Below are 57,671 nucleotides of genomic sequence, written 5' to 3' on the forward strand. Positions count from 1 at the left end.
GGATGTTGACGCTGGGTGGGGTGATTTTGTCGGAGCGCTGGACCACGGTTCTCGGCCGCACTTAATCCTTTGTGGCGAGGGAGCTTGCTCCCGTTGGGCTGCGAAGCGGCCCCGAGTTGCGACCGCTTCGCGCTCGAGCGGGAGCAAGCTCCCTCGCCACAGGAGTCTAAACCCCGGCAGCTTTCAACCGCGCCGCATGCTCGACAAACAACCGGACCGGCTCCGCCCCCTTCCCCACCAAACCCAACGACTGATTGACGATGTCGAAGTGATCCATCGGATACTCATCGCCGATCACTGTCCCCAGATGCGAGCTGTAACGCCCGACCATCCCGTCGCAATGCCCGACCTCCCGAACGAAGGTTCTGGCAAACAACCGACAACTGCGGTTGGTCCCATCAAACAGGTTTCGCCCGCGATCGGTCTTGCCCGGCTGCAAGGTCCCGGACCAGGAGTAATACCGCACGCCATTGACCTCTTCCGGCCCATGCCCGCCCCAGGTTTCAGGCAAGCCCTGTGGATAACGCTGGTTGAACAGCGCCACGCCTTCCGTCGTCAGTGAATGATGGGAGGCATGGATATCAACCGGCAATTTCGGCCCGCGATAACCAGTTTCCAGCAGGCTCATCAGCGCGCTGATCCAGCGCAGCAAAACGCTGAGCAAACGCCCCTTGGCGCTGTCTCCCGGATAGTGTTTGTGCAGGTAGTCCGCCAGCTCCGAACCGTGATTGGGTCCTGCCACCGACGTCACCGAAGCCACCAGCTCCGGGCGCTTGGCCGCGGCGTAACGGGCGGTGAGCGAGCCCTGGCTATGGCCGATCAGGTTGACCTTCTCGGCCCCGGTTTCGCGCAGAATCTCCTCGATCCGCGCCAGTAACTGCTCGCCACGCACTTCGCTGGAATTGAGCGGAGAAACCTGCACCGCAAACACCACAGCCCCACCGCGGCGCAACGCCGAGACGATCCCGTACCAGTATGGATAGAGCAGCAGACGGATAAACCCGAGCATTCCCGGGACCAGCACCAACGGATAACGCGTGGCGGAACCTTGCGACATGGGCGAACGTCCTTGTGATCGGTGAGGTGACGCAAGGCTGAAGGCAGGACATCAGCCAAGCATCGGCATCGAAGATGACAACTCGACGACCAGTCTATGACATCCCGCCCTACTTCAGCCCCACCACCCCCGCCACGATCAATCCGACCGACACCAGTTTGACCGCTGTCAGGCTTTCGCCAAGCAGCGCAAACCCGAGAAACACCGTGCCCAGTGAGCCAATGGCGGTCCAGATCGGGTACGCGATGCTCACCGGCAACTCGCGCATGGACAAGGTCAGGAAGTAAATCCCGGCCAGCGCCGCCACGACGGTGATCAGCGACGGCCAGAGCCGAGTGAAGCCTTCCGAGTACTTCATGCTCATGGCGAAAGTGATTTCGAACCCGGCGGCGATCAACAAAAAAAACCAAGGCATTTAAAACTCCCCTGCCAGCGCCAGCAGACGCTGTTCTGCCTCGGCGGCGCTGAGCTGAAAAGTCCGCTCGGCGGACTCTTCACCCTCGGCAGCGACCACCGTGATGTCGGTGATACCGATGAAACCCAGCGCCGTGCGCAACAATGGATCGGCGTGGTTCATGGCTTCCAGCTCACCGCCCGGTCCGAAACCGAACCCGCCGCGGCTGGTGACAATCAGGGCTTTTTTGCCCTGTACCAACGGCTGGTACTGAGCAATGCCATTGTCCAGGGTGTGGTTGAAGGTCAGCCCGAGCCGCACGATCTGATCTATCCAGGCCTTGAGGCCGCTGGGCACGCTAAAGTTATGCATGGGCGTGGAAATCACCAGCAGATCGTGGCCGAGCAATTCCCCCACCAGCTCATCGCTGAACGCCAGATCGGCCTGCATCGACAGCGGCCGCGCCTCGGGTTCGGGGTAAAACGCCGCCGCAACAAAAGCCTCGTTGACCGGAGGAATCAATGCCCGACCGACTTCACGACGGGTCAACTGCGACTGCGGGTGGCGGGCCTGCCAGGCCGACAAAAACACCTCGGCCAAGCGCCGGGAGTGGGAACGCTCGCCACGGGGGCTGGCGTGAATCGCAAGAACTGTGCTCATCTGAACCTCCTGAAGGACTACACTCGAATTGTTTATGGCCCGTAGCTTGATGCTCGTAGCCGCCTTCCTTCAAATGAGCAAAAGTCATTCAGGATGAATTTGTTTCATCCATGGAGTTCCCATGTTCGCCTCGCTGCCGCTAACCGCTTTGCGCGCCTTCGAATCCGCCTCTCGCTTGCTGAGCTTCAAGGCCGCCGCCGAAGAGCTCTCGGTGACACCCACAGCGATTTCCCATCAGATTCGCTCGCTGGAAAGCTGGCTCGGTATCGCGCTGTTCGAGCGATTGCCGCGACAAGTGCGTCTCACTGACGGCGGCGAACGCCTGTTCCAGAGTCTGCACGGTGCCTTGCTGGAAGTGGCACAAAGCGTCGATACCCTGCGCCCGCAACGCAGTGGCGCGAGCTTGACGGTCTCCACCATCGCCGCCTTCGCCGCACTGTGGTTGGTGCCGCGACTGGGGCGCTTCTATGCGCGGCATCCGAATATCAGCCTGCGGCTCGACACCCATTGCGACGTCATCGATTTGCATCAGGACGCCAGCGTCGATCTGGTGGTGCGCTACACACAAGACGACTACCCAAACCTTTATGGGCTGTGTCTGTTCGACGAATCCTTCGGCGTCTATGGCTCTCCCGAACAGGTGGCCCTGGCGGCCAGACGAGTGCCGACGTTGATTAGCGTTCGCTGGTGCAATTCAAAATTTTACGCATACGATTGGGAGGCCTGGTGCGTGAAGTCCGGCGAAACCTGGCTGGCCGGGCAACCGGTGGTGCGTGAGTACGACGAAGAGCATTACGCCCTGCAAGCGGCGATTGCCGGGCAAGGCCTGGTGCTGGCGAGCAATATTCTGGTGTCCGAGAGCGTGGCCAGTGGTTTGCTGGTGGCTTACAAGGGAGAGGTTCAGGTCGATGGTGCCGGTTACGCTGCACTGTGCGTACCGGGGCGCGAACGGCATCCGCCGGTCCGGGCGTTTTTTGCGTGGTTGCAGGAGGAAGCAGCGCTGTCGGGGCTATTGCCAAGATCGCGGCCTTCGGCAGTTCCGACGGTGGCGTCATAACAGACACCAACGAATTACTTGGTGGGTTTAACGGTCACGGGCGCCTTGCCGGCCTTCATCTGCTCCAGCAACGGTGCGCACTGATTCGGTTCGCCACCGCTCGGCGCCACCAGCGCCAGCAACCCCGCCGCCGGCGCCGCAATCACACCCAACGCCACCATCCCCGCCCCGCGCAGCATCAGCGGCACAGCCTTCACACCCGCATCAGGCTTGATGAACTTGCCCCGCACATACAGCGGCGAACGCAGCGAGATCAAGCGCCAGCCCTTGGATTCAGGGGTGATGGTCAGGTCCAGTTGCTCAGTCGCCATGTCGGCGGTTCCATCAATGTAGATGATCGCGTTTTCGGTATCGAAGACGAACAGGCGCGTGGTCGCCAGTCCGGTCTTGATGTCGAAGTCGGCGGCAGCGCAGTTGATCTTCACTTCCTTGTCGCCAAAGATCTTGCCCACCACATAGTTGCCGACGTTCAGCCCGGCCAGCTCCATTAACTGGCGGCTGATAGCGCCATCGTTAATCAGCATCTTCAGATTGCCATTGGCGGTGCCCAGCAGTTTGGCCACCGAGTTGCCACGACCGGTGATGTCGGCATCGCCATTGAGCTGGCCGAAACTGGTTTTCATCGGTTCAAAGGTCGGGAACAACTGCTTGAGTTTGAAACCGCGGGCGGTGAGCTTTGCCCGGCCTTCCAACGGTTCGGTTCGGCCATTGAGGTGAATCTGAGCATCCAGGTTGCCGCCAGCCACGCCGAAGCGCAGGGGTTCAAGGCTGAGCATGCCGTCAGTGAGTATCAGGTGGGTGTAGAGATCGTTGAGCGGCAGTCTTTCGCTGTGGACGATGCGCTGGCCGGTGAACTCGACGTCAGCGTCCATATCGCGCCAGCGCTCGGTTCTGAACTCTTCAACGGGCAATACCTTGTCGGCCGGCTGCTTGCTTTCGCCGCCACGGGCCTTTTGCTTGGCGTTGGAATCGGCACCGATCAGCGGGGCCAGGTCGGCAAACAGCAGTTGATTGGAAACCAGCGAACCACTCAGCTTCGGACGCGGCTGGCTGGCGACATAGACCAGGCTGCCATGGATGTCGCTCTGACCGATCTTGCCGTTGAATTCCTCGTAACGGAATACCGCCCCGTCCGCTTCATGCAGCTTGGCGATCAAGTGCCCGTCAGTCTCGTACGGCGGTGTGTCCGGCAGGGTCACGCCGGTCAGCGGGTAGAGATTGCCCAGGCTGGTGCCGGCCAGTTTCAGGCGCAAGTCGAGGGCGCCGAGGTTCAGTGGATCGGTGAGTGTGCCGGCCAGTTCGACGTTGGTGTCGGCGATTTTCACTTGAGCCTGAAGCGGGAACGGTCTGGCCGCGTCCTGCAAGGCCAGCAGGCCGCCGACCTTGCCTTCTCCATCGAGTTTCTGTCCGTGGTATTGGCCTTTGACCTTCAGCGCGAACGCATAATCCTGCGGCGCAGCACCCTTCTCCGTCGCGGTTTTCGCGGTTTTGTCACCGACGATGTCACTGAACGGAATCGGTTTGCCCAGCGGGTCGATGATCAAGTCGAGCTGAGTTTTCAGGCTCTGGTCGTCGAGGGTGACGTGGCCTTTGTCGAAGCCGATCGCTCCGATGTCCACCACCCAGCTTGAAGGCTCGGCGTTCGGGTCTTTCGGATCGAATTTGAAGGTCCAGTTGGCTCGACCATCGGCAAGGCGCTGGAGGTCGGCATTCGGTTCGGTCAGGTCGATGCGCGGGATCACCACGCGCTGCGCCAGCAAGGCCAGCGGCGAGATGCGCAACTCGACACGCTTGAGGGTGACCATCTGCGGCTTCTTCGACCAGTCCGGGTTACCCAGGCTCAAGTCCTGCGCCACGACATGCGGCCACGGCACCCAGGCACGCCAGCCGCCCACGTCGGGTTCACGTTGCCAGACCACCGCGAGGTTGCCGTTAATGGCAAACGGGCGGTGCAGCTCCTCGGAAACTTTGGCGTTAAGCGGTGGTTTGATCCGGTTCCAATCGAAGAACGCGATGATCACAACCAGTACGGCCAGCAGGACAACCAGGCTGGCGAGGGTCCAGGTAAAAATTTTATGAGTGCGCGTCATTGCACAGGGCTCCTGATACGACTGAGCGCCCTGACTGCGACGCACGTTTGAAACGTTAGGCCAGAACCGGCCTGCCATGGAGTCTAGGACTGGAAAATAGCGCGCAGGTTTAGCCGAAATGCCGCTTAACGCTCAAATAATCGGTCGGCGACAGGATGCGTTACCGGACCCGCACTGTTGCAAGGCGCAAGTGAGTGGAAAATACCCATCTCAGCGCAAAAACGTCCGCCGGAAACGCCCGTTCTAGAGCCATTTCACGGAACAATCAATTCTGTTGATTATTACCATTGCGTTTATGAACTTTTATATCGACTTATCGAGAGTAGCATTGCCCTCGTACCCACTTTATCGCCCTCCCCCGGAGCACCCAATCATGAAACGCCAATTACTGCTTAGCCTTACCCTCTCGATGCTGGCCAGCACTGCTTTCGCGCTGCCAGCTGCTGACCAGGCCACGCCGCAAGTGAAATCCACCCACTCGGTGTTCAGCCAAACTGTCGCCGAAGGTGGCAATGATCGCCTGAAAGAAAAAGGCCTGATCACTCAGGATGGTTCGGACCGTACTCCACAAGGCCAAACCCTGGCTGCTGACGGTTCCGATCGCACTCCACAAGGTCAAACCCTCGCTGCTGATGGTTCCGATCGCACTCCACAAGGCCAGACCCTGGCTGCTGATGGTTCCGACCGCACCCCACAAGGCCAGACCCTGGCTGCTGATGGTTCCGATCGCACTCCACAAGGCCAGACCCTGGCTGCTGATGGTTCCGACCGCACCCCACAAGGTCAAACCCTCGCTGAAGGTGGTGGTGACCGTGTCATCGAACGCAACAGTGCTTTGAGCTAAGCCTATGGCGGCCCTGAAAAAAAGCCCAATCCCAAGATTGGGCTTTTGACGTTATAGATGCCTCACTCCCCCGCTTGATTCCCCGATAGTCATTCGACGCCGGCAAAGCCGATTTGCTAGAGTGCGTCGCTGTCTTATCCAGAAAACACCCTTGCGATGCTGCCCCGCGCCGAACAGAAACAACAGACCCGCAACGCCCTGATGGACGCTGCCCGCCACTTGATGGAATGCGGCCGAGGATTCGGCAGCCTGAGCCTGCGCGAAGTCGCCAGAACCGCCGGGATCGTGCCCACCGGTTTCTACCGGCATTTCGCCGATATGGATGAACTGGGCCTGGTGCTGGTGAGTGAAGTCGGTCAAACCTTCCGCGAAACCATTCGCCTGGTGCGCCACAACGAGTTCGTCATGGGCGGCATCATTGACGCCTCGGTGCGGATCTTTCTCGACGTGGTCACGGCCAATCGCTCGCAGTTCCTGTTTCTCGCTCGCGAACAGTATGGCGGCTCACTGCCGGTGCGACTGGCCATCGGCCGTTTGCGCGAAGACATCAGCTCGGACCTGGCGGCCGACTTGTCCTTGATGCCGAAACTGCAACACCTGGACATCGCCGGTCTGAGCGTCATGGCCGATCTGATTGTTAAAAGCGTGTTCGCGACTTTGCCGGACATCATTGATCCGCCGGCGCAGGCGTTGCCTGAGCATCTGACGCCGCAGGCGAAAATCACTCAGCAGTTACGCTTTATCTTTATCGGGTTGAAGCATTGGCAAGGACTCGGCAGTACCGAGTAATCCTCTTTTTTTGTGCGCCGCAAATTGGTGCGAGTAGCTCTGCACCGCACCAAATTCATCCAAATAGCCGCAAAGCCTAGTAGCCAGCACTGAGCACTGACAGGCATTTCCCACGTATCACCCGATTGGCAAGCCCCTTGCTCTAGCCTAAGCATTGTCCATTGCTGGAAGCCTTCCGATGCTGGTGATTCATCGCAGAATCGACCCTCAACCCGTCTGGGCCGCCGAGTTGCACCTGACCTTCGAAGCCCGGAGCAAAAGCCGTTTGCGCTGTTTCAGTGCCGAGGGTGAAGACGTCGGGTTGTTTTTGGAGCGCGGTCAGCCACCGCTGTACGACGGCGAATACCTGCAAGCCGAAGACGGGCGCATCGTCCGCGTCTGCGCCCGGGCCGAACAACTGCTGCACGTCACCTGCGCCAATGCTTTCGAACTGACTCGCGCCGCCTATCACCTCGGCAACCGCCACGTCGCCCTGCAAGTTGGCGATGGCTGGTTGCGCCTGCTCGACGACTACGTGCTCAAGGCCATGCTCGAACAGCTTGATGCCAAGGTCGAGAACATCGAAGCGCCGTTCCAGCCGGAACACGGCGCCTACGGCGGCGGCCATCACCATTCGCGTCACGGCGATGAGGACTTCAACTACGCGCCGAAACTGCACCAGTTCGGCGTGCGGCTATGAACCCAGCCTGGGCGCTGTTGCGCCTGGCCAGTCCGCAGTTGCCGATTGGCGGCTACAGCTATTCCCAAGGCCTGGAAATGGCTGTGGATAACGGTCGGGTGAATGATTCTGACAGCGCCCGTCGCTGGATCAGTGATCAGTTACTGCTGAATCTGGCGCGTTTCGAAGCGCCGCTGTTGCTCGCGCATTGCGTGGCCGCCTCTGATGAAAACTGGGGTGAATTGCTGCAACGCTGCGAAGAACATCGCGCCAGTCGGGAAACCCGCGAGCTGCATCAGGAAAGTCGGCAGATGGGTTATTCGTTGCAGCAACTGCTCAACGGTTTGCCTGAGCTTGATGCGCCGGCCCGCGCCTTTCTTGAACAACGCCCCGAACCTCATCTGGCCCTTGGCTGGGCACTGGCCGCTCGCGCCTGGAATATCAGCCCGCAGGACGCACTGGCGGCGTGGCTCTGGAGCTGGCTGGAAAACCAACTGGCGGTGCTGATGAAAACCCTACCGCTGGGCCAGCAAGCCGCGCAACGCCTGACCAGCGAACTGCTGCCGCTGCTGCAAGAGGCTCAGCAGAACGCCACCCGAATCAACCCCGAACACTATGGCAGCGCTGCATTTGGCCTGTCCCTGGCGTGCATGGCCCATGAGCGCCAGTACAGCCGTCTATTCCGTTCCTAGGGCCTGTTATTTTGGAGAATCACATGAACACACAACCTCTGCGCGTCGGCATCGGCGGCCCGGTCGGTTCCGGTAAAACGGCCCTGACTTTGGCTCTTTGCCTGGCCCTGCGCGACCGCTACAACCTGGCGGTGGTCACCAACGACATCTACACCCGCGAAGACGCCGACTTTCTGGTGCGCAACGAAGCCCTGGCGCCGGAGCGGATCATCGGCGTGGAAACCGGCGGCTGCCCGCACACGGCGATTCGCGAAGACGCTTCGATCAACCTCGAAGCCGTGGACCAACTGAACCGCCGCTTTCCGGGGCTGGACCTGATCCTTGTGGAGTCCGGTGGCGACAACCTGTCCGCCACCTTCAGCCCGGAACTGTCCGACCTGACCATTTATGTAATCGACGTCTCGGCCGGCGACAAGCTGCCGCGCAAGGGTGGGCCGGGGATCTGCAAATCGGATCTGCTGGTGATCAACAAAATCGACCTCGCGCCATTGGTGGGTGCGTCGCTGGAACTGATGGACAGCGACACCAAGCGCATGCGCAACGGCAAGCCGTTCGTTTTCAGCAACCAGAAAACGGGTCTGGGCCTGGAAGAGATCATCGCCTTTATCGAACGCCAGGGCCTGCTGACAGCGGCGTGAACACGATCAACTTTTATCAACAAGGAAGCTTATCCATGACACTTAAACGCATTCTGGGCGCCATTGCCCTGCTGCTGACCCCGGCCATCGCCTTTGCCCACCCGGGGCATGGCGACAACGGTTTGATCGCCGGTATCAGCCACCCGGTCGGTGGCCTCGATCACTTGTTGGCGATGGTTGCGGTCGGTTTGTGGGCGGCACAACAGAAAGGCGCTGCACGCTGGGCGCTGCCGAGCACATTCGTCGGCATCATGCTGATCGGCGGGTTGCTGGGGTTTGAAGGGCTGAACCTGCCGGCGCTGGAGAGCGGGATTGCGGCGTCGGTGCTGGCGCTGGGTCTGGCGGTGGCTTTGGCCGTGCGTCCGCCGTTGAGCCTCGCCGTTGCGGCAACCGCTTTGTTTGCGCTGTTCCATGGGGTGGCGCACGGACTGGAGTTGCCGCAGATGTCGAGCCCCTGGGCGTATGCGGCGGGTTTTGTAGCGGCGACGGCTGCGCTGCATGGATTGGGTTACGCCGTAGTGCGGGTGTTGCCGCAAGCGGCAGCGCCGTTGGTTCGACTGGCGGGTGCGGCCTCGGCGGCGACTGGCGTGTGGTTGTTGACGGGCTGATTTCTTTATCGCCTGTGATGGCCTCATCGCGAGCAGGCTCGCTCCCACATTTGTCCTGTGTACACAACTCCACTGTGGGAGCCGAGCCTGCTCGCGATAGCGGTCTGACAGACACCGCATCTCTCCGGCCGGCCTCTCTGCTAACATATCGCGCAATCAACCCTGCCGTGACGACGCCAGCCAATGCCGCCTGTTTCCCGCTCTGCTTCCCAGCCTGAATTGACCACTCTGTTTGCCTCGGTGCAACAGCACTTCCAGGACGTAATCGTGCCGCTCTGGCAAGGTCCCGGCTGGAATGCCGACATGGCGCTGCCCTATGAGGCGCTGGACGCCGAGCACCAACCGCTGCCGCCCCAACGCTACCGCGCCATGGCCTGCGCGCGGCAGCTTTACCTGTTTTCCAGCCTGATCGGCCAGGTTCCTGCCGCCGAAGAGCGCGCCGCAGCGCTGTTCCGTTCCCTGCAGCAGCATTTCCACGATGCCGAGCATGGCGGCTGGTTCTATAGCGTCGACCCGCACGGTGCTCCGCTGGATCAGCGCAAAGACCTCTACACCCACGCCTTCATCCTGTTCGCCTGCGCCCATTACTGGGACAAAGTCCGCGAACCGCTGGTGGAATCGGTGCTCAACGCCGTACTGGAAGTGGTCGCGCAGCGCTTTGCCACGGGCGACAGCCTGTACGAAGCCAGCCTCGACCGTGACTGGTCCTCGCTCGAGTCCGGGCCGCTGCAAAATCCCCTGATGCACTTGGCTGAAGCCTTCCTCGCCACGCTCTCGGTGCGCAAAGACGTCGCCGTGCAAGACGCGCTCGTCGAGTTATGCACAGCGATGCAGAAGCGTTTTATCGACCCGCAACACGGTGTGTTGATGGAAAAACCGCTGGACGCTGTGGATAACTGGTTTGAACCGGGACATCAGTTCGAATGGTATTTCCTGCTGGAATCGTCTTCGTTACTGCGCGGTTCGACACTGCATGCTGCTCTGGAACGCGCCTTTGCGCTCACTGAGCAACTGGGCGTCGATCCGCAAACCGCCGCAGTGCGGGCGTCGCTCGATCTGGATGGCCGTCCCAAGGATGCCACCCAACGCATATGGGCCCAGGCTGAATACCTGCGCGCTCTGACCTTGCGTCCGAACAGCGAAGGTTCGGTACAACGCCAGTTGCAGGCGTTGCAGCAACACTTTCTGCATGTGGGCGGATGGTATGAGTGTCGGGATGAAAATGGCGATGTCAGTCGCAAGGACATGCCGTCGACCACGCCTTATCACTTGGCAACCTGTTATCGCGGATTGGTCGAGTATCTCGGCTAAGTCCTCTGTGGCGAGGGAGCTTGTCGGATCGCCGCACCGTCCCGCTGGGCTGCGAAGCGGCCCTAAAAAAGGGACTGCTGCGCAGTCCAGCGGGAGCAAGCTCCCTCGCCACAATTAAGCCTTGCCAGCATTACGCTCAATCGCAAACCCGCTCCACGTCTGGCTCACCGGCATCAGCTCCAGGCTGTTGATGTTGATGTGCGCCGGGGCATTGAGCACCCAGAAAATGGTGTCGGCGATGTCTTGCGGCTGGATCGGCTCGGCACCGGCGTAGGTCGCGTTGTAACGTTCCTGGTCACCGGCGAAACGCACCAGTGAGAACTCGCTTTCGCACAGGCCCGGCTCGATATTGCTGACCCGCACGCCTGTACCTTGCAGGTCGCAGCGCAGGTTCAGGGAGAACTGTTTGACGAACGCCTTGCTCGCGCCATACACGTGGCTGCCCGGGTACGGGTAGTTGCCGGCGATGGAGCCGAGGTTGACGATGCCGGCGCCACGACCGTGAGCAATCAGGCGGGGCAACAACAGACGAGTGCTGTACATCAGGCCTTTGATGTTGGTGTCGACCATGGTGTCCCAATCGTCGAGATCGCACTTGGGCGCCGGGTCAACACCCAGGGCCAGCCCGGCATTGTTGATCAGACCGCGCAGTTTGGCGAAGGACGGCGGAAGGTTGGCAATGGCCTCCTCCATGGCCTTGCGATCACGCACGTCGAGCACCAGGCCATGGACCTCGGTCTGCTTCGACAACTCGGCGCACAGCGCATTGAGGCGTTCTTCACGACGGCCGGTCAGCACCAATTTCCAGCCGGCTTCGGCAAAACGACGGGCGCAGGCTTCACCAAAACCGGAGGTCGCGCCGGTAATAAACAGGGTGTTGGACATCGTGTTCTCCTTGCTTCGGCTGATCGGCAGCCACTGGAATAGAAAATCAGCAGCCAGCATGCCCGGCCTTGCCCACAGCGGCAACTACCGCAGAAGCTGTACAAAAAACGATCAAACGCTGCCGGACCTTGCCCGCCGTGGCTCTCAGCCATGTGCGCGCACCTTATCCACAGGCCGGTCCACAGATTCCGGGGGCAAGTGGAAAAGCTGTAAGCCGCTGTGCACAAGGCTTTGCGGGCAAATTGGAAATTTTTTTGCTTGACCCTGGAACGTCGGCTGTGTAGCCCATGGCATTTTGCACGATTGACCGGTCATACCGACGATGGCGCCAAGCCAGTAACTACGGCCTTCAGCCGAGTCTTTCCAGAGTTTAACCACAGACTTATCCACAGGCCACTCCACCCTGTTTCGTCCCGTTTTCGTCATCAACAAAAAGGTTGACAAAGCCCCCTCGCGGTCATGCAAAAACGCCTGATCAAAAAACAACCACAACTCTGCAAGCCACGGTTTCAAAGGCTTTCAGCCAGCTACTCCCACGTTATTCACAGCCAGCTCCACAGCAAACGGGGACAAGTCAAAACCGTGACAAAACAACTATTTGCAGCGGCTTTATGTCGCGCTTTGAGAGCTTGTGAATATTGTTTTCCACAATTTCAAAAAACCTTTATCACCGGCATAAAAAAACGCCCTGACGTGGATGCGTCAGGGCGTTTTTTTATGTGCTCAGCGGTTTAGTGGCCGCCGAGATAAGCGTTACGCACTTCCTCGTTAACCAGCAGCTCCTTGCCGGTGCCAGTGATACGGATCTCGCCGTTGACCATCACATACGCCCGGTCCGACAGTTTAAGGGCGTGGTTGGCGTTCTGCTCCACCAGGAAGATCGTCATGCCGGTTTTGGCCAGTTCCCGCAGGGTCGCGAAGATCTGTTTCACCACAATCGGCGCCAGACCCAGGCTCGGCTCGTCAAGCAATAGCAGTTTCGGCCGGCTCATCAGCGCACGTGCGATGGCGAGCATTTGCTGCTCGCCGCCGGACATGGTCATGGCCCGCTGGGTGCGCCGCTCTTCGAGTCGCGGGAACAACTCGAACATGCGTTGCATGTCTTCCTTGGCGTACTTGTCACCGATAGGGATGGTGCCCATCAGCAGGTTTTCCTCGACGGTCATGTCGGGGAACACCCGCCGGCCTTCCGGCGATTGAGCGATGCCGTTGGACGCGATGTAGTGGGATGACTTGTGAGTGATATCCACACCCTGATAGATGATCTGCCCATCCGCCGCCCGCGGCTGACCGAAAATCGACATCAGCAGGGTCGATTTACCGGCGCCGTTGGAGCCGATCAGACTGACCGTTTCACCTTCATTGATGTGCAGCGAGACATTCTTCAGGGCCTGGATCGGCCCGTAAAACACATCCAGATCCTTCAGTTCGAGGATGGGTTGGCTCATAGCACCACTTCCTCTTCATCGGCGCCTAGGTAGGCCGCAATCACTTTCGGATCGTGTCGGATGTCGTCGGGGCCGCCCTCGGCGATGACGATGCCGTGGTCCAGCACCACGATGTGGTCGGAAATGCTCATTACCATACCCATGTCGTGTTCGATCAGCACCACGGTCAGATCGTGCTCGTCGCGCAGCAGCCGGATCATCGCGCTAAGCGCTTCGGTTTCCTGAGGGTTGAGGCCGGCGGCCGGTTCGTCGAGGCAGATGATCTGCGGCCGGGTGCACATGGCCCGGGCAATTTCCAGACGGCGTTGCTGACCGTAGGACAGCTCACCGGCCAGGCGGTTGGCGCAGTCCACCAGGTCCACCACTTCCAGCCAGTAGAACGCGTGGTCCAGCGCATCGCTTTCGGCTTTGCGGTAACCCTTGGTGTTGAGGATTCCGGCCAGCATGCTGCGGTTGACCCACATGTGTTGGGCCACCAGCAGGTTTTCCAGCACCGACATTTCCTTGAACAGGCGAATGTTCTGGAAGGTCCGCGCCAGGCCGGCACGGTTCACCAGATGAGTGCCGCCGAACATCTTGTAGTGGAGCCGGCTGATGAAGTTTTTCGGCGATACAAAATCAGTCGCCTTGAACGGTTCACCCAGCATTTTGATGACATCGGTCCGCTCGCCACGCACGTTGAGTTCGATCTTGCCGCCCGAGGCCTTGTAGAACCCGGTCAGACAGTTGAACACGGTGGTCTTGCCGGCGCCGTTGGGGCCGATCAGGGCGAAGATCGAGTTGCGCTTGACCTTCAGGCTGACATCGTTCAACGCCTTGATGCCGCCGAAGTGCATCATCAGCTTCTCGACCGAGAGTACGACTTCGCTCATGGCGCTACTCCTTTACGCGGGGTCACACCGGTACGGCTGATCCGAATCAGGCCGCGCGGTCGCCAGATCATCATCAACACCATCAGGATGCCGAACAGCAGCACGCGATACTCCGCGAACCCACGCAGCAGTTCCGGGGCGACGGTCAGCACGAAGGCCGCAATCACCACGCCGATGGTCGAGCCCATGCCGCCGAGTACCACGATGGCGAGGATCAATGCCGATTCGAAAAAGGTGAACGAGGTCGGGTTGACGAAACCTTGGTAGGTGGCGAAGAACACGCCGGCCAGACCGGCCGTCGATGCACCGATGGTGAACGCCGAGAGTTTGACCAGTACGTGGTTCAGACCCATGGAGCGGCAAGCGATTTCGTCTTCACGCAAGGCTTCCCAGGCGCGACCGACCGGCATGCGGGTCAAGCGGTGCTTGATGTGCAATACGGCCAATACCACCAGGAACAACACCGCGTAGATGAAGTAGTACTTCACGTCCGGGTTGTAGGCGATGCCAAAGAACTCATGGAACGGCACCCCGCCCTCTTTCGCCCTTTTGCCGAACTCGATGCCGAAGAAGGTTGGCAACGGAGCGGCCATGCCATTCGGGCCGCCAGTCAGGGACAACCAGTTATTGAGGATCAACCGGATGATTTCACCGAAGCCCAGAGTCACGATCGCCAGGTAGTCACCGTGCAGGCGTAATACCGGGAAACCGAGGATGCAACCGGCAAGGCCGGCGGTGATCGCCGCCAGCGGTAGCACCGTCCAGAAGCCCAGACCGAGGTATTGGTAACCGAGCGCCAACCCGTAGGCACCGATGGCGTAAAACGCCACGTACCCCAGGTCGAGCAAACCGGCCAGGCCGACCACGATGTTCAGCCCCAGGCCCAGCAGTACGTAGATCAGCCCGAGGATGACCACACCCAGCAGGTAGGAGTTGGAGAAAAACGGGAACACCACAGCGACGACAATCAACACCGGGATGATCCAGCGCAACCGGGTTTTATAGTCAGGCGGCAGTACATGAACGCCGGAGCCGGTGCTTTCAAAGCCTTCAAGAATTTTCAGGCCCTTGGAGGTTTGCAGGAACAGGCTCAAGGCAAAGCGGCCGGCCATGACGATGGCGACAATCCACGCCACCCGGGTCGTTTCCAGGTTGAAGCCATAGCCGTCGAGGACGATGCCGACAATCGGGCCGAACACAATCAGGGCCACAAGGCCGGCAAGAATCGCGTCAACCAGGCTTCTTTTGAGATCAATGGTTTTTTTAGTGGTTGAAGACATCGCTTACACCTTCGACACAAGAGGACGGCCGAGCAGGCCTTGAGGCCGAAAGACCAGAACAAGAACGAGCAGCGAGAAGCTGAAAACGTCTTTGTAGTCCGAGTTCACCAGACCTGAGAACAGTGATTCGGAGATCCCCAGAATAATCCCGCCAAGCATGGCGCCAGGCAGCGAACCGATCCCGCCGAGTACCGCGGCAGTGAACGCCTTGATGCCGATCACAAAGCCTGCGTAGAAGTCGAACGTGCCGTAGTTCATGGTGATCAGCACGCCGGCCAGGGCCGCCATCGCTGCACCGATGATGAACACATAGGAAATCACCCGGTCGGTGTTGATCCCCAGGATCGAGGCCATCTTGCGGTCTTGCTGGGTGGCGCGGCACATGCGGCCGAGCTTGGTGTACTTGATGACGTAGGTCAGCAGGCCCATCCCGACAAATGCGGCGATCAGAATGAAGATCTTGGTGTAGGTGAGCTGGACGAAGCCGCTCCCGACTTCAACTCGCCATGCACCGGTCAGCAGTGTGGGCACGCCTTGTTGGCGGGCGCCCTGGGCGATCTGTGCATAGTTTTGCAGGATCAGGGAAATACCGATGGCGCTGATCAGCGGTGCCAGTCGTGTGGAGTTGCGCAACGGTTTGTAGGCGACGCGCTCGATGACCCAGCCATACACCGCCGTGACGATGATGGTGAAGACCAATGTGCCGAGCATCAGCAGAGGGAAGGATTCAATACCGAAGTAAGCCAGCAGAGCCAGACTGATTGCCGCGAGGTAAGCGGAAATCATGTAAACCTCGCCGTGGGCGAAGTTGATCATGCCGATGATGCCATAGACCATTGTGTAGCCGATGGCGATCAGGCCATAGACCGACCCGAGGGTCAGGCCGTTGACCAGTTGCTGCAGGAAAATACCATCCATAACGCAATCTCACGCATTTGAGAGACTGCACAGAAGCCGGGTACGACGGACCGGGGTTCAGCCGCCGGCGCAACACGGTTGTGTGCAGCTCTACGAGAAAAGACAGGTACTGCACGGACATGTTGATTGATGGCCCGGCGCACAAGGCGCCGGGCAATCAGCAGTTCATATCACTTCTGTTTTTCCAGTTGGTGGTATTTGCCGTCCTTGTCCCACTGGTAAACCACGTAGTCGGAGATTTTCAGGTCGCCCTTGGCGTCCCAGGTTTTCTCGCCCATCACGGTTTGGACCTTGTTGGCTTTCAGCCATTTGGCTGCGTCGTCGCCCTTGTTGGACTTGGCGCCATTGAAGGCAGCCGCCAGGGTCTGGACCGAAGCGTAGGCGTACAGGGTGTAGCCTTCAGGCTCGGTGCCTTTTTTGCGGAACTCATCCACTACCGTCTTGCTGTCTGGCAGCAGGCGCGGGTCGGCGCCGAAGGTCATGTACACGCCGTCAACGTTCTGCGGACCACCGGCGGTGGTCACCAGTTCGTCGGTCACGATGCCGTCATCGGACATGAACTTGACGTCTTTGAGGCCCTGTTCACGCAGTTGGCGAACCAGTGGACCGGCTTCCGGGTGCAAGCCACCGAAGTAGACCACGTCGGCACCGGCCGCACGGATCTTGGTCACCACGGCGCTGAAGTCTTTCTCGCCGCGGGTCAGGCCTTCGTACAGCACCGGCGTGACGCCGCGCTTGACCAGTTGCGCCTTGGTGGCGTCCGCCAGACCTTGGCCGTAGGTGTCTTTGTCGTGCAGGACCACGACTTTCTTGCCTTTGAGCACGTCGACGATGTAGTCGCCGGCCACGATGCCTTGCTGGTCGTCACGACCGCACATACGGAACATGGCAGCCAGGCCGCGCTCGGTAACCTGTGGGTTGGTGGAGCCTGGAGTGATTGCGATGATGCCCGCTTCGTCGTAGATCTCCGAAGCCGGGATGGTCGAGGAGGAGCAGAAGTGACCGACTACGCCAGCGACTTTCTGGTTGGTCAGGTCCTTGGCGACCGTCACAGCCTGTTTCGGTTCGCAGGCGTCATCGCCTTTGACCAGTACGATTTTTTCCCCGTTTATGCCGCCCGCTGCGTTGACCGCATCGGCCGCAGCCTGTGCACCCTTCATGTACTGCTCGCCAAATGCCGCGTTGGCGCCGGTCATCGGTCCCGCCACACCGATTTTCACATCAGCCTGTGCAAACGCAGAAACACCCAACGCAGTTGCCACTGCGAGGGCCAAAAAGCCTTTTTTGTAAAACGTCTGGGACATGAGGTGGTGCTCCAAGGTTTTTTTTTAGTTGGCACTGCGACTTCCTGAATGCTCAGAGCAAGGGCCGTGCCATCGGTTTTTTATTCTGAAAAAAGTCGCTGCTTTATTGTTATTTCGACTGTTTCGATCCCATTTTCATTGGGTGTGCAACCGTCTAAACCGCGGAAGGTGAAACCATTTATTTTTAAAGGCGCAACCCGAGCGCGCCATCATTGCAACCGCGGCGCCAAACGACGTGCAACCAGCCTGTAACAACATGCGTCACCGAAGTGCACACTGCTGGTGCGCAACTGCTACAACCCGCACCTTTTACAGGCTAGACGCTGCGCGAAAAAGCGCCGCTTTCAGCAACAAATTTCAACAATCAAATAACGATCCGCAGGCACTGGCCTGCGTGATACAGCGAGAATCCGGCCTCGTACAAACAGCTGCGTAACCCCACGCCCGCCAGTGGCTGCATGGGCGCAAAGGGAATCGGCAGTGCTTGAGGATTTCCGTTACACAGATAATCGGCAAAGGCTTTGCCGACGACAGTGCCAGTAGTGACGCCCCGGCCGTTGTAACCGGTGACTGCCACTAAACCGGGCGCTGGCTCGAACAAACGCATCAAATGATCGGGGGTGAAGGCGATGCAACCGGTCCAGGTGCACTCCCATTCCACCGGTTTGAGATAAGGAAAATAGTGCTGTTGAACCCGGTCGGCCCAGGCCTTGAGAAACCAGGTCGGTTTCTGATTGCCATTACCGAGACTGCCGAGCAGCAGACGGCCATCCTTATCGCGACGAACACTGCTGAGGACCTGGCGGGTATCCCAGGAACCCTGGCCACCCGGGAGAATTTGCTGCGCAGCCTCTTCGGTCAGCGGGACCGACGCCACTTGATAGTAATAACCGGGGAAGAAGTTACGCCGCAATTCCGTCCAGTCACCTTCGGTGTAGGCGTTAGAGGCAATCACGACTTGCTCGGCAAGCACCGAACCCTGAGCGGTTTGTACTGACCAGCGTTGGCCTTGACGTTCGAGGCGGGTCACCGGTGAATGATCGAACAACTGACCGCCGAGGCCGATGGCCGCTTTGGCCAGCCCCGTCGTGTAAGCCATTGGGTTGATCGTGCCGGCACGTCGATCGAGCAGTGCGGCGGCGATCTTTTTGGTACCCGTCGCTTGTTCGCAGGCTTGACCGGTCAGCAGTTCCACCGGCGCGCCACGACGTTTCCATTGTTCTTCACGACTGCGCAAGTCCGCTTCGCCACGGGCGTTGTGTGCCATGTGCAACGTGCCTTCACGGCGTAACTGGCAATCGATGTTGTACTTATCCACCAGGCTGAACACCAAGGACGGCGCCGCACCCAGCATGCGGTTGAGCTGACTGCCGACCGCCTCGCCGAAACCGGCTTCGATCTCGTCCGGTGGAATCCACATCCCGGCATTGACCAGCCCGACGTTGCGCCCCGATCCACCATGACCGGCGCGATGGGCTTCCAGTACACAAACAGTTTTGCCTTTTTCCAGCAGATGCACCGCCGCCGACAGCCCGGTGAAACCGGCGCCTATGACGCAGACATCGACCGTCACCTCGCCCTTGAGCGCCGCGTTGTCAGGCCTTTGCGGCGTCAGTTTTTCCCACAGACATTCTTCGCGTAACGGCATTGCCAGACTCCAACAGAAACCTAACAGATACACAATTCAAGTGTGGGAGCGGCTTGCTCGCGAAAGCGGTATGTCAGTCACCATCAATGTCGACTGACAGATTGCATTCGCGAGCAAGCCCGCTCCCACAGGGGCATTACGTTCGACTCAAGTTTTAGTCGAACGTAATGCCCTGAGCCAACGGCAACTCCAGCGAATAGTTCACGGTGTTGGTCTGACGGCGCATGTAGCCGCGCCATGCATCGGAGCCGGATTCACGACCGCCGCCCGTTTCTTTCTCACCGCCAAACGCCCCGCCGATTTCCGCGCCGCTCGGGCCGATGTTGACGTTGGCGATGCCGCAGTCACTGCCCACCGCCGACATGAACTGCTCGGCTTCACGTACGTCAGTGGTGAAGATGCACGAGGACAAGCCTTGTGGCACGGCGTTGTTCAGGCGAAGCGCTTCGGCGAAATCCTTGTAACCGACCACGTACAGAATCGGCGCGAAGGTTTCGCTGCAGACCACATCGCTCTGCTCCGGCATTTCGACGATGGCCGGCGAGACGTAATAAGCGTTAGGGAACTTGTCTTCCAGTTGACGCTTGCCGCCGAACACCCGGCCGCCTTCGCTCAAGGCCTGCTCAAGCGCGTCCTGCATGTTTTCGAAGCTGTGCTTGTCGATCAGCGGGCCGATCAGGTTGCCTTCCAGTGGGTTGCCGATACGCACTTTGGAGTACGCGGCTTTCAGGCGGGTGACGATTTCTTCTTTCACCGATTCATGCGCAATCAGGCGACGCAACGTGGTGCAACGCTGACCGGCAGTGCCGACGGCGCTGAACAGGATTGCTCGTACGGCCATGTCCAGATCGGCGCTTGGGCCGAGGATCATTGCGTTGTTGCCGCCCAGTTCCAGAATGCTGCGAGCGAAACGTGCTGCGATTTTCGGTGCTACTTCGCGGCCCATGCGGGTGCTGCCGGTGGCGCTGATCAGCGCGACACGCGGGTCATCGACCAAGGCTTCGCCGGCATCGCGACCGCCGATGATCACTTGGCTCAGGTGCGGAGGTGCATCGCTGAAGTTCTTCAGTACGCGGTCGAACAGTGCCTGGCAGGCCAGGGCGGTCAGTGGAGTTTTCTCCGACGGTTTCCAGATCACCGGGTTGCCGCAGACCAGCGCCAGCGCGGTGTTCCAGGCCCAGACCGCAACCGGGAAGTTGAACGCACTGATGACGCCAACGACGCCCAGCGGGTGCCAGGTTTCGCGCATGTGGTGGCCAGGACGCTCGGAAGCGATGGTCAAGCCGTACAGCTGACGGGACAGGCCGACGGCGAAATCGCAGATGTCGATCATTTCCTGAACTTCACCCAGACCTTCCTGAGTGATCTTGCCGGCTTCCCAGGACACCAGCTCGCCGAGGTCGGCCTTGTATTCGCGCAAGATATCGCCCAGTTGGCGGACCAGTTCGCCACGGCGCGGCGCCGGGACCTTGCGCCACAATTCGAACGCATGATCTGCACGACTGATGTGCTGCTCGACTTCAGCGGCCCCTTCCCAGTTCACGGCGGCGATCTGGCTGCCATCGATCGGCGAATGTACCGGCACTTTGCCGTTCTGGTACAGGGCCGGGTTCACACCAAGACGATCAAGCAATGCGGCAACCATGGGTCACTCCTCAAGCAAAAAACAGAAAACGTGCAGCCGGATTGATTCGGCTGGTGAGGCCTGTAGTTTTAGCGCTCCCGACGTTACCCAACAAACGACCTTTAAGAGAGATATCATTCCGTTTATTCATGCTGCGAATTGCTGGTAAGTAAGAAACAAGAAAAAGGACAACCAATGCTGAATAAACGCTACTTGCCGTCGATCACCGCGCTGCAGTGTTTTGAGGCCGTGACCCGACATTTGAGCTTCACCCGGGCGGCTGAAGAGCTGAACCTGACCCAGAGCGCCGTCAGCAAACAGGTCGCGCAACTCGAAGAATTGCTGCAGCACCTGCTGTTCCGCCGGGTGCGCCGACGCCTGCAAATGACCCCGGCCGGTGACTTGTACCTGGTGGAGGTACGAAAAATCCTCACGCAGGTCGAGATGTCGACCCACTACCTGCGCTCCTACGGCGGTGAAACCGAAGTCCTGCGCGTCTCGACGCCCCCGACCTTCGGCGCGCGCTGGCTAGTACCACGCTTGAAAGGCTGGCGCCTGCGCCATCCCTCGATCCATCTGGACCTGTGCAGCGAGCAGGAAGCCGACGATCTGCTGCAAGGTCGCAGCGACCTGGCGTTCTACTTTGGCCAGGGCTCACGCCCCGGCACTGAATGCCTGAAGCTGTTCGGCGAAGAGCTGGTGCCGGTCTGCGCACCGGGCAGCCTGCCGAACACGCCGTTCACCGATCCTACGCAACTCACCGACCTGGTCCTGCTGCAAAACGCCTCCCGGCCCCAGGCCTGGCACGACTGGTTCGACAGTCAGGGCTACCACACCGAACACAGCTACCACGGCCCACGTTTTGAGACCTTTTACATGTGCATCCGCGCAGCCCAGGTCGGCTGCGGTGTAGCGCTGTTGCCGCGTTTTCTGGTGGAAGAGGAATTGGCCGACGGCAAACTGGTCATACCCTGGCAGCACGCAATGCCCAGCACCGATGCCTACTACCTGGCGTATCCGGAGCATTCGGCGGAAGTGCCCAAGGTGCGGGATTTCGTGAAGTGGATGCTGGAGCAGATTGACAGTCCCACATCCACCGATTAACCCCTGTAGGAGCTGTCGAGTGAAACGAGGCTGCGATCTCTTGATCTTAAAAGCAAAATCAAAAGATCGCAGCCTCGTTTCACTCGACAGCTCCTACACAGTGACTCGTCGATACAAAAATCACTGGCAATTTCCACTACTGATATGCGCCACTAGCCCCATTCATTGAAACAGCTGCAACGTCGCTGCCACGGGCCGCGGCCAGCCTGGAGAACCCCGTTATGAGCGAGAGCGTATTTGGCGATCGCATCGTGCAGAACCTGCTCGACACCGACTTCTACAAACTGACGATGATGCAGGCGGTGCTGCACAACTACCCGAACGTTGAAGTCGAATGGGAGTTTCGTTGCCGTAACAGTGAAGATTTGCGCCCGTACCTGGCGGAAATCCGCTTCCAGATCGAGCGCCTCGCTGAGTTGAGCCTGAGCGCCGACCAGTTGAGTTTCATGGAGCGCATCAGCTTCATGAAGCCAGATTTCCTGCGCTTCCTCGGGTTGTTCCGCTTCAATCTGCGCTACGTCCACACCGGTATCGAAAACGGCGAGTTGTTCATCCGCCTGCGCGGCCCATGGCTGCACGTGATCCTGTTCGAAGTGCCGCTGCTGTCCATCGTCAGCGAAGTGCGCAACCGCTATCGCTACCGTGAAGTCGTCCTGGAACAGGCGCGTGAGCAGCTCTACCGCAAGTTCGACTGGCTCACCGCCAACGCCAGCGCGGAGGAATTGTCCGAATTGCAGGTCGCCGATTTCGGCACTCGCCGTCGCTTCTCGTACCGCGTGCAGGAAGAAGTGGTGAATGTGCTCAAGCACGATTTCCCCGGTCGTTTTGTCGGCACCAGCAACGTGCACCTTTCACGTGAGCTGGACATGAAGCCGTTGGGCACCATGGCCCACGAATGGATCATGGCCCACCAGCAACTCGGCCCACGGCTGATCGACAGTCAGATTGCCGCCCTCGATTGCTGGGTCCGCGAGTACCGTGGCCTGTTGGGGATTGCCCTCACCGACTGCATCACCACCGATGCCTTTCTCGGTGATTTCGACCTGTACTTCGCCAAGCTGTTTGACGGTCTGCGCCATGATTCCGGTGATCCGGTGCTCTGGGCGGAAAAAGCCATTGCCCATTACCACAAGCTCGGCATCGACCCGATGAGCAAGACACTGGTGTTCTCCGACAGCCTGACGCTGCCAAAATCCCTGGAGATTTTTCGGGCGTTGCGCGGTCGGATCAATGTCAGCTTTGGCATCGGCACCAACCTGACGTGCGATATTCCGGGTGTTGAACCGATGAGCATCGTGCTTAAAATGGCCGCCTGCAACGGCCAGCCCGTGGCAAAGATTTCCGATGAGCCTGGCAAGACTCACTGCAAAGACCCGAATTTCGTCGCCTACTTGCGACACGTTTTCAAAGTACCTGCCGCCCTTTCCAGCACATCAAGCACATCTAGCAAGGAGTGAATTCATGCAAGCCGAACAGCGTGAGATTGCTGAACAGCTCAAGGTCCAGCCGCCGTTCGCCGACCAGGCCGCCCTCGAGGCTGAAGTCACCCGGCGGATCATCTTCATCCAGGACTGCCTGGTCAATTCCGGGCTGAAGACCCTGGTACTCGGCATCAGCGGTGGCGTCGATTCCCTGACCGCCGGCCTGCTGGCCCAGCGTGCCATGCGCGAACTGCGCACCCGCACAGGCGACAACAGCTACAAGTTCATCGCCGTGCGCCTGCCGTACGAAACCCAGTTCGACGAACACGATGCCCAGGCTTCGGTGGACTTCATCGCCCCGGACGAGCGCCACACCGTGAACATCGGCCCAGCGGTCAAATCCCTGGCCAGTGAAGTCGCAGCCTTCGAAGGCAAGCACGCGGTCTCGGTGGATTTCGTGCTGGGCAACACCAAGGCGCGGATGCGCATGGTCGCCCAATACACCATCGCCGGCGCGGCCCACGGCCTGGTGATCGGCACCGACCACGCAGCGGAAGCGGTGATGGGTTTCTTCACCAAGTTCGGTGATGGCGCGTGCGATCTGGCGCCACTGAGCGGCCTGGTGAAAAACCAGGTCCGGAATATCGCCCGCAGCTTCGGCGCGCCGGAGTCGCTGGTGGAAAAAATCCCCACGGCCGACCTTGAAGACCTGTCGCCCGGCAAACCGGACGAAGCGTCCCACGGCGTGACCTATGCCGAGATCGACGCGTTTTTGCATGGCGAGCCGGTGCGTGAGGAAGCGTTCAAGATCATTTGTGACACGTATAAAAAGACTCATCACAAGCGAGTAATGCCGTTCGCACCTTGATGTGTTGTCTAGTCCTGAAATAGGTTTACACCTGTTTCACCCCAACGCCCGATGTACCGCATCGGGCGTTTTGTATTTTAAGGACAAGTGCGGTCGCTCCTCGTTGTAGATCGTAACGGCCTCTCGCACCATCTGTTCAGCCTGTGCCAGATCTGTTGGCCGGTAGAGCAGTAGTTCTGTTTTCAAAATACCGTTGACCCGCTCTGCCAAGGCATTTTGGTAGCAGTCGTAGCCATCGGTCATTGAGCATGTAACTTCGTGCTTGGCGTGCAGCTTTTGGTAGAGATCGGAACAGTACTGCGCGCCTCGATCCGAGTGATGCACCAGTTTCTGGTTTGTTCGACGCATCTTTAAGGCCATGCGGAAGGCTTGAGCCACAGAGTTGGCATGCAGGCTGTCATGCACGTGATAGCCGACAATTTTTCTCGAGTAGGCATCCGTCACCAGGCTCAAATAGGCGGGGCCTTCTCGCGTGGAGAGGTAGGTGATATCAGCCACCCAGACCTGTTCTGGACCAGTCGCAACCACTTGCTGCGGGCCAGGCTTCAGCAGATTGGGATGGCAGCGGAAGCGATGATGGCTGTCCGTCGTCTTGTGATAGGCCCGTTTTCTACGAACCAACTGGCGGTGATCGCGCAAAACCTCGAACAGGCGATCCCGGCCGACATGCAGCTCTTGCCTCTCGCCGCTGGCGTGCATCATCGAATGTAGCTTGCGGGCACCGATGCAGGGCTGACGTACGCGGATGTGGCGCACAAAATTGATGAGCTCCTGGTCTTGCTCAAGCCGAGCACGATAGACCCGATCCCGCTTGTAATAGGCTTGGCTACTGATCGCCATAAACTGGCAAGCCCTGCTGACACTCAGGGTTTGGGTTTGCGCAACGACTTGCCGGGCCGCTTTTTTACGACAGATACGCCGTAGTCGTTCTTCAGAACATCGACCACGTCTTCGAAGAATTTGGCTTTCTGATTGGCCAGTGCCAACTGCTCCTCAAGCTCTTTGATTCTCTGCTCGGGAGTCAAAGGCAAGGTGGGCTCGTCCATCGGTCGGCTCCTCTGGGTACGAATGGAAGCGCCTTGGCTCCAGTCCTGCCGACCATGCTTGCGTAACCACACCAACACCGTCGACCGACCTTGAATCCCATAACGCCGTTGAGCTTCTTTATAACTCAACTCGCCTTTTTCGACCTGATCGACAACCGACAATTTAAAAGTCAGCGTGTAATCTCGCTGACTGCGTTTTGCGCCCGTATTCATTGCACCCTCCTGAAAAGAAGCCAGAAGGTGTAAACCTTATTCAGGACGAGACATGTGAATAAAAAAAGCCCGCTGAAGGCGTTGATCCTCAGCGGGCTTTTCTTTGCCTCAAGCATTTATTGATGCTGAAGGCCCATTCGCGAGCAAGCCCGCTCCCACATTGGATCTGAGGAATTCACAAATCCAATGTGGGAGCGGGCTTGCTCGCGAAGAACGATAACGCGGTGGTCCGACTTACTTCAGGGTAACTGTGCCTTTCATCATCGAGATGTGGCCTGGGAACGAGCAGAAGAAGCCGTAACTTTCGCCAGCAGCCAGTTTCGAAACATCGAAAGTCACCGAATCCGTCTCGCCAGCACCAATGATTTTGGTGTGGGCGATGATGCGGGCATCATCTGCTTTCAGGTAGTTCTTCTCGATACCTGCGCTCAGGCCGTCGGTGGCGATCGGTTGCATGTCAGCTGTTTTACTCAGCACCCAGTTATGGCCCATGACATTTTTCGGCAAGCTGCCGGAGTGTTTCAGCTCCACGGTGAACGTCTTGCAGCTCTTGTCGATGCTGATTTCCTTGGTATCGAAGGACATTTGATCAGTCGAGTCGACAGTGACCTTGCATTCGGCAGCCATCAATTGGCTGCTGGCCAGTGTCAGCAGGGATACCGCAACAAGTTTGGCAAACATGGTGAATCTCCAAGGCAGGGTTAACAAAAGTGCGAATGGACAGAAGACTGCCTGAAAACTTCGCAAGTTCCTATGACCTGAATCAAAAATTGTATACAACTTTCGGGCTATGACACCTATCGAAACAATCTACCAGCCAGACGTCTAGGGCGGCCCTATCATCAGGTCGTCCTCACTCATCTGGAGCGTCAGTCATGTCGATCAATAGCCTGTTGTGCAGTTTGCTCGCCGCCTACGCCTGTGGCGCCAGCGGAACCTGTGAAACATCTGAATGCGAAGTGTAGACCTTGGAACGCCGCGTACCTGCCTTTACTCTGTGGCCATCCTGACCATGGAGTAAGGCATGTCTTTAGCGTCCGTTTGTGTATTTTGCGGTGCCAGCACTGGCACCAACCCGGCTTATCGTGAAGCGGCTGTCGCCTTGGGGCGAGCATTGGCCGAGCGTAAGCTGACTCTGGTCTATGGCGGCGGCGCCGTCGGGCTGATGGGAATCGTCGCCGATGCTGCGCTGGCGGCCGGCGGTGAAGTGATCGGGATCATCCCGCAAAGCCTCAAAGACAAGGAAATCGGTCACAGCGGCCTGACTCGTCTGGAAGTGGTCGACGGCATGCATGCGCGCAAGGCGCGGATGGCCGAGCTCAGTGACGCCTTTATCGCCCTGCCCGGCGGCCTGGGCACGCTGGAAGAACTGTTCGAAGTCTGGACCTGGGGCCAGCTCGGCTACCACGGAAAACCGCTGGGGCTGCTGGAAGTGAACGGTTTCTACAGCAAATTGACGTCTTTTCTCGATCATATCGTCGGCGAAGGCTTCGTTCGTGAACCGCACCGTGACATGCTGCAAGTGAGCGAATCGCCGCAAACCCTGCTCGATGCACTGGACGCCTGGCAGCCGACAGTGGTGCCAAAGTGGCTCGAGCAAAAACCCAGCTAACGGCTGGGCATCGATACAGGGCAGAATACGCGCCGCTCAACCTCACCTTCGACCCCAGAGGATCGCCCATGGCTAAACCCAATTATTCCTTCGCCAAACGTCAGAGAGACTTGGCCAAGGAGCAGAAGAAAGAGGAAAAGCTTCAGCGCAAGAAAGCTACAGCTGAAGAAGAAGCCGCCGCACTGAACCCGGATGCAGAAGGTGAAGTGGCCGCAGAAGATGCTGTTGAAGCACCGAAAGATCAGGCGCCCGACGCCTGAGACCCTCAGGGCCCGATGATCTGATCAGGCCCACCGGATCTGTGTCCAGGGTCAGCAACGATGTTGCTGACCCTCACAGTCCCATCTGAAATACCCATCCCGAATTTATGCACATTGGATCATTTGTTATTCCAAAGGCATCACCGTGACTCTAACCTCGGGATCATGACTGCCGCCCCCAAGAATCACCCCACGCAACGGCGAGACATCGGAAAAATCCCGGCCCCAGGCCAAGGTGATGTGTTCCAGCGCCGGCTGCACGTTGTTGGTCGGGTCGAAATCCACCCAACCAAGCACCGGGCAAAACACTGAAACCCAGGCATGGGACGCATCGGCGCCGATCAGTCGCGGCTGGCCCGGTGGTGGCTGGGTCAGCAGGTAGCCGCTGATGTACCGCGCCGCCAACCCACGGGAGCGTACGCAGGCAAGCATCAAGTGAGCGAAGTCCTGACAAACACCGCGTCGGCGCTCCAGCACTTCTACCAGCGGCGTCGCCACTTGGGTCGCTTCAGCGTCGAAGGTGAATTCGCTGAAAATCTTCTCCATCAGCGCCTGAACACCCAACAGCAGCGGCCGACCCGGTGGAAAACAGCTTTCGGAAAACTCGACGAAGTTGCGCTTCAAATGCACGTAGGGCGATTCGAACCGGTAACGACACGCCTCCAGCAATTCGGGGGAAAGCGGCTGACTGCTGTAGGTCAGCGCGTTGCGGGTTTCTTCCCACGCGGGGCATTGATTGAAATCCAGCGCAGGCCGGGCCAGCACTTCGACGGTGAGCCGGGCATTGACCAGCAATTCATCGTGGGGCCGCTCGAACGCCAGCCGAGTCAGCGGATTACCGAACACATCCAGTTCATCGCGGCGGGTCGTCGGGGCGGGACTGATCTGCAGTTGCTGCTCGGTGCATCGCTGCCAGGCACACGCCCGCGGCCACAGGTGCGCGAGCTGCTGGGCCAGAGAGACTGGACTGTCGTAGTGATAATGGGTGTCGTGGAGAATCTGGTAATGGGCGCTCATCAGACGGACACCGTGCGTTGGCTGACGTCATCGACGTGAGCGAAATGTCGCAAGGCCAGACGATCCGACACTTGCCCGCTGGCGTCGGCGATCTCTTGCAGCAGGTCAGCCAGCCCCTCAATGGCCGCCCGAACGCTGGCTTCGCCGAACAGCGAATTCTCCAGGCATCCCAGATCGAACTGCGCCAAGCGTTCCACCAACTGCGGTAACCCTGCTTCGCGAGGTACGCCGAAGTCGTCATTCAAGCGTTTCAAGGTACGCGTCACCAGTTTCAACTGAAACAGCACGGCATGGGGGTTCTGCTCGTCGAGCAGCAACAGGTCGAGCACCGGGATCAGTTGCGCCACCGCCAGGTACCGCGAACGGTAAGTGATGCTGCTGTTGCCCAGCTCCAGCAGCCACTCCAGTCCCGCCTGATCGAAAGCACCGGCACCGCGCAGAAATGCTGCCAGGCTGGCGCTGAGAAATTGCAGACGTTCGATCCGGCGGCCGATCATCAGGAAGCGCCAGCCTTCGTCCCGGGTCATGTCGTCGAGGGCGAAACCGGATAATGCCGCCAGGGACATCACCAGACGGTTGAGGAAATCCAGCAATTCGCCGAAATCCGGCTCTTCGGCTTCCAGCTCCATGGCTTCACGCTGGAGCTCCACCAGCGCTTGCCAGTTTTCCCGCGAGAGCTTGCCACGCACCTGCGAGGCCGCCCACTGCAAACGTTGCAGGTTGGAGCGCAGGCTGAACGACCAGTCATCGCCGAGCAATGCCGCCATTAAACGCTCCGGCAACTCGCCTTCATCGGGCAACAACATCAACCGTTCACCCAGATCGACCGCCGCCTCCAGGGCTTGCGGATCATCGCCATCGACATAACGCGCCAGCATGATCCGCAGCAGCCGCGCGCTGTCATCGCAGCGCTCGCAATAACGGCCGAACCAGAACAGGTTTTCCACCACTCGCGACGGCAGATACGGATCGCGTCGCACCAGGTCGTGCACACCGATCGTACGCTGGGTTTTCCATTGCTCACCGCTCGGCGGGCGATCGCCCAGCACCCAGGTGTCTTTGCTCGCGCCACCCCGTTGCATGGACACCACTTCGGCATCCGCCTCGGCGGCAACCCGGGTAAGGCCGCCGGGCAGAACCCGATAGCCCTCACGGCTGGCCACTGCGTACACGCGCATGCCGATAGCCCGGGGTTGCAGATGACCGTCTTCTGCCTGCCAGATCGGCGCTTGAGAGAGCTGAGCCAATTCTTGCGCGACATAGGCGTAAGGCCGGGCCTGCATGCGCTCGGCCAGCGCCTGACGCTGTTTTTCACTCAAATCGCGCCCAAATACTGGCGTGAAGCTCTGTGACGGGAACGCCGGTTTGATCAACAACTCCGGCAATTTTTCCAGGGCCTGAGCCAGTACCGGTGCTTCACCGCACCACCAGGTCGCGATGGAGGGCAGGATCAATTCTTCGCCGAACAGGAATTGATTGATCTTCGGCAGGAATCCCAACAACCCCGGCGACTCCAACACGCCGCTGCCGAGGGCGTTGGCCACCAACACTCGCCCTCGGCGTACCGCTTCCAGCAATCCCGGCACGCCAAGGGCCGAGTCAGTGCGCAGCTCCAGCGGGTCGCAAAAATCATCGTCGAGCCGCCGCATGATCGCGTGGACCCGGCGCAGTCCGCTCAATGTTTTGAGGTAAACCGTGGCATCCCGGACGGTCAGGTCGCCGCCCTCTACCAGCGGATAGCCGAGCTGGCGCGCCAGATAGAGATGTTCGAAATAGCTTTCGTTGAAACGTCCCGGTGTCAGCAGCACGATCAGTGGCGCTTCGTCATCACTCGGCGCCTGACGGGCCAGGGTTTCCTGAAGCGTGCGGAAGAACCCGGCCAGGTGCTGCACTTTCAAATCGCGGTACAACTCGGGAAAGGCCCGGGACACGATGGTGCGGTTTTCCAGCGCATAACCGGCGCCGGACGGTGCTTGCGTCCGGTCCGCCGTCACCCACCAGCGACCGTCAGGCGTGCGTGCCAGATCCACCGCATACAGATGCAGAAAAGCCCCATCAGGTGGCGTGATGCCCTGACAGGGCCAGAGGAAGTTGTTGTGACCGAAGACCAGTTCAGCAGGCAGCAGACCCTCGGCGATCAAGCGTTGCGGTCCGTATAGATCTGCCAGCACAGCATTGAGCAAGCGTGCCCGCTGAGCGATCCCGGCCGATAACTGCTGCCATTCATCAGCCGCAATCACGTGAGGTAGCAGATCGAGTTCCCACGGCCGATCGGCACCCTTAGGGTCGGCGTAGACGTTGTAAGTCACGCCGTTTTCCTGGATCTGCCGGGTCAGCAGCGCCTGACGCTGCACCAATTGCGTTGGTGTGCTGCGTTGCAATTGGTCGAACAACCGACGCCAATGCGGGCGCACAGCGCCGCTGTCGTCGAGCAGTTCATGATAAGTGCCCGCCGTCAGCGGGTAGCGGTCAAGCAGGTCAGGCATGGAAAGCTCGGCAGACAGCAAAGAACGGTCAGACTAACGCAGGCTCATGACGCTCGGATATACGAAAAGTCCGAGCGTCGCGTACGGTTTAGAAGCGTCGTAAATCGAGAGTCATCGGTAGCTCGTCGTTAATTTCCATATTGGGTATAGGAAGTTTCCCCGGCGTATGTCCGATGCGGAAAAAACGCGCCATCCGCCGGCTCTCGGCCTCATTGGCGTTCACCGGCAAGCTGTCGTAGTTGCGACCGCCCGGATGGGCGACGTGGTACTGACAGCCACCCAGCGAACGCTGCATCCAGGTGTCGAGCAGGTCGAACACCAACGGCGCGTGGACCGGGATGGTCGGCTGCAGGCAGTTCGCCGGTTGCCAGGCGCGGAAACGCACACCGGCCACAAACTCGCCGACCCGCCCGGTGGGTTGCAATGGCACCGGGATGCCGTTGCAGGTCAGAAGATAACGCTGCGGCGGCAGGCCCGTGAGTTTGACCTGCAAACGCTCCAGCGACGAATCAACATAACGCACCGTGCCGCCAACTGCGCCCTCCTCGCCCAGCACATGCCAGGGCTCCAGCGCCTGCCGCAATTCCAGTTCGATCCCGCTGACGGCGTAATCGCCGACCTTGGGGAAGCGGAACTCCAGATGCGCCGCAAACCACTCGGCGCGCACGGGATAACCGGCGGCATTGAGGTCGACGATGACGTCGGCAAAATCCTGTTCGATAAAGTGCGGCAACAAAAACCGATCGTGCAGCTCAGTGCCCCAGCGTGCCAGTTTCGGCGGCGCATAAGGCTCGCGCCAGAACCGGGCCACCAGCGCACGCAACAACAGTTGCTGCGCCAGGCTCATGCGCGCATGGGGCGGCATCTCAAAAGCACGCAACTCGAGCAATCCAAGGCGACCGGTAGCTCCGTCCGGCGAATACAGTTTGTCGATGCAAAATTCGGCACGATGGGTGTTGCCGGTCACGTCGATCAGCAGGTTGCGCAGCAGCCGATCCACCAGCCACGGCGCGCACTCCTCGTCCGGCTCAGGCATCTGGGCGAAGGCGATTTCCAGTTCATACAACGCATCATTACGCGCTTCATCAACCCGTGGCGCCTGAGACGTCGGGCCGATGAACAATCCGGAAAACAGGTAGGACAAGGACGGGTGGTTATGCCAGTAGCTGATCAGGCTGCGCAGCAGATCGGGGCGGCGTAGAAACGGTGAGTCAGCCGGTGTCGCGCCGCCCAGTACGAAATGGTTACCACCGCCCGTGCCGGTGTGCCGGCCGTCGATCATGAATTTCTCGGTGGTCAGTCGGGTCTGGCGTGCCTCTTCGTAAAGAAACTCAGTGCGTTCGACCAGTTCATCCCACGTGGCTGACGGCTGCACGTTGACCTCGATCACCCCCGGATCGGGCGTGATGCGGAAGTTGCTCAGCCGCGGATCGCTCGGCGGCTCATAGCCTTCCAGCAACACCGGGCAATGCAATTCCTCGGCGGTGGCTTCGATGGCGCTGACCAGTTCCAGGTAATCCTCGACCCGTTCCAGCGGCGGCATGAACAGGTACAACCGCCCTTCTCGCGCTTCGGCGCAGAACGCCGTGCGAGTCAGCCAATCGGCGGATTCGTCGATCTTTGGCGTGCGCTCATCAGCAGCCGCAGGCTCGCCTTGGCTCTGAAGTTGTGCAGTGTCGGGCAGCGCAGGGAAATCCTGATTCGGGTCCACAGGATGAATGAACGGGTACTCCGCCGCTTTCACCCAAGGCTGCGAGCCGAGCGGCAAGCGATAGCCCAGCGGCGAATCCCCCGGCACCAATCGACAATGCTCATCGCGCAGATACCAGCGGCCGCTTTGCCACTGATCACCCTTGGCGGTGCGCGCCAGCGGCAGTACCTGACCGATGACTTTGTCCAGACCCTGGCTGAAGACTTTGCGCAGACGTGCACGCTCCAACGGCTCTTCAAGACGTGAGTCTTCGGCGCTGACGTTCTGCGGCAAAGTGCCTTCGCGCCAGAGGTAATAGAAATTGTCTTCGTAGGCCGGAAACACAAAACGTGTCGGAATTTTCAGGCGTTCGGCGACACTCGCCAGAAAACGCCCGGCCAATTCGCCATTGGCACCGTAGTCTTCCTGCTCATCGGCAATCAGCGCGCTGTTGTGCCAGATCGGTACATCGTCGCGGCGCCAGTAGCAGCTCAGCGACCAGCGCGGCAATTGCTCGCCGGGGTACCACTTGCCCTGACCGAAATGCACCAGGCCCTGGGGGGCGTAGTGCTTGCGCATGCGCTGGAACAGTTCGGCGGACAGACGCCGCTTGTCTGGCCCCAGTGCCGCCGTGTTCCACTCGGCGCCGTCTGGATCGTCGATGGAAACAAACGTCGGTTCGCCGCCCATGGTCAGGCGTACATCACCCTCCAACAGGTCGGCATCGATCTGCCGTCCCAACGCCTGGATCGCCAGCCATTGCTCTTCGGTGTAGGGCTTCGTTACCCGTGGTGCTTCCCAAATCCGTTCCACGGACATCTCGTGGGTAAATTCGCACTCGCACGGCTCAACCAAGCCACTGATCGGTGCCGCAGAGCCCGGATCGGGGCTACAGGCCAACGGAATGTGTCCTTCACCGGCAAACAGCCCTGACGTCGCGTCCAGGCCGATCCAGCCGGCACCGGGCAAATAGACCTCGCACCAGGCGTGCAGGTCGGTGAAGTCCACGTCAGTGCCCGACGGACCGTCGAGGCTTTTGACGTCGGCGGTCAATTGAATCAGGTAGCCGGAAACGAAACGCGCCGCCAGACCGAGGTTGCGCAGCAGCTGCACCAGCAACCACGCAGAGTCGCGGCAGGAACCGGAGGCGTGTTCCAAGGTGTGTTCGGGCGTTTGCACGCCCGGCTCCATGCGGATCAAGTAGCCAATGTCTTCGCTCAGGCGCTGATTGAGTGCGACGAGGAAATCCACACTGGGCAGCGGCGTGCGGTCGATGCCATCCAGATACGCCTTGAACTTCGGCGTCAGGGGCAAGGTTTCCAGGTACGGCGCCAGCTCCTTGCGCTCATCCGCGGCGTAGGCGAACGGGATCTTTTCCGCGTAGGGCTCAAGGAAGAAGTCGAACGGATTGAAGACCGCCATCTCCGCCAGCAGATCGACTTCGATCCGTAGCTCATCAGTTTTTTCCGGGAACACCAACCGCGCCAGGTAATTGCCCTGGGGGTCCTGCTGCCAGTTGATGAAGTGCTGCTCCGGCGAGACTTTCAGCGCATAGGACAGTATCCGCGTGCGACTGTGGGCGGCCGGGCGCAGGCGAACGATCTGCGGACCGAGCTCGACGGCGCGGTCGTAGCGGTAATGCGTGACGTGGTGCAATGCGACATGAATCGACACGGCGTGCCTCCTGCGAGCCTTAAGCGTTATCGAAAGCGCGCAAGACTTATGCCATCCAGCAGCGCTGGCGCTTTCTCCGGTTGCTTGAGGCAGTACAGCACCAAAATCGGGCGATGCGGGAATTTGGTTTGGGGGAGTTGCACGGAAATGTTGCGGAGGGAGGGCTGGGGTCGGGTTTTGTGTACGGCTTGAGATCCAACCCTCACCCTAGCCCTCTCCCGGAGGGAGAGGGAACTGACCGAGGTGTTTGGCCTAGATGCTGCAACCGGAAAGTCCCGCGTCTAACTCAGGTTTTGAAAGGCTTGGAGATCAGCTCCCATTCCCCTTCTCCCCCGTGGGGAGAGGGATGGGCGGGCGGCGTTCCGATGAGGGGTGGATCCCACAGATACAACACAATCTCCAGACAGCCACAACGCAAAACGCCAACCCGAAGGTTGGCGTTCTGTTCAGCTCAAGCGAGGCTTAGCGCGGCACTACCGGCTTACGCGCAGGCTTGGGCCCTTTGCCTTTGGCCGCGTCCTTGCGATCCTTGGCCGCCTGCTGGTTGCGGGCGAACGCCGCTGCCTTGGCCTGTTCACGCTTGTCCCACGGATTGCCGCCATCACTGGCGCGCGGTGGCAAGCCCGTGTGCTGGGTCAGGATCTTGGTGGTCTTTTCCCCTGCCACTTTATGGCTGCCGGCCGGTGTCGAGTTCTTGCGACGGGCGCTCTGGTAGCTGTCGGTCGCCGGCTGGTGCAGCGGGATCAACTGATTTTTGCCCGGTCCGATCAGGTCGGCGCGGCCCATGCGGGTCAGCGCTTCACGCAGCATCGGCCAGCCTTTCGGATCGTGATAACGCAAGAACGCCTTGTGCAGACGACGCTGCTCTTCGCTCTTGACGATAGTCACGGCGTCGCTCTTGTAAGTGACCTTACGCAGCGGGTTCTTGCCCGAGTGGTACATCGCGGTGGCGGTGGCCATCGGTGACGGGTAGAACGCTTGCACCTGGTCGGCACGGAAGCCGTTGCCCTTGAGCCACAAGGCCAGGTTCATCATGTCTTCGTCGGTGGTGCCCGGGTGAGCGGCGATGAAGTACGGAATCAGGTACTGCTCTTTCCCGGCTTCCTTGGAGTACTTCTCGAACATGCGCTTGAACTTGTCATAGCTGCCGATGCCCGGTTTCATCATCTGATTGAGCGGACCTTCCTCGGTGTGTTCCGGGGCGATCTTCAGGTAACCACCGACGTGGTGGGTCACCAGCTCTTTGACGTATTCCGGCGACTCGACCGCGAGGTCGTAGCGCAGACCGGACGCGATCAGGATCTTCTTCACACCCGGCAACGCACGGGCGCTGCGATACAGCTGGATCAGCGACGAGTGATCGGTGTTCAGGTTCGGGCAAATGCCCGGGAACACGCACGAAGGCTTACGGCACGCGGATTCGATTTCCGGGGTCTTGCAGGCGATGCGGTACATGTTCGCGGTCGGGCCGCCGAGGTCGGAAATGACGCCGGTGAAGCCGGGGACCTTGTCGCGGATCTCTTCGATTTCGCGAATGATCGACTCTTCGGAACGGTTCTGGATGATCCGGCCTTCGTGCTCGGTGATCGAGCAGAAGGTGCAGCCGCCGAAGCAGCCACGCATGATGTTCACCGAGAAGCGGATCATGTCGTAGGCAGGGATCTTTTCCTTGCCGTACGCCGGGTGCGGAATGCGCGCATAGGGCATGCCGAACACGTAGTCCATTTCTTCGGTAGTCATCGGAATTGGAGGCGGGTTGAACCAGACGTCGACTTCGCCGTGCTTCTGAACCAGCGCGCGGGCGTTACCCGGGTTGGTTTCCAGGTGCAGCACGCGGTTGGCGTGCGCATAAAGAACCGCGTCACCGCGGACTTTCTCAACCGAAGGCAGACGGATCACGGTCTTGTCGCGAGTCATCTTCGGACTGGCCAGAATCTGCACGACCTTAGCTTCGCTTGGGTCTTCAACCGGACCTTTTTCCTGCTCGATGGCGCAGGCCTGGGTGTCCTGGGTGTTCACGTACGGGTTGATGATCTTGTCGATCTTGCCCGGACGGTCGATACGCGTGGAATCGACTTCGTACCAGTCTTTCGGCGTGTCGCGACGGATGAACGCGGTGCCGCGCACATCGGTGATGTCTTCGATCTTGTGACCGTAGGACAGACGCTGGGCGACTTCGACGATCGCACGCTCGGCGTTGCCGTAGAGCAGGATGTCGGCGCAGGCGTCGATCAGGATCGAGTTGCGAACCCGGTCCTGCCAGTAATCGTAGTGGGCGATGCGGCGCAGGGAAGCTTCAATGCCACCGAGAACGATCGGCACGTTCTTGTAGGCTTCCTTGCAGCGCTGGCTGTAAACCAGGCTGGCGCGGTCCGGACGTTTGCCCGCCATGCCACCGGGAGTGTAGGCGTCATCGGAGCGGATTTTTTTATCGGCGGTGTAGCGGTTGATCATCGAGTCCATGTTGCCGGCCGCGACGCCGAAGAACAGGTTCGGCTCGCCGAGCTTCATGAAGTCGTCTTTAGACTGCCAGTCTGGTTGCGCAATGATCCCGACGCGAAAGCCTTGCGACTCCAGCAGCCGGCCGATGATTGCCATGCCGAACGACGGATGGTCAACGTACGCATCACCGGTGACGATGATGATGTCGCATGAATCCCAGCCAAGCTGATCCATCTCCTCCCTGCTCATCGGCAGGAATGGCGCTGGACCGAAGCATTCGGCCCAGTACTTGGGATAGTCAAATAACGGCTTGGCTGTTTGCATGACGATGACCGGTGTTGAGATGAAAAATCGCGGGCGCGGAATATAGCACAAAAAATAACCAATTCCGACGGCTATGGTCGGAAATTGAAACCCTCGGCAACTTACTCGTCGTCGAAGTTGTAGCTGCCCGGCGCCAGGTTTTCGAAGCGGGTGTACTTACCGATGAACGCCAGTCGTGACGTACCGATCGGGCCGTTCCGCTGCTTGCCGATGATGATCTCGGCGATGCCTTTGTGCTCGGTTTCCGGGTGATACACCTCGTCCCGGTACACGAACATGATCACGTCGGCATCCTGCTCGATCGCTCCGGATTCCCGGAGGTCGGAGTTGATCGGGCGTTTGTTCGGTCGCTGCTCCAGGGAGCGGTTGAGCTGGGACAACGCCACCACCGGGCAGTTGAATTCCTTGGCCAGGGCCTTCAAGGAACGGGAGATTTCAGAAATCTCGTTGGTCCGGTTGTCGCCGCCCGAACCCGGAATCTGCATCAGCTGCAAGTAGTCGATCATGATCAGGGCGACATCGCCGTGCTCACGCACCAGGCGTCGGGTCCGCGCACGCATCTCCGAGGGGCTGATACCGGCCGTATCGTCAATGAACAGCTTGCGATCGTTAAGCAAGTTGACCGCCGATGTCAGGCGCGGCCAATCGTCGTCTTCCAAGCGACCGGCACGGACCTTGGTCTGGTCGATACGGCCGAGGGACGACAACATACGCATGATCAGCGATTCGCCTGGCATCTCCAGCGAGTAAACCAATACGCATTTGTCGCTGCGCAACACGGCGTTTTCCACCAGGTTCATCGCAAAGGTGGTTTTACCCATGGATGGACGGCCGGCGACGATGATCAGGTCGGACGGTTGCAGGCCGCTGGTCATACCATCGAGATCGGTGTAACCGGTGGACAGGCCGGTAATGGCGTTGTCAGTGTTGAACAAGGTGTCGATGCGGTCGATGGCCTTGGTCAGCAGGTCGTTCACGCTCACCGGGCCGCCGGTTTTTGGCCGGGCCTCGGCGATCTGGAAGATCTGCCGTTCGGCTTCGTCGAGGATCTCTTCCGCGGAGCGACCTTCCGGATTGAAGGCGCTGTCAGCGATTTCGGTGGCGATGCCGATCAACTGCCGCAACGTCGCCCGCGCACGAACGATCTGCGCATAAGCCTTGATGTTGGCGACAGACGGCGTGTTTTTTGCCAGTTCGCCAAGGTATCCGAGGCCGCCGACTTGCGAGGTCTGACCTTCCTTGTCCAATTGCTCGGCAAGGGTCACGACGTCGATCGGCGAGTTCTGGTCGGCGAGCTTGGCGATCGCACGGAAGATCAGGCGGTGGTCATGTCGATAGAAATCGCCGTCCGACACCTGATCAAGCACGCGTTCCCAGGCGTTGTTGTCCAGCATCAAACCACCGAGCACGGCCTGTTCGGCCTCGATGGAATGCGGCGGCACCTTCAGGGCAGCGGTTTGCAGATCGTATTGCTCGGGTGCGGAGATATCGTTCATGGCCACTTGAATTGAGTGTGTGAAAATCAGGAACTGCAGAAAGACAAAGGGCACGACCTGTAAACAGGATCGTGCCCGATGTTACCGGCAAGCACCCGAGGGTGCCAGCCGACAAGTGCTGCTTAAGCTGCTACCACGACAACGCGTACGGTGGCTTCAACTTCGGCGTGCAGGTGCACGGCTACGTCGAATTCGCCTACGTTGCGGATAGTGCCGTTCGGCAGACGAACTTCGCTTTTTGCAACTTCAACGCCAGAGGCGGTCAGTGCATCAGCGATGTCGTGAGTACCGATCGAACCGAACAGCTTGCCTTCGTCGCCAGCGGTGGCAGTGATAGTCACTTCCAGCTCAGCCAGTTGGGCGGCACGGCTTTCAGCCGAAATTTTACGATCTGCTGCGGCTTTTTCCAGCTCAGCGCGACGCTCTTCGAACGCAGCCAGGTTGGCAGCGGTCGCAGCGGTAGCTTTGCCGTAAGGCAGCAGGTAGTTACGACCGTAACCAGCCTTAACGTTCACTTTGTCACCCAGGTTGCCCAGGTTGGTGACTTTTTCCAGAAGGATCAGTTGCATGTGAAAATCCTCTTAACTTTTAACCTTCACCGTTCGCGCTATCGACGTCTTTCGGCGTCGAACGACCGCGAAAATCAATCAGGCTGTCGACGATGGCCAAGACCACCAGCAACGGATAGATCAGCTGCATGAACAGCAACAGCGTGACGTACAACCCCACCAGCCAGAACCTGGCCAGTCGCTTTTGCGCCACCAGCCCGTGAATCAGGGCCAGCCCGGCGAACACCAGCGGTACACTGCACAACGGCGTCAACATGGCCATCTGCGGACCGATGTTCGGCCCCAGAAGCATGCACGCCAGCAGCAACATCGCCGGCAAAAGCGGGAATCGGATGGCGCGAAACTCGCGACCAAAACCACCCGGGTTGTACAACAACGCCTGCCAGTAGCGCCCGACAAGCAGGCTCAGCACACTGACGATTTGCAACAAGGCCGCAATCAGGCCGGTCAGGACCGGTGCGATCAGGGACGCAAAATGCGCTTGCTCGTCTACCGACAACTTCTGGTAGACATCACCGAGTAGCGACGGCATGACTTTTATCAAAGCCTGCGCCAGCATCTCGATTTGGGGACCAAAAATCGTCCCCAGCACCACTGAAAACACCACTCCCATCGCTATGCTGACCAGCAGCACGCGGTTCCAGGACTCGCTTGCGCGCAAAACCAACGCAAGGCTCCAAGATCCCAGCAGCACCAGAAGTGCCCGTGGGTCATCGGAGTAAAGCCACCAGATCAACGCCGGCAGCAGTCCCAGAGCAAGAACGCCCAGGGCGTCCTTCAATCCGCGCCGCAGGAGCACAAGGCAACCAGCGGCAGCACCCAACCAATACAACAACGGCAATGTTGCGCATCCAGCCACTACGAGAGTGGCCTGCATACGGCCGCGCATGATGAACTCAGCTATGGCACGCATGCTTTCAATCCTTTGCTACGTGTCGACTGCCCGGTCTCAGCGGCCGTGGCTGTCGGTGTAGGCCAGCAGGGCCAGGAAGCGGGCGCGCTTGATAGCGGTGGCCAGCTGACGCTGATAACGTGCTTTGGTACCGGTGATGCGGCTTGGAACGATTTTGCCGGTCTCGGATACATAAGCTTTCAGAGTGTTGAGATCTTTGTAATCGATCTCTTTCACGTCTTCAGCGGTGAAGCGGCAGAATTTACGACGACGGAAGAAACGTGCCATTTGATAGGCTCCTTAAAAGGTCCGTGGATTACTCGTCAGCGTTATCGCTGTTGTCGCTGTCATCACTATCAGCGCTTTCAGCGCCTTCGTGCTCAGGACGGTCGCGACGCTCACGGCGCTCACTGCGGTTTTCTTCAGCCTTGAGCATCTCGGATTGGCCGGTAACGGCTTCTTCGCGACGGATGACCAGGTTACGGATCACTGCATCGTTGTAGCGGAAGTTGTCTTCCAGCTCGGCCAGGGCCTTGCCAGTGCACTCAACGTTCAGCATCACGTAGTGAGCCTTGTGAACATTGTTGATTGCGTAGGCCAGTTGACGACGGCCCCAATCTTCCAGACGGTGGATTTTGCCGCCGTCTTCTTCGATCAGCTTGGTGTAACGCTCTACCATGCCGCCGACTTGCTCGCTTTGATCCGGGTGGACCAAAAAGATGATTTCGTAATGACGCATGAATGCTCCTTACGGGTTGTAGCCTGCCGCTCAAAAGCGGTCAGACAAGGAGTGAATGACACTTATGGACTTGCTTGCGATAGACACATTCGTGCCTGCCGTCACAGCAAGGGGCGCAATTGTAGAGAAGGGACAGAAGAGGTGCAAGGCAATTGGTGATTATTTGAACAGTTCGTTCGCACCACCGATCTTTGCCCTGACACAGAACCAATGTGGGAGCGGGCTTGCTCGCGAATGCGGTACATCAGTCAACATTGATGTCGACTGACACTCCCTCTTCGCGAGCAAGCCCGCTCCCACATTTGGATCGCGTGCGACTTAAGACTTTTTGGTAGACGCCGCAGCCTTGACACTGCGCTGGCGCAGGGCCTCGAACAGGCACACGCCGGTCGCCACGGATACGTTGAGACTGCTGACACTGCCGGCCATCGGCAGGCGCACCAGGTAATCGCAAAGATCGCGAGTCAGGCGACGCATGCCGCTGCCTTCCGCGCCCATGATCAGGATGGTCGGGCCAGTCATGTCTTGTTGATACAGACTCTGCTCGGCCTCGCCCGCCGTACCGACAACCCACAAGCCGCGCTGCTTGAGTTTTTCCAGGGTGCGCGCCAGGTTGGTCACGGCGACCAACGGAATCACTTCCGCCGCACCGCAGGCAACTTTACGTACCGTTGGGGTCAGCGTGGCTGACTTGTCCTTCGGCACGATCACCGCCAGTGCGCCCGCCGCATCAGCCGAACGCAGGCAAGCGCCGAGGTTGTGCGGATCGGTCACGCCGTCGAGCACCAGCAACAGCGGCGCGCCTTCGGTGCGATCGAGCAGCTCGTCGAGCATCGCCTCGCCCCAGACCTGGCTCGGACTCACGTCCGCCACCACGCCCTGGTGCACGCCATCAACCCAGGCATCCAGCTCACGGCGCTCGGCGTTGCCGACGGCCACGCGATTTTCGTTCGCCAACTCGATCAGCGTCTGAACCCGCGGATCACTGCGGCCTTCGGCCAGCCAGATCTGCTTGACGCGTTTTGGGTGGTGACGCAGTAACGCTTCTACAGCGTGCACGCCGTAGATCTTTTCCAACTGACTCATGACTTGGCCTTCGGTTTACGCGCCCCGCCGCTTTTGGCGGCTGGAGCAGAACCCGCTTTTGGCGGGCCTTTACGGTGCTTGCTCGGTTTGGCTGGCTTGCCGCCGGGAGCCTTGTCAGGCGCCGACCGTCCGGTCTTTCCCCCAGACGCCGCTTTACCGCCGCTTTTCGCTTCAGACAGCAACGCCTGCTTCATTTCGCGGCTTTTGCGCAATTCAGCATTTTTCGCCGCGGCATCGCTCGGGCGATAGGCTTCTACGGCTTTTTCCTTGGCAGGACGACGACCGGTTTTCGCCGGGGCCGGCTCTGCAGCCGTTTTGGTAGCAGGTGCAGTGGTTTCAGTCCCGCGCTTCTTGCGGCCAATCGGCGCGCTGATGGTTTTTTCAGCCATCTCGAAGTCGATCTTGCGCTCGTCGAGATCGACGCGCATGACCCGCACTTCAACGGTATCGCCAAGGCGGAAGCTGCGCCCGGTACGTTCACCGGCCAGGCGGTGGTGCACAGGATCGAAGTGGTAGTAATCGCCCGGCAGCGCGGTGACGTGCACCAGGCCTTCGACGTAGATATCGGTCAGCTCGACGAACAGACCAAAACCGGTCACGGCAGTGATCACACCAGGGAACGACTCGCCCACACGGTCTTTCATGAACTCGCACTTGAGCCAGTTCACGACATCGCGGGTCGCTTCGTCGGCACGGCGCTCGCTCATCGAGCACTGCTCGCCGAGCTGTTCCAGAATCGCTTCGTCGTACGGGTAGATGCGCGCCTTCGGAATGGTCATCGCGCCAGCACGGCGAACGTGCGGGGTGTCCATTTTCGAATGGATGACGCTGCGAATCGCCCGGTGCGTGAGCAAGTCCGGGTAGCGGCGGATCGGCGAGGTGAAGTGGGTATAGGCTTCGTAATTCAGGCCGAAGTGGCCCTGGTTATCGGCGCTATACACCGCTTGGCTCAACGAACGCAGCATGACGGTCTGGATCAGATGGAAATCCGGACGGTCCTTGATGCTCGCCAGCAGTGCCTGGTAATCCTTCGGCGACGGGCCGTCCTTGCCTTTGTGCAGGGACAGACCGAGCTCGCCAAGGAAGGCGCGCAGTTTTTCCAGACGCTCCGGTGGCGGGCCATCGTGGACGCGATACAGCGCAGGGATTTCGTGCTTTTTCAGGAATTCGGCGGTGGCCACGTTGGCCGCCAGCATGCATTCCTCGATCAGCTTGTGGGCGTCGTTACGAACGGTCGGACGGATTTCGGCAATCTTGCGCTCGGTCCCGAAGATGATCCGGGTTTCCTGCGTTTCGAAATCGATCGCGCCACGCACGTGACGAGCGGCCAGCAGCACTTTGTACAGTGCATAAAGTTGCTTGAGGTGCGGCAGAACGTCGTTGTACTCACCACGAAGCTGACGCGCCTCGGTGAGTTTCGGCGTTTCCAGCATCGCGCTGACTTTGTTGTAGGTCAGGCGAGCGTGGGAGTGGATCACCGCTTCGTAGAAGCAGTAGTCGGTCATTTCGCCGGATTTGGAGATGGTCATCTCGCAAACCATGGCCAGACGATCGACGTGCGGGTTCAGCGAGCACAGGCCGTTGGACAGCTGCTCAGGCAGCATCGGCACGACGCGCTCGGGGAAGTACACCGAGTTGCCACGAACCTGGGACTCGTTGTCCAGAGCCGAACCGATTTTCACGTAGCTGGAAACGTCGGCAATCGCCACGTACAACTTCCAGCCGCCGGAGAACAGGCGCAGCTTGCCCGGCTTGGCTTCGCAGTAGACCGCATCATCGAAGTCGCGCGCATCTTCGCCGTCGATGGTCACGAACGGCAGATGGCGCAGGTCGATGCGCTTCTCTTTGTCTTTCTCTTCGACTTCCGGCTTGAGCTTGGCGGCTTCTTTCAGCACAGCCTCAGGCCAGACGTGAGGAATATCGTAGGTGCGCAGGGCAACGTCGATTTCCATGCCCGGCGCCATGTAGTTGCCCACGACTTCGACCACGTCGCCTTGCGGCTGGAAGCGTGGCGTCGGCCAGTGAGTGATCTTCACTTCGACGAACTGACCGATCTGGGCGTTGGCGTTACGGCCCGGCGTGACCAGCACTTCTTGCTGGATCTTCGGATTGTCCGCAACAACGAAGCCGATACCGCCCTCTTCAAAGTAGCGACCAACGATCGTCTCGTGGGCACGGGATACGACTTCGACAATCATGCCTTCGCGACGACCGCGACGGTCGAGACCGGAAACACGGGCCAGCGCACGGTCGCCATCGAACACCAGACGCATTTGCGCCGGGCTCATGAACAGGTCGTCACTGCCGTCGTCCGGGACCAGGAAGCCGAAGCCGTCACGGTGACCGCTGATGCGGCCCAGGATCAGGTCGAGCTTGTCCACCGGCGCATAGGTGCCGCGACGGGTATAGATGAGTTGAGCGTCGCGCTCCATGGCGCGCAGGCGGCGGCGCAGAGCTTCGATCTGGTCTTCTGTGGTCAGACCAAACTCTTCGACCAACTGCTCGCGGTTAGCAGGCGAACCCCGATCAGCAAGGTGCTGAAGGATCAGTTCGCGGCTAGGAATAGGGTTTTCATATTTTTCCGCTTCACGAGCGGCCTCGGGATCGAGGGACTGCCAATCGGCCATTAGAGAGTTTTCACCTTGTCTATATGCGGGTTAGTTTGGCATAGGCGTAATGAAACGGGAAATTTCAGGCTATGACAGCCCATCTAAAGCCCTTTATCGACACCGCGAAGCTGAATTAAATGCCACTGGTAAAATTTTCCAGGTTTTTTCGACTTCAGGGGTTTACAGTTAAAAAGACGCTCCGTATAGTGCGCGCCATCGACGACGCAGACGCATTGTCGATAATGCCCAGATGGTGAAATTGGTAGACACGCCAGCTTCAGGTGCTGGTGACCGCAAGGTCGTGGAAGTTCGAGTCTTCTTCTGGGCACCAATTTCGAGCTTGAGATTAGTTCAATTTCAAGGCTCACACAAAAACCCGCGAAAGCGGGTTTTTTGCATTCTAAGCCCCTGATTTATTAAAACTAAATCAGGGGTTTACAGATCAAAAAGCTCTCCGTATAGTGCGCCACATCAACAGCGGCAACGCTGAAGATTATGCCCAGATGGTGAAATTGGTAGACACGCCAGCTTCAGGTGCTGGTGACCGCAAGGTCGTGGAAGTTCGAGTCTTCTTCTGGGCACCAATTCAAATTTCAGAGCCGATCTGAAATTTCACAAAAACCCGCGAAAGCGGGTTTTTGCGTTTCCGGGGTTTGTGTACCAACCCCTCACTCGCTGCAAGGCGCACTTGAGAAACAATATCGCTTATCATTGTTTCAAGTTTTTGCAATGCGACAGTGAGGAACCTTGCGAATGATGTTTCGAAATACCCTGCGCCGCGGCCTGACCATAACCCTGCTCGGCCTGGCACTCGCCACTCCCCTCACCCAAGCCGACGAACCGGTTTCCCTGACACTCTATAACGGTCAACACAAGGAAGTCGGCGACGCTATCGCCAAAGCCTTCGAAGCCAAGACCGGGATTCACGTCAATGTGCGCAAAGGCAGCAGCAACCAGCTCGCCAGCCAGGTCGTCGAAGAGGGTGATCGCTCCCCTGCCGACGTGATCTACACCGAAGAATCGCCACCACTGAACAAACTCGGTGAACAAGGCCTGCTGGCACAGACCGATGTCGCCACCCTCGCCGTTCTGCCGAAAGACTACGTGGCCGGCAACGGCACCTGGATCGGTGTCACCGCCCGGGTCCGCGTGGTCGCCTTCAACCCGAAACTGATCGATGAAAAAGACCTGCCCAAGTCGGTCATGGAGTTCTCCGATCCGAAATGGCAAGGCAAGGTCGGCTTCGTGCCCACCAGCGGCGCCTTCCAGGAGCAGGCCGTGGCAATCATCAAAGTGCACGGCATGGACGCGGCCGAAGAATGGCTGACCGGCTTGCGTGCTTTCGGCAAGACCTACAGCAACAACATGGTTGCACTGAAGGCGGTGGAAAACGGCGAAGTCGCTACCGTGCTGGTGAACAACTATTACTGGTTCGCCTTGCAGCGTGAAAAAGGTCAGCTCGATTCGAAACTGTATTACTTCACCGGCGGCGACGTCGGCGGACTGATCACCGTATCCAGTGCGGCCGTGCTGAAATCCAGCAAGCATCCAAAAGAAGCCCAGCAGTTTCTCGCCTACATGGCCAGCGAAGAAGGTCAGCGCGTGATCACCCAGACCACCGCCGAATACCCGCTGCACAAAGGCATGGAATCGGATCGTGGGCTCAAGCCGTTCAGCGAACTTGAGGCACCGAAAGTCACGCCAGCCGACTTGGGCAATGCCGAAGAAGCCCTGGACCTGGAACGTGACGTTGGCTTGAACTGATGAGCGCATCGTTATCCGCCCCCGTCGCGCGCGGGGGTTATGTGCCACGGCGCAAGCGGCCATCGATCTGGCTGTTGCTACCGGTTTTGCTGCTGGTGGTACTCAGCCTGTTACCGCTGGCGTATGTAGGGCTCAAAACCTGGCAGGCCGGCTGGGCTGAGGCGCTGCATTTGTTGTGGCGACCTTATGTGTTTGGCCTGCTGCGCAACACCCTGGCGCTGATGGTCGGTGTGACGCTCGCCTGTGGCGTGATTGGCCTGTCGCTGGCTTGGCTGCTTGAGCGCAGCAACTTGCCGGGACGGCGCTTGTGGGGCGTGATTCTGTGCCTGCCGTTCGCGGTACCGGCATTTGTCAGCAGCTTTACCTGGGTATCGCTGAGCGCTCATTTCGAAGGCTTGGGCGGGGCAATCCTGGTGATGACCCTGTCCAAGTACCCGCTGATCTTTCTGCCGGTCGCGGCGACCCTGCGCAATCTCGATCCCTCCCTCGAAGAATCCGCCCGCACACTGGGACAGAATCGCTGGGGTGTGTTTTTCAGAATTACCCTGCCGCTGCTCTGGCCATCACTGCTCGCCGGCTCACTGCTGATCGCGCTGCACATGCTGGTGGAATTCGGTGCGTTGTCGATCATCGGACTGCAAACCTTTACCACCGCGATCTATCAACAGTTCGAACTGGAATTCAGTAACGCAAATGCTGCGATGCTTTCCGCCGTGTTGCTAGCACTGTGTCTGATGCTGCTTTGGTTGGAACTGCGCGTACGAGGCAAGGGCCGACACGTGCGTACCGGTCAGGGCGCGGCCCGGCATGCGGAACAGGTTCGGCTGGGGCCGTGGGCTGCTGCCGGACAACTTTATTGCCTGGCGCTGGCGATCATCGGCAGCGGTATTCCGCTCGGAATGCTGGCGTACTGGCTGGCAGTGGGTTCGTCGGCTGCGTTCCCGGTAGCTGCGATCAGCGAGGCGCTGCTCTCCTCCCTGGCGTTGTCGCTAGGTGGCGCCGCGCTGTGCCTGGTGCTGGCCGTGCCGGTGGGATTGCTGGTGGTGCGCTACAAAGGCCAATTGGCGATTTGGGCCGAACGCTTGCCGTATCTGCTGCATGCGCTGCCAGGACTGGTGATCGCGCTGACGCTGGTGTATTTCGCCCTGCACTATGTGCCGGCGCTGTACCAGACTTCGGCATTGCTGCTGATCGCTTATGCGTTGCTGTTTTTGCCGCTGGCTCAGGCGCCGATTCGCACGGCGCTGAACAAGGCTGCGCCGCAGCTGGAAGAGGCTGCACGCACGCTGGGAGCGTCGTCCTTCAGTGCGTTTTGCCGGGTGACGTTGCCGATCATCTTCCCCGCACTCGGCGCGGCGTTTGCGCTGGTGTTTCTGGATGCGATGAAGGAGCTGACGGCGACGTTGCTGTTAAGTCCGACCGGACTCAATACGCTGGCGACGGAAGTCTGGGCGCATACCGCGAATGTGGAGTTTGCGGCGGCGGCGCCTTATGCGGCCTTGTTGATATTGGTGTCGGGGTTGCCGGTTTATCTGCTAACTACCCGGATGTATTTGAGCCGTTAAGACCGCTTTCGCGAGCAAGCCCGCTCCCACAGGGGAATGCATTCCAATGTGGGAGCGGGCTTGCTCGCGAAGAGGCCAGTCCAAACAAAGAACATCCTAAGCCCGGAACTGCCCCAGGCTCGCCTTCAACTGCGCCGCCAAGCCATCCAGCACCTTGCCACTGGCCGTGGTTTCCACTACCGCTTGAGCCGCTTTCTCAGCCTGCGCATGAATGGTTTCAACCCGACCACGCACCGCTTGCGCGCCTTGTGCCTGATGGGCAGCCGCCTGGGTTGCCAGACCTATCGCCGCATGCACTTGCTCGACCGACGCCTGCACCGATTGCTGCAACCGCGCACTGTCACGCAACACCAGCAAACCTTCACTGGCCTGTCGCCCGGCCTGACCGATCGCGGCCACCGCCTCACGCGCACCTTGCTGCAACGCAACGATGTGCGCCTGAATGTCGCCGGTAGAGCTTTGCGTCTTGCTCGCCAGCGCCCGCACTTCATCGGCCACCACGGCAAACCCGCGACCAGTCTCGCCCGCACGCGCTGCCTCAATGGCCGCGTTCAGCGCCAGCAGGTTGGTTTGCTCGGCGATCCCGTGAATCACCGTCAACACCACTTCAATCTGCTCACTCTGCTGCGCCAGCCGCTCAATGACTTTCGCCCCGGTGTCGACCTGCCCGGCCAACGCCTCGATCAGGCTACCGACTTTCGCCGACGTCCGCGTGTTTTCATCCGTGGCCGAACGAATATCCACCACTTGCTGCAAGGCTGCCTGCATGGCATGACTTTCAGACTGGGCTTCGTCAGCCATTTGCGACAACGCCCGAAGGCTCTCGGCCACTTCATCGCGCTGCATGCCCGCCGCTTTATCGGCCCCGGCATTGCGCAAGGTCATCGCGCCGATTTCCACACCGGTACGCTGAGCCACATCGCCCGCTTCGCGCACGATCGGCTGCAACTTATCCACAAAGCGATTGACCGCCGAGGCCATGTCGCCGATTTCGTCTTTGCTGTTGATCTGCACACGCTTGGTCAGGTCGCCCTCGCCCGCCGCCAAATCATCCATGGCGCTGATCAGCATCTTCAAGCGGTTGACCACTCGACGACCCAGCACCACCGCGAGCAACAGCAGCACACCACAACCGACCAGCGCCAGGCCCATGCCGATGCGCCAGCGTAAGGTCGCCGCAGCCTCCTGCACAGTGCTGGTGGTATTGGCTTTCATCTCAGATGCCGTGGACTGAGCGGACGTCAGACGCGCACGCATCGCCGTGGCGCTGTCAGCCGCCGCGCCCTTGAGGCTGTCGCCCACCAATTGATCGCTGCTGGCGATCAGCGCCGAGAAGCGTTTGTCCAGGGCCGCCAGATCGGTTTCCACCGAGGCGGTCGAGACGCCCATCAAGACCTTGCCGATTTCCACGCCGTTAGGATTGATCGAGGCTTCGAGGTAATAGACCGACGGATCGTTCTTCGCCGCATCCAGCAACTTGTCCAGGGCACGCTCGCCCTGCCCCTTCTCGAGCAGCGCTTTGTTGATCGGGTTTTCGCGGTTGAGGTAGCGCGTCAGATGCTGTCCCGTCGCGTCGTCGTAGACCACGAACAACACGTTGGGATTGCGCTGAGCCCGGCGGGCGAACTCGGACAGGGTTGGAACGTCGCTGTCCCACATGGCGCGGGGTGCGACCGAAGCCAGAAGCTGCGCCATATCATTGGCGGAGTCCTTCAGATCCTTTTCCAGCGTCGCACGCAGTTGCGCCTGCTCGTCCTTCAATCGCGAGGACAAGCCCGCCGTAAGGCGCTGACGCGTGCTAGTGGAGAGGCTGTCGAGGCTCGACGTGACTTCACGCCCCGCTTGCTCCAACTCACCAGATAGTTTTTGACTGTCAGCGCCCAGGCGCACACCCAGATCGGCTTCCAGTGCGGTCACTGTGCTCCGAGTCAGGGCGACAGCCACCAGCACCTGCACCAACAGTGCGATACCAAGGGTAACGAACACAGGCCGTAATAGACGGCTTTGTAACAGTGAGAGAACGGCCGACACTTAGAATCCCTCTGCTTTAACGCCATTAAATTGATGGCACGCTAGAAGCGATGCGCTTAATGAAGTTCACAGCAAGGGTCGTGCCGTCCGACAGACAGAAACGACAAAGGCCCCAATCAAGGGGCCTTTGTGTTTTACATCAACGACTTATTAAGCGAACGGGTGACGCAGAACGATGGTTTCGTTGCGGTCCGGGCCCGTCGAAATAATGTCGATCGGCGCACCGACCAACTCTTCAACGCGTTTGATGTAGTTGCGTGCAGCCTGTGGCAGCTCTTCCAGGGTCTTGGCACCGACGGTGGATTCGGTCCAGCCTGGCATCTCTTCGTACACCGGCTCCAGGCCGATGTAGCTGTCGGCGTCAGTCGGTGCGTCAATCACTGCACCATCCTGGTTCTTGTAGCCAACGCAGATGTTGATGGTTTCCAGACCGTCCAGCACGTCCAGCTTGGTCAGGCACAGGCCCGAGATGCTGTTGACGTCGATAGCGCGACGCAGGATGACGGCATCGAACCAGCCGCAACGACGGGCACGGCCAGTGGTAGCGCCGAACTCGTGGCCACGCTTGGCCAGGAAAGCACCCACATCATCAAACAGCTCAGTCGGGAACGGACCCGAACCGACGCGAGTGGTGTAGGCCTTGGTGATGCCGAGGATGTAATCCAGGTACATCGGACCAAAACCCGAACCGGTAGCGATGCCGCCCGCAGTGGTGTTGGAGCTGGTGACGTACGGGTAGGTGCCGTGGTCGATGTCCAGCAGGGAGCCTTGGGCGCCTTCGAACATGATGTCTTTGCCAGCGCGACGCAGTTCGTGCAGCTCAGCGGTGACGTCGAGCATCATCGGCTTCAGCAGCTCGGCGTATTCCATGCACTCGTCGAGTGTTTTCTGGAAGTCGATCGCCGGCTCTTTGTAGTAATTGACCAGAACGAAGTTGTGGTAATCCAGCAACTCGCCCAGCTTGGCGGCGAAACGCTCACGGTGGAACAGGTCACCGATGCGCAGGCCACGACGTGCAACCTTGTCTTCGTACGCCGGGCCGATGCCGCGACCGGTAGTACCGATCTTCAGCTCGCCACGGGCCTTTTCACGCGCCTGGTCCAGCGCTACGTGATAGGACAGGATCAGCGGGCAGGACGGGCTGATACGCAGGCGCTCGCGCACCGGTACGCCTTTCTCTTCCAGCTTGATGATTTCCCGCAGCAGAGCGTCGGGTGCAACCACCACACCGTTGCCGATCAGGCACTGCACGCCTTCGCGCAGCACGCCCGACGGGATCAGGTGCAAGACGGTTTTTTCGCCATCGATCACCAGGGTGTGACCAGCGTTGTGGCCACCCTGGTAGCGCACTACGGCGGCAGCATGTTCGGTCAGCAGATCAACGATCTTGCCTTTGCCCTCATCACCCCATTGGGTGCCCAGGACTACGACATTCTTACCCATAACACTTGTCCTCATTCGCGCAAACTTGGTGCCGGCCGCGGCCGACAGGAAAACTCAAGAAGCCAGTGGCGATACTTGCCAAAGCCCGTTCTGCTGAATCAATTGCCGGTCGCAGTCCGCTTCACGGGCGGCGGCCAATGGTTGCCCAGGCAACGCCTGAACGACACGCTGACCCTCACTGCGCAACTGGCAAACCTGCTGCCAGAGTGCCGCATCCGTACTGTCAGGCATCCAGATACCGCCAGACGGTAACTCGATCTCAGCACGCCCCAGGGTCACCAGGGTTTTCAAATCGGTAGAGAAGCCGGTTGCCGGACGAGCCCGACCGAAGTCGGCACCGATGTCGTCGTAACGACCGCCCTGAGCAATGGACTGGCCAACACCCGGCACGAACACCGCGAACACCACACCGGTGTGGTAGTGGTAGCCGCGCAACTCGCCCAGGTCGAAATACAACGGCAACTCAGGGAAACGCGTGGACAGACGCTCGGCAATCGCCAGCAAGTCGTCCAGAGCTGCCAGAACCGGCGCCGGCGCATTCGCCAGACGCTCGCGGGCAGCGCTCAATACTTCACGGCCGCCACACAGGTCGACCAGCGCCCGCAACATGCCCGACAGATCGGCAGGCAAGCCTTCGGTCAAGGTAATGACCTCGTCGATGGCTTTACGTTGCAATGCATCGAACAGCTGTTGCTCGACTTCACCGGACAAACCGGCGGCGCGAGCGAGGCCACGGTAGATACCCACATGACCGAGGTCCATGTGCACGTCCGGCACATCGGCCAGTTGCAGCATAGCCAACATCAGGCTGATGACTTCCACGTCGCTGCTCGGGCTGGCATCGCCGTACAACTCGGCACCCAGCTGGATCGGGCTGCGCGAGGACGACAAGGCGCGCGGCTGAGCGTGCAGCACGCTACCGGCATAGCACAGACGACTCGGGCCTTCGCGACGCAAGGTGTGCGCATCGATGCGCGCCACTTGCGGCGTGATGTCGGCACGAAAACCCATCTGCCGGCCCGATTGCGGGTCGATGACCTTGAAGGTACGCAGATCGAGGTCCTGGCCCGCGCCGGTCAGCAGGGATTCCAGGTACTCGATATGGGGAGTCACGACAAACTCGTAACCCCAGCTCTGGAACAGATCCAACACCTGACGACGCGCGACTTCAATGCGCGCCGCTTCTGGTGGCAGTACTTCTTCGATGCCATCTGGCAGCAGCCAGCGGTCTACCGTTGCCATTACGCCATTCCCCTATGATCCGGGCGACAAGCCTTTGGGCGAGCCTTGAGTGAAGCAGAAAATGATCGGTTCATGCGCACAAACCACGCGCATGAACAACGGGGCGAAAAGCCTGAAATCGGCTTCGCCAACCACTTTCCTCGAAAAACCTGTCGAGTCATTCAACTCGGACGCCTGCATAAAAAACAGCAATCAAACGTGCAGACGCAAAAAAGCCGGGAATTTCCCGGCTGCCGCATCATACACACGTTTTCCCAAAGGATCACCCCGCCCGAGGTGTTAGCCGTCAGGCGGGGGATGATTCAGGTCAACGTCGTATCAAGGCTTGGCTTTTTCCAGGTAACGGAAGAAGTCGCTGCTTGGGTCCAGGACCATGACGTCGGATTTGTTCGCGAAGCTTTCACGGTAGGCACGCAGGCTACGGTAGAAACCGTAGAACTCCTGATCCTGGCCGTAGGCCTTGGAGTAGATCGCAGCAGCCTGGGCATCACCATCACCACGAACCTCTTCAGATTCGCGATAGGCTTCAGCCAGCAACACGCGGCGTTGACGATCAGCGTCGGCACGAATGCCTTCCGACAGTTCGTTACCCTTGGCGCGGTGCTCGCGAGCTTCACGCTCACGCTCGGAACTCATGCGCTCGAACACGCTGCGGTTCACTTCTTTCGGCAGATCGATGGCCTTGACCCGAACATCGACAACTTCGATGCCCAGCTCTTTTTCCGCCATCTTGTTCAACGAAGCCGTGATATCGGTCATCAGCGCATCGCGCTCACCGGAAACCACTTCGTGCAGCGTGCGCTTACCGAACTGGTCACGCAGGCCCGATTCCAGACGACGGGAAAGACGTTCGTCAGCGATCTGCTTGAGGCCGGAAGTCGCGGTGTAGAAGCGCTCGGCATCTTTCACGCGCCACTTGGCGTAGGCATCAACCATGACGGCTTTCTTTTCCAGCGTCAGGAAGCGTTGTGTCGGTGCATCCAGCGTCATCAGGCGTGCGTCGAATTTGCGCACCTGGTTAACGTAAGGCACTTTCACATGCAGGCCCGGCTGAACATCAGTCTGGACCACACGACCGAACTGCAGCAGCACCGCACGCTCGGTCTGAGCCACGATGTAGAAACAGTTCCAGGCAGCGATCGCCACGACGACGCCGACAATAAGGGCGATCAGCGATTTATTGCTCATCAGCGACTCTCCCTGGTACGTGCTTGCTGTTGCTGCAGATCGGCTGCACGCACATTCGCTTCATTGCTGGTGGCTGCCGCGCCGGTCACCGGAGTGCTGGTGCTGCGACCACTTTCGACCATCTTGTCCAGCGGCAAGTACAGCAGATTGCTCTGGCCATTCTTGTTGCCGGTCACGAGAACCTTGCTGGTATTGCTGAAGACTTCCTGCATGGTGTCCAGGTACAGACGCTGACGGGTCACTTCAGGTGCCTTGCGATACTCGCTCACCAGCTTGGTGAAGCGATCAGCCTCACCCTTGGCGCGCGAGACGGTTTCGTCACGGTAACCATTGGCATCTTCGATGATGCGCTGGGCCTGACCACGGGCTTCCGGCACGACGCCGTTGGCGTAGGTTTCAGCCTGGTTACGCGAACGCTGCTCGTCTTCACGGGCACGGATCACGTCATCGAAGGCTTCCTGCACTTCACGCGGTGCGGCTGCGCTCTGTACGTTGACCTGAGTGACGGTGATGCCGGTGCGATAGGTATCCATGAAGCGTTGCAGACGCTCCTTGATTTCGCTGGCCATCAATTCACGACCTTCGGTCAGCACCTGGTCCATAGCGGTGGAACCCACCACGTGGCGCAAGGCACTTTCGGTCGCGTGCTGCAGGCTGATTTCCGGCTGATCAACGCTCAGCACGAAGTCCTGCAGATTGCTGATCTTGTACTGCACGGTCAGCGGCACTTCGACGATGTTCTCGTCTTCAGTCAGCATTTGACCTTGCTTGGTATAGGCACGCTCACGCGTGACGTTTTCCAGGTACTTGCGATCGATCGGCGGGAAATAGATGTTCAGGCCCGGGCCAACGGTTTCGTAGTACTTGCCGAAGCGCAGCACCACGGCTTGCTCCTGCTCGTCGACTACATAGACCGCGCTGTACAGCCATACGGCCGCCAACACGACCAGGCCGATGCCGAGCAGACCGCCGAAGCCGCTACTCCTGCCCGAACCGCCACCGTCATCACCGCGTTTCTTACCACCACCGAACAACCCGTTCAGGCTTTCCTGCAGCTTTCGGAAGGCCTCGTCGAGATCCGGTGGTCCCTTGCGGTCGCCGTTATTGCGGCGTTTGCCACCCCAAGGATCCTGATTATTCGAGTTGCCACCCGGCTCATTCCAAGCCATAGCGCTCTCCATCTGATAAAGCAAAGACGCACCCACGGCGCGCCGACCAATGCTACAGAATGCCTGTCACCGCGGCACAACCGCTTTCTCAGGCTTTTATTGCAAAGTGTGTTGCTCGATGAATTCCATCGGTTGCAGTCCTTCGCGGCTCACCAGTCGATTCAACTCGACCCGAGGCAAGCGAACGGCCAGCAGGCTGATGCCTTCTTCGTCGTGTTCTTCTTTCTGCACCGCACCGAGCTCGAAAAACTGCGCACGCAGTCGAGCAAAACGTTGCGGTAAGCGCAAGGTGCCAACAAACAAATCACCGCCCAGCAACTCGGCAATGGCTTGCTCAAGCAATTCCAGACCACTGCCATCACGCGCCGACAGCCAGACCCGTTGGGGCTTGCCGTTTTCGTCGCGCTGGATTTGTGGCTCAACGCCTTCAAGCAAATCGAGTTTGTTATAGACCTCGAGGATCGGCAAGTCCTGGGCACCGATCTCGCCCAGCACCACCATCACCTGCTCGATCTGCAACATGCGATCCGGTTCGGCCGCATCGATCACGTGCAACAGCAGGTCCGAGTTGCTCGACTCTTCGAGCGTAGACCGAAACGCCTCGACCAGTTTGTGGGGCAAGTGGCGTATGAAACCCACCGTGTCGGCCAGGACAATCGGCCCCAGATCGTCGAGTTCCAGACGGCGCAAAGTCGGGTCCAGCGTGGCAAACAACTGGTCAGCCGCGTACACGTCGGATTTCGTCACGTTATTGAAGAGCGTGGATTTGCCGGCGTTGGTATACCCCACCAGGGACACGGTAGGAATATCCGCACGCGAACGACCGCGTCGCGACTGTTCGCGCTGACTGCGCACTTTTTCCAGTCGGCCCTTGATCTGTCGCAGGCGAACCCGCAGCAAACGGCGGTCGGTTTCCAGCTGGGTTTCACCCGGGCCACGCATACCGATACCGCCACCCTGACGCTCAAGGTGAGTCCAGCCACGAACCAGCCGGGTGCTCATGTGGTCAAGCTGGGCCAGTTCTACCTGGAGCTTGCCTTCATGGGTACGGGCGCGTTGGGCGAAAATATCGAGAATCAGACCGGTACGGTCGATCACGCGACACTCGAAAACACGTTCGAGGTTACGCTCCTGACTGGGCGTGAGGATGTGATTGAAAATCACCAGATCGGCCTCTTCGGCCTTGACCAGGTCGCGTAGTTCCTCGACCTTGCCGCTGCCAATCAGGAATTTGGCGGTTGGCCGATGACGCGGTACGTTAAAAAACGCAACGGTCTCGGCGCCCGCCGAATTAGCCAGTTCCTGAAACTCCTGCGGATCTTCGCGCGCCTCAGGGTCCTGTCCATCCAAGTGAACGAGGATTACTCGCTCACCACCACCGTGGCGCTCAAAGAACAAAGGAGACTCCTATCAGGCGTTACCTGGCTCAGCGTCACCTGCTTCGGATTCGGTTGCGCTAGGCAGACGAATTGGACGAACCGGCACCACTGTAGAGATAGCGTGTTTGTAAACCATTTGGCTAACGGTGTTTTTCAGCAGGATAACGAACTGGTCGAAAGACTCGATCGTGCCTTGCAGTTTGATCCCGTTGACCAGATAGATGGAAACCCCCACTTTCTCTTTACGTAAAGTATTCAAGTAAGGGTCTTGTAGCGAATGCCCTTTTGACATGTGCCGCACTCCTTTAAGGATTCAATATAAAAAATAGGTAAACAGATGGCTTGGGGCCGTCACACCCCCAAGGATAGACGGCAATTGCAAGGACTCAGCTCAATATGGAGATGGTCCCGAGGTATTTCAAGGCGCGCGGCAGATTGTCGCAATCGAGGCTGTCCAGCCAGTGTAAATCAGCCCAACTGCGCAGCCAGGTGAACTGGCGCTTTGCCAATTGGCGCGTGGCAATGATTCCACGCTCCTGCATCTCGGCTTGCGTCAGCTTGCCATCCAGGTAGTCCCAGACTTGTCGATAGCCTACAGCACGTATAGACGGCATCCCCGAATGCAGGTCACCTCTATCTCGCAGGGCTACGACCTCGTCGATGAATCCCTGTTCCAACATATTTGTGAATCTTTGTTTAATGCGCTCGTGCAATACCTGGCGATTTGCCGGAGCAATGGCCAAGTTCGCGACAGTATAGGGCAATTGTTGCAGTCCCGAGGCGGCTGCTTCAGTACTTTGCGCAGATTGTCGCAACCTTAGTGCAGTCATGCTCTGACCACTGACGCGATAAACTTCCAGCGCTCGACTGAGTCGCTGCGGATCGTTCGGATGAATACGCGCCGCAGATTCCGGATCAATGACTGCCAATTGTTCGTGCAAGGCTTGCCAACCAAGGCGTGCAGCTTCCTCTTCGATCTGTGCGCGGACGTCCGGATCGGCCGCTGGCATGTCTGCCAGACCTTCAACCAAAGCCTTGTAGTAGAGCATTGTGCCGCCCACCAGCAGCGGAATTTTGCCCCGCGCGGTGATCTCGGCCATGGCTTCGAGGGCATCACGACGGAAATCGGCGGCCGAATAGCTCTCTGCCGGGTCGAGAATATCGATCAACCGGTGTGGAAATTCAGCCAGCAGCTCTTTTGAAGGCTTGGCGGTGCCGATGTCCATGCCACGGTAGACCAGCGCCGAATCGACGCTGATCAACTCGCAAGGCAGGACTTTGGTGAGTTCGATGGCCAGGTCGGTCTTGCCGGCGGCGGTCGGCCCCATCAGAAAAATAGCGGGAGGGAGCTGGTTCATCAACGACCGCGCAAGAACAGTTTGTCCAGATCGTCCAGGCCCAGTTGGGTCCAGGTCGGTCGGCCATGGTTGCATTGACCGCTGCGCTCGGTGTTTTCCATGTCGCGCAGCAGACCGTTCATTTCCGGCAGGGCCAGACGCCGATTCGCACGAATCGCGCCATGGCAGGCCATGGTGCCGAGCAATTCGTTCAGATGCGCCTGAATC

The 57,671-nt window shown here is 59.3% G+C and carries 50 protein-coding genes and 2 tRNA genes (1 of these 52 running past the window's edge); 17 read left to right on the forward strand and 35 right to left on the reverse strand.

The annotated features are described in order from the left end of the window. Window positions 1-166: 166 nt before the first annotated feature. From KGB23_RS15825 to KGB23_RS15835, 3 genes are all read right to left on the reverse strand, one after another. Window positions 167-1,057 (reverse strand): esterase/lipase family protein, encoded by an 891-nt coding sequence (locus KGB23_RS15825; RefSeq protein ID WP_223431755.1) that lies wholly within the window; start codon window positions 1,055-1,057, stop codon window positions 167-169. Window positions 1,058-1,166: 109 nt separating this feature from the next. Next, window positions 1,167-1,472 (reverse strand): DMT family transporter, encoded by a 306-nt coding sequence (locus tag KGB23_RS15830; protein WP_223431756.1) that lies wholly within the window; start codon window positions 1,470-1,472, stop codon window positions 1,167-1,169. Beyond that, window positions 1,473-2,111 carry an FMN-dependent NADH-azoreductase gene (locus KGB23_RS15835; RefSeq protein ID WP_223431757.1) on the reverse strand — a complete coding sequence of 213 codons (639 nt, stop codon included), beginning with the start codon at window positions 2,109-2,111 and terminating at the stop codon, window positions 1,473-1,475. It lies immediately after the preceding gene. A gap of 121 nt (window positions 2,112-2,232) precedes the next feature. On the opposite strand from KGB23_RS15835, the gene KGB23_RS15840 reads away from it, so the two are divergent. Continuing rightward, window positions 2,233-3,168: a LysR substrate-binding domain-containing protein gene (locus KGB23_RS15840; RefSeq protein ID WP_223431758.1), complete on the forward strand. Its 936-nt coding sequence runs from the start codon at window positions 2,233-2,235 to the stop codon at window positions 3,166-3,168. A gap of 14 nt (window positions 3,169-3,182) precedes the next feature. Here KGB23_RS15840 and KGB23_RS15845 read toward each other — a convergent pair whose 3' ends face one another. Then, window positions 3,183-5,258, reverse strand: a complete 2,076-nt coding sequence (locus tag KGB23_RS15845) for an AsmA family protein (RefSeq protein ID WP_223431759.1) — start codon at window positions 5,256-5,258, stop codon at window positions 3,183-3,185. Window positions 5,259-5,631: 373 nt separating this feature from the next. Between KGB23_RS15845 and KGB23_RS15850 the strand changes: the two genes are divergently transcribed. From KGB23_RS15850 to KGB23_RS15880, 7 genes are all read left to right on the forward strand, one after another. Next, a complete protein-coding gene (locus tag KGB23_RS15850) occupies window positions 5,632-6,102 on the forward strand; it encodes a hypothetical protein (protein WP_008157373.1) in 471 nt (156 codons plus the stop codon). Window positions 6,103-6,258: 156 nt separating this feature from the next. Beyond that, on the forward strand, window positions 6,259-6,891 hold the full coding sequence (locus tag KGB23_RS15855; RefSeq protein ID WP_046044801.1) for a TetR family transcriptional regulator: 633 nt from the start codon (window positions 6,259-6,261) through the stop codon (window positions 6,889-6,891). 178 nt (window positions 6,892-7,069) lie between these two features. Beyond that, complete coding sequence (ureE, locus tag KGB23_RS15860) at window positions 7,070-7,570, forward strand: urease accessory protein UreE (protein WP_223431760.1); 501 nt, start codon at window positions 7,070-7,072, stop codon at window positions 7,568-7,570. After that, complete coding sequence (locus KGB23_RS15865) at window positions 7,567-8,241, forward strand: urease accessory protein UreF (protein ID WP_223431761.1); 675 nt, start codon at window positions 7,567-7,569, stop codon at window positions 8,239-8,241. The genes ureE and KGB23_RS15865 overlap by 4 nt, the downstream gene beginning before the upstream one ends. A 23-nt stretch (window positions 8,242-8,264) precedes the next feature. Continuing rightward, entirely contained in the window at window positions 8,265-8,879 is a 615-nt protein-coding gene (ureG, locus tag KGB23_RS15870; protein WP_008157381.1) for an urease accessory protein UreG, read from the forward strand. A 35-nt stretch (window positions 8,880-8,914) separates the two neighbouring features. Next, window positions 8,915-9,487 (forward strand): HupE/UreJ family protein, encoded by a 573-nt coding sequence (locus KGB23_RS15875; protein ID WP_223431762.1) that lies wholly within the window; start codon window positions 8,915-8,917, stop codon window positions 9,485-9,487. A gap of 183 nt (window positions 9,488-9,670) precedes the next feature. Next, the gene (locus KGB23_RS15880; RefSeq protein ID WP_223431763.1) at window positions 9,671-10,798 is read left to right on the forward strand and encodes an AGE family epimerase/isomerase; all 1,128 of its coding nucleotides are present in this window, start codon (window positions 9,671-9,673) and stop codon (window positions 10,796-10,798) included. 114 nt (window positions 10,799-10,912) lie between these two features. On the opposite strand, the gene KGB23_RS15885 is transcribed toward KGB23_RS15880, so the two are convergent. From KGB23_RS15885 to KGB23_RS15920, 8 genes are all read right to left on the reverse strand, one after another. Further along, window positions 10,913-11,683: an SDR family oxidoreductase gene (locus tag KGB23_RS15885; protein WP_046044806.1), complete on the reverse strand. Its 771-nt coding sequence runs from the start codon at window positions 11,681-11,683 to the stop codon at window positions 10,913-10,915. Between the two features lie 731 nt (window positions 11,684-12,414). Then, window positions 12,415-13,131: an ABC transporter ATP-binding protein gene (locus KGB23_RS15890; RefSeq protein ID WP_095127372.1), complete on the reverse strand. Its 717-nt coding sequence runs from the start codon at window positions 13,129-13,131 to the stop codon at window positions 12,415-12,417. Then, window positions 13,128-14,003, reverse strand: coding sequence for an ABC transporter ATP-binding protein (locus tag KGB23_RS15895; protein ID WP_008153377.1), 876 nt, complete (start codon window positions 14,001-14,003; stop codon window positions 13,128-13,130). The genes KGB23_RS15890 and KGB23_RS15895 overlap by 4 nt, the downstream gene beginning before the upstream one ends. Next, window positions 14,000-15,283, reverse strand: a complete 1,284-nt coding sequence (livM, locus tag KGB23_RS15900) for a high-affinity branched-chain amino acid ABC transporter permease LivM (RefSeq protein WP_150656612.1) — start codon at window positions 15,281-15,283, stop codon at window positions 14,000-14,002. Before livM ends, KGB23_RS15895 begins: the two co-directional genes overlap by 4 nt. 3 nt (window positions 15,284-15,286) lie before the next feature. Next, a complete protein-coding gene (locus KGB23_RS15905) occupies window positions 15,287-16,201 on the reverse strand; it encodes an ABC transporter permease subunit (protein ID WP_008153375.1) in 915 nt (304 codons plus the stop codon). A 170-nt stretch (window positions 16,202-16,371) separates the two neighbouring features. Further along, window positions 16,372-17,505 (reverse strand): branched-chain amino acid ABC transporter substrate-binding protein, encoded by a 1,134-nt coding sequence (locus KGB23_RS15910; protein ID WP_223431764.1) that lies wholly within the window; start codon window positions 17,503-17,505, stop codon window positions 16,372-16,374. 364 nt (window positions 17,506-17,869) lie between these two features. Then, entirely contained in the window at window positions 17,870-19,153 is a 1,284-nt protein-coding gene (locus KGB23_RS15915) for an NAD(P)/FAD-dependent oxidoreductase (RefSeq protein WP_223431765.1), read from the reverse strand. A gap of 154 nt (window positions 19,154-19,307) precedes the next feature. Then, window positions 19,308-20,798, reverse strand: a complete 1,491-nt coding sequence (locus tag KGB23_RS15920; RefSeq protein WP_223431766.1) for an aldehyde dehydrogenase family protein — start codon at window positions 20,796-20,798, stop codon at window positions 19,308-19,310. 174 nt (window positions 20,799-20,972) lie between these two features. Between KGB23_RS15920 and KGB23_RS15925 the strand changes: the two genes are divergently transcribed. The 3 genes from KGB23_RS15925 (at window position 20,973) to nadE (ending at window position 24,170) form a co-directional block, all read left to right on the forward strand. Next, window positions 20,973-21,881 carry a LysR family transcriptional regulator gene (locus KGB23_RS15925; protein WP_223431767.1) on the forward strand — a complete coding sequence of 303 codons (909 nt, stop codon included), beginning with the start codon at window positions 20,973-20,975 and terminating at the stop codon, window positions 21,879-21,881. A 221-nt stretch (window positions 21,882-22,102) separates the two neighbouring features. Further along, window positions 22,103-23,338, forward strand: coding sequence for a nicotinate phosphoribosyltransferase (gene pncB, locus KGB23_RS15930; protein WP_150656616.1), 1,236 nt, complete (start codon window positions 22,103-22,105; stop codon window positions 23,336-23,338). 4 nt (window positions 23,339-23,342) lie between these two features. Next, window positions 23,343-24,170, forward strand: a complete 828-nt coding sequence (gene nadE / locus KGB23_RS15935; protein WP_223431768.1) for an ammonia-dependent NAD(+) synthetase — start codon at window positions 23,343-23,345, stop codon at window positions 24,168-24,170. Between the two features lie 36 nt (window positions 24,171-24,206). Here nadE and KGB23_RS15940 read toward each other — a convergent pair whose 3' ends face one another. The 3 genes from KGB23_RS15940 to azu all read right to left on the reverse strand — a co-directional run bounded on the left by KGB23_RS15940 (window position 24,207) and on the right by azu (window position 26,110). Continuing rightward, window positions 24,207-25,130, reverse strand: coding sequence for an IS3 family transposase (locus KGB23_RS15940; protein ID WP_317851621.1), 924 nt, complete (start codon window positions 25,128-25,130; stop codon window positions 24,207-24,209). Further along, window positions 25,034-25,429, reverse strand: a complete 396-nt coding sequence (locus KGB23_RS30155; RefSeq protein ID WP_263288643.1) for a helix-turn-helix domain-containing protein — start codon at window positions 25,427-25,429, stop codon at window positions 25,034-25,036. Before KGB23_RS30155 ends, KGB23_RS15940 begins: the two co-directional genes overlap by 97 nt. A 234-nt stretch (window positions 25,430-25,663) precedes the next feature. Then, window positions 25,664-26,110: an azurin gene (azu, locus tag KGB23_RS15945; protein WP_223431769.1), complete on the reverse strand. Its 447-nt coding sequence runs from the start codon at window positions 26,108-26,110 to the stop codon at window positions 25,664-25,666. Window positions 26,111-26,453: 343 nt separating this feature from the next. On the opposite strand from azu, the gene KGB23_RS15950 reads away from it, so the two are divergent. Continuing rightward, window positions 26,454-27,041 carry a TIGR00730 family Rossman fold protein gene (locus tag KGB23_RS15950; RefSeq protein WP_033055560.1) on the forward strand — a complete coding sequence of 196 codons (588 nt, stop codon included), beginning with the start codon at window positions 26,454-26,456 and terminating at the stop codon, window positions 27,039-27,041. 68 nt (window positions 27,042-27,109) lie between these two features. Beyond that, window positions 27,110-27,301 (forward strand): hypothetical protein, encoded by a 192-nt coding sequence (locus KGB23_RS15955; protein ID WP_008157021.1) that lies wholly within the window; start codon window positions 27,110-27,112, stop codon window positions 27,299-27,301. A gap of 126 nt (window positions 27,302-27,427) precedes the next feature. On the opposite strand, the gene KGB23_RS15960 is transcribed toward KGB23_RS15955, so the two are convergent. From KGB23_RS15960 to rnr, 11 genes are all read right to left on the reverse strand, one after another. Beyond that, entirely contained in the window at window positions 27,428-28,318 is an 891-nt protein-coding gene (locus KGB23_RS15960; protein ID WP_223431770.1) for a transglutaminase N-terminal domain-containing protein, read from the reverse strand. After that, window positions 28,318-30,804, reverse strand: a complete 2,487-nt coding sequence (locus KGB23_RS15965; protein WP_223431771.1) for a circularly permuted type 2 ATP-grasp protein — start codon at window positions 30,802-30,804, stop codon at window positions 28,318-28,320. Before KGB23_RS15965 ends, KGB23_RS15960 begins: the two co-directional genes overlap by 1 nt. Before the next feature lie 88 nt (window positions 30,805-30,892). Further along, on the reverse strand, window positions 30,893-34,168 hold the full coding sequence (locus KGB23_RS15970; protein WP_223431772.1) for a DUF2126 domain-containing protein: 3,276 nt from the start codon (window positions 34,166-34,168) through the stop codon (window positions 30,893-30,895). Between the two features lie 462 nt (window positions 34,169-34,630). Continuing rightward, window positions 34,631-36,934, reverse strand: coding sequence for a YgiQ family radical SAM protein (locus KGB23_RS15975; protein ID WP_223431773.1), 2,304 nt, complete (start codon window positions 36,932-36,934; stop codon window positions 34,631-34,633). Window positions 36,935-37,035: 101 nt separating this feature from the next. Next, window positions 37,036-38,430 (reverse strand): replicative DNA helicase, encoded by a 1,395-nt coding sequence (gene dnaB / locus KGB23_RS15980; protein WP_008157008.1) that lies wholly within the window; start codon window positions 38,428-38,430, stop codon window positions 37,036-37,038. Window positions 38,431-38,552: 122 nt separating this feature from the next. Then, entirely contained in the window at window positions 38,553-38,999 is a 447-nt protein-coding gene (gene rplI / locus KGB23_RS15985) for a 50S ribosomal protein L9 (RefSeq protein WP_033055552.1), read from the reverse strand. Window positions 39,000-39,018: 19 nt separating this feature from the next. Continuing rightward, a complete protein-coding gene (locus tag KGB23_RS15990) occupies window positions 39,019-39,912 on the reverse strand; it encodes a hypothetical protein (RefSeq protein ID WP_223431774.1) in 894 nt (297 codons plus the stop codon). Window positions 39,913-39,948: 36 nt separating this feature from the next. Beyond that, window positions 39,949-40,179, reverse strand: coding sequence for a 30S ribosomal protein S18 (gene rpsR / locus KGB23_RS15995; RefSeq protein ID WP_002551829.1), 231 nt, complete (start codon window positions 40,177-40,179; stop codon window positions 39,949-39,951). A 28-nt stretch (window positions 40,180-40,207) separates the two neighbouring features. Continuing rightward, complete coding sequence (rpsF, locus tag KGB23_RS16000) at window positions 40,208-40,630, reverse strand: 30S ribosomal protein S6 (RefSeq protein WP_003217491.1); 423 nt, start codon at window positions 40,628-40,630, stop codon at window positions 40,208-40,210. A gap of 318 nt (window positions 40,631-40,948) precedes the next feature. Beyond that, entirely contained in the window at window positions 40,949-41,716 is a 768-nt protein-coding gene (gene rlmB / locus KGB23_RS16005) for a 23S rRNA (guanosine(2251)-2'-O)-methyltransferase RlmB (RefSeq protein WP_223431775.1), read from the reverse strand. Then, a complete protein-coding gene (rnr, locus tag KGB23_RS16010) occupies window positions 41,713-44,343 on the reverse strand; it encodes a ribonuclease R (RefSeq protein ID WP_223431776.1) in 2,631 nt (876 codons plus the stop codon). The genes rlmB and rnr overlap by 4 nt, the downstream gene beginning before the upstream one ends. A 226-nt stretch (window positions 44,344-44,569) precedes the next feature. Here rnr and KGB23_RS16015 point away from each other — a divergent pair. From KGB23_RS16015 to KGB23_RS16030, 4 genes are all read left to right on the forward strand, one after another. Then, window positions 44,570-44,656, forward strand: a tRNA-Leu gene (locus KGB23_RS16015). A gap of 166 nt (window positions 44,657-44,822) precedes the next feature. Further along, a tRNA-Leu gene (locus KGB23_RS16020) sits at window positions 44,823-44,909 on the forward strand. A 169-nt stretch (window positions 44,910-45,078) separates the two neighbouring features. Then, entirely contained in the window at window positions 45,079-46,089 is a 1,011-nt protein-coding gene (locus KGB23_RS16025) for an extracellular solute-binding protein (RefSeq protein WP_223431777.1), read from the forward strand. Next, entirely contained in the window at window positions 46,089-47,654 is a 1,566-nt protein-coding gene (locus tag KGB23_RS16030) for an ABC transporter permease (protein WP_223431778.1), read from the forward strand. Before KGB23_RS16025 ends, KGB23_RS16030 begins: the two co-directional genes overlap by 1 nt. A gap of 96 nt (window positions 47,655-47,750) precedes the next feature. On the opposite strand, the gene KGB23_RS16035 is transcribed toward KGB23_RS16030, so the two are convergent. The 9 genes from KGB23_RS16035 to mutL form a co-directional block, all read right to left on the reverse strand. Continuing rightward, window positions 47,751-49,685: a methyl-accepting chemotaxis protein gene (locus KGB23_RS16035; RefSeq protein WP_223431779.1), complete on the reverse strand. Its 1,935-nt coding sequence runs from the start codon at window positions 49,683-49,685 to the stop codon at window positions 47,751-47,753. 150 nt (window positions 49,686-49,835) lie between these two features. Next, complete coding sequence (locus KGB23_RS16040; RefSeq protein ID WP_010464193.1) at window positions 49,836-51,128, reverse strand: adenylosuccinate synthase; 1,293 nt, start codon at window positions 51,126-51,128, stop codon at window positions 49,836-49,838. A 54-nt stretch (window positions 51,129-51,182) separates the two neighbouring features. Then, the gene (locus KGB23_RS16045; protein WP_007939588.1) at window positions 51,183-52,370 is read right to left on the reverse strand and encodes an ATP phosphoribosyltransferase regulatory subunit; all 1,188 of its coding nucleotides are present in this window, start codon (window positions 52,368-52,370) and stop codon (window positions 51,183-51,185) included. Window positions 52,371-52,688: 318 nt separating this feature from the next. Beyond that, entirely contained in the window at window positions 52,689-53,558 is an 870-nt protein-coding gene (hflC, locus tag KGB23_RS16050; protein WP_008156983.1) for a protease modulator HflC, read from the reverse strand. After that, window positions 53,558-54,727 carry an FtsH protease activity modulator HflK gene (gene hflK / locus KGB23_RS16055; protein WP_223431780.1) on the reverse strand — a complete coding sequence of 390 codons (1,170 nt, stop codon included), beginning with the start codon at window positions 54,725-54,727 and terminating at the stop codon, window positions 53,558-53,560. Before hflK ends, hflC begins: the two co-directional genes overlap by 1 nt. Window positions 54,728-54,823: 96 nt before the next feature. Then, entirely contained in the window at window positions 54,824-56,125 is a 1,302-nt protein-coding gene (hflX, locus tag KGB23_RS16060; RefSeq protein WP_046045721.1) for a ribosome rescue GTPase HflX, read from the reverse strand. Window positions 56,126-56,137: 12 nt separating this feature from the next. After that, the gene (gene hfq, locus KGB23_RS16065) at window positions 56,138-56,398 is read right to left on the reverse strand and encodes an RNA chaperone Hfq (RefSeq protein WP_007902656.1); all 261 of its coding nucleotides are present in this window, start codon (window positions 56,396-56,398) and stop codon (window positions 56,138-56,140) included. A 94-nt stretch (window positions 56,399-56,492) separates the two neighbouring features. Then, window positions 56,493-57,464, reverse strand: coding sequence for a tRNA (adenosine(37)-N6)-dimethylallyltransferase MiaA (gene miaA / locus KGB23_RS16070; RefSeq protein WP_150656631.1), 972 nt, complete (start codon window positions 57,462-57,464; stop codon window positions 56,493-56,495). After that, a protein-coding gene (gene mutL, locus KGB23_RS16075; protein WP_056746359.1) for a DNA mismatch repair endonuclease MutL crosses the window boundary here: on the reverse strand, window positions 57,464-57,671 show its 3' end. It continues 1,703 nt past the right edge of the window; 208 of the gene's 1,911 nt are visible here — the last part of the coding sequence; its start codon lies off the right edge, out of view — the gene reads right to left on this strand; it ends in the stop codon at window positions 57,464-57,466. Before mutL ends, miaA begins: the two co-directional genes overlap by 1 nt.

Source organism: Pseudomonas sp. GL-B-26, assembly GCF_019947405.1.
GTDB lineage: Bacteria > Pseudomonadota > Gammaproteobacteria > Pseudomonadales > Pseudomonadaceae > Aquipseudomonas.

What these genes read in the sequence shown, in the direction of transcription:
- KGB23_RS15825 (WP_223431755.1), bottom strand. Translation starts at nt 1,057, where the DNA reads ATGTCGCAAGGTTCCGCCACGCGTTATCCGTTGGTGCTGGTCCCGGGA.
- KGB23_RS15830 (WP_223431756.1), bottom strand. Translation starts at nt 1,472, where the DNA reads ATGCCTTGGTTTTTTTTGTTGATCGCCGCCGGGTTCGAAATCACTTTC.
- KGB23_RS15835 (WP_223431757.1), bottom strand. Translation starts at nt 2,111, where the DNA reads ATGAGCACAGTTCTTGCGATTCACGCCAGCCCCCGTGGCGAGCGTTCC.
- KGB23_RS15840 (WP_223431758.1), top strand. Translation starts at nt 2,233, where the DNA reads ATGTTCGCCTCGCTGCCGCTAACCGCTTTGCGCGCCTTCGAATCCGCC.
- KGB23_RS15845 (WP_223431759.1), bottom strand. Translation starts at nt 5,258, where the DNA reads ATGACGCGCACTCATAAAATTTTTACCTGGACCCTCGCCAGCCTGGTT.
- KGB23_RS15850 (WP_008157373.1), top strand. Translation starts at nt 5,632, where the DNA reads ATGAAACGCCAATTACTGCTTAGCCTTACCCTCTCGATGCTGGCCAGC.
- KGB23_RS15855 (WP_046044801.1), top strand. Translation starts at nt 6,259, where the DNA reads ATGCTGCCCCGCGCCGAACAGAAACAACAGACCCGCAACGCCCTGATG.
- ureE (WP_223431760.1), top strand. Translation starts at nt 7,070, where the DNA reads ATGCTGGTGATTCATCGCAGAATCGACCCTCAACCCGTCTGGGCCGCC.
- KGB23_RS15865 (WP_223431761.1), top strand. Translation starts at nt 7,567, where the DNA reads ATGAACCCAGCCTGGGCGCTGTTGCGCCTGGCCAGTCCGCAGTTGCCG.
- ureG (WP_008157381.1), top strand. Translation starts at nt 8,265, where the DNA reads ATGAACACACAACCTCTGCGCGTCGGCATCGGCGGCCCGGTCGGTTCC.
- KGB23_RS15875 (WP_223431762.1), top strand. Translation starts at nt 8,915, where the DNA reads ATGACACTTAAACGCATTCTGGGCGCCATTGCCCTGCTGCTGACCCCG.
- KGB23_RS15880 (WP_223431763.1), top strand. Translation starts at nt 9,671, where the DNA reads ATGCCGCCTGTTTCCCGCTCTGCTTCCCAGCCTGAATTGACCACTCTG.
- KGB23_RS15885 (WP_046044806.1), bottom strand. Translation starts at nt 11,683, where the DNA reads ATGTCCAACACCCTGTTTATTACCGGCGCGACCTCCGGTTTTGGTGAA.
- KGB23_RS15890 (WP_095127372.1), bottom strand. Translation starts at nt 13,131, where the DNA reads ATGAGCCAACCCATCCTCGAACTGAAGGATCTGGATGTGTTTTACGGG.
- KGB23_RS15895 (WP_008153377.1), bottom strand. Translation starts at nt 14,003, where the DNA reads ATGAGCGAAGTCGTACTCTCGGTCGAGAAGCTGATGATGCACTTCGGC.
- livM (WP_150656612.1), bottom strand. Translation starts at nt 15,283, where the DNA reads ATGTCTTCAACCACTAAAAAAACCATTGATCTCAAAAGAAGCCTGGTT.
- KGB23_RS15905 (WP_008153375.1), bottom strand. Translation starts at nt 16,201, where the DNA reads ATGGATGGTATTTTCCTGCAGCAACTGGTCAACGGCCTGACCCTCGGG.
- KGB23_RS15910 (WP_223431764.1), bottom strand. Translation starts at nt 17,505, where the DNA reads ATGTCCCAGACGTTTTACAAAAAAGGCTTTTTGGCCCTCGCAGTGGCA.
- KGB23_RS15915 (WP_223431765.1), bottom strand. Translation starts at nt 19,153, where the DNA reads ATGCCGTTACGCGAAGAATGTCTGTGGGAAAAACTGACGCCGCAAAGG.
- KGB23_RS15920 (WP_223431766.1), bottom strand. Translation starts at nt 20,798, where the DNA reads ATGGTTGCCGCATTGCTTGATCGTCTTGGTGTGAACCCGGCCCTGTAC.
- KGB23_RS15925 (WP_223431767.1), top strand. Translation starts at nt 20,973, where the DNA reads ATGCTGAATAAACGCTACTTGCCGTCGATCACCGCGCTGCAGTGTTTT.
- pncB (WP_150656616.1), top strand. Translation starts at nt 22,103, where the DNA reads ATGAGCGAGAGCGTATTTGGCGATCGCATCGTGCAGAACCTGCTCGAC.
- nadE (WP_223431768.1), top strand. Translation starts at nt 23,343, where the DNA reads ATGCAAGCCGAACAGCGTGAGATTGCTGAACAGCTCAAGGTCCAGCCG.
- KGB23_RS30155 (WP_263288643.1), bottom strand. Translation starts at nt 25,429, where the DNA reads ATGAATACGGGCGCAAAACGCAGTCAGCGAGATTACACGCTGACTTTT.
- azu (WP_223431769.1), bottom strand. Translation starts at nt 26,110, where the DNA reads ATGTTTGCCAAACTTGTTGCGGTATCCCTGCTGACACTGGCCAGCAGC.
- KGB23_RS15950 (WP_033055560.1), top strand. Translation starts at nt 26,454, where the DNA reads ATGTCTTTAGCGTCCGTTTGTGTATTTTGCGGTGCCAGCACTGGCACC.
- KGB23_RS15955 (WP_008157021.1), top strand. Translation starts at nt 27,110, where the DNA reads ATGGCTAAACCCAATTATTCCTTCGCCAAACGTCAGAGAGACTTGGCC.
- KGB23_RS15960 (WP_223431770.1), bottom strand. Translation starts at nt 28,318, where the DNA reads ATGAGCGCCCATTACCAGATTCTCCACGACACCCATTATCACTACGAC.
- KGB23_RS15965 (WP_223431771.1), bottom strand. Translation starts at nt 30,804, where the DNA reads ATGCCTGACCTGCTTGACCGCTACCCGCTGACGGCGGGCACTTATCAT.
- KGB23_RS15975 (WP_223431773.1), bottom strand. Translation starts at nt 36,934, where the DNA reads ATGCAAACAGCCAAGCCGTTATTTGACTATCCCAAGTACTGGGCCGAA.
- dnaB (WP_008157008.1), bottom strand. Translation starts at nt 38,430, where the DNA reads ATGAACGATATCTCCGCACCCGAGCAATACGATCTGCAAACCGCTGCC.
- rplI (WP_033055552.1), bottom strand. Translation starts at nt 38,999, where the DNA reads ATGCAACTGATCCTTCTGGAAAAAGTCACCAACCTGGGCAACCTGGGT.
- KGB23_RS15990 (WP_223431774.1), bottom strand. Translation starts at nt 39,912, where the DNA reads ATGCGTGCCATAGCTGAGTTCATCATGCGCGGCCGTATGCAGGCCACT.
- rpsR (WP_002551829.1), bottom strand. Translation starts at nt 40,179, where the DNA reads ATGGCACGTTTCTTCCGTCGTCGTAAATTCTGCCGCTTCACCGCTGAA.
- rpsF (WP_003217491.1), bottom strand. Translation starts at nt 40,630, where the DNA reads ATGCGTCATTACGAAATCATCTTTTTGGTCCACCCGGATCAAAGCGAG.
- rlmB (WP_223431775.1), bottom strand. Translation starts at nt 41,716, where the DNA reads ATGAGTCAGTTGGAAAAGATCTACGGCGTGCACGCTGTAGAAGCGTTA.
- rnr (WP_223431776.1), bottom strand. Translation starts at nt 44,343, where the DNA reads ATGGCCGATTGGCAGTCCCTCGATCCCGAGGCCGCTCGTGAAGCGGAA.
- KGB23_RS16025 (WP_223431777.1), top strand. Translation starts at nt 45,079, where the DNA reads ATGATGTTTCGAAATACCCTGCGCCGCGGCCTGACCATAACCCTGCTC.
- KGB23_RS16030 (WP_223431778.1), top strand. Translation starts at nt 46,089, where the DNA reads ATGAGCGCATCGTTATCCGCCCCCGTCGCGCGCGGGGGTTATGTGCCA.
- KGB23_RS16040 (WP_010464193.1), bottom strand. Translation starts at nt 51,128, where the DNA reads ATGGGTAAGAATGTCGTAGTCCTGGGCACCCAATGGGGTGATGAGGGC.
- KGB23_RS16045 (WP_007939588.1), bottom strand. Translation starts at nt 52,370, where the DNA reads ATGGCAACGGTAGACCGCTGGCTGCTGCCAGATGGCATCGAAGAAGTA.
- hflC (WP_008156983.1), bottom strand. Translation starts at nt 53,558, where the DNA reads ATGAGCAATAAATCGCTGATCGCCCTTATTGTCGGCGTCGTCGTGGCG.
- hflK (WP_223431780.1), bottom strand. Translation starts at nt 54,727, where the DNA reads ATGGCTTGGAATGAGCCGGGTGGCAACTCGAATAATCAGGATCCTTGG.
- hfq (WP_007902656.1), bottom strand. Translation starts at nt 56,398, where the DNA reads ATGTCAAAAGGGCATTCGCTACAAGACCCTTACTTGAATACTTTACGT.
- miaA (WP_150656631.1), bottom strand. Translation starts at nt 57,464, where the DNA reads ATGAACCAGCTCCCTCCCGCTATTTTTCTGATGGGGCCGACCGCCGCC.